General features: G+C 36.6%; 54 protein-coding genes, 1 pseudogene and 1 other annotated feature (2 of these 56 cut by a window edge). Of the genes and pseudogenes, 49 read left to right on the forward strand and 6 right to left on the reverse strand.

Translation table 11 applies throughout. From position 1 onward, the window contains the following. From K7I92_RS02645 to K7I92_RS02810, 34 genes are all read left to right on the forward strand, one after another. Window positions 1–1945, forward strand: the 3' portion of a protein-coding gene (locus K7I92_RS02645; protein WP_220281933.1) for a penicillin-binding protein. The gene continues 230 nt to the left of window position 1, outside the view; 1945 of the gene's 2175 nt are visible here — the last part of the coding sequence; its start codon lies beyond the left edge, outside the window; it ends in the stop codon at window positions 1943–1945. Window positions 1946–1958: 13 nt separating this feature from the next. Further along, window positions 1959–2963: a phospho-N-acetylmuramoyl-pentapeptide-transferase gene (mraY, locus tag K7I92_RS02650; RefSeq protein ID WP_220281935.1), complete on the forward strand. Its 1005-nt coding sequence runs from the start codon at window positions 1959–1961 to the stop codon at window positions 2961–2963. A gap of 55 nt (window positions 2964–3018) precedes the next feature. Further along, window positions 3019–3306: a post-transcriptional regulator gene (locus K7I92_RS02655; protein ID WP_203244470.1), complete on the forward strand. Its 288-nt coding sequence runs from the start codon at window positions 3019–3021 to the stop codon at window positions 3304–3306. Between the two features lies 1 nt (window position 3307). Further along, the gene (gene secD, locus K7I92_RS02660) at window positions 3308–5599 is read left to right on the forward strand and encodes a protein translocase subunit SecD (protein ID WP_220281936.1); all 2292 of its coding nucleotides are present in this window, start codon (window positions 3308–3310) and stop codon (window positions 5597–5599) included. Between the two features lie 56 nt (window positions 5600–5655). Further along, window positions 5656–5949: a hypothetical protein gene (locus tag K7I92_RS02665; protein WP_220281937.1), complete on the forward strand. Its 294-nt coding sequence runs from the start codon at window positions 5656–5658 to the stop codon at window positions 5947–5949. A 22-nt stretch (window positions 5950–5971) separates the two neighbouring features. Beyond that, window positions 5972–6340 carry an HAD family hydrolase gene (locus tag K7I92_RS02670; RefSeq protein ID WP_370627435.1) on the forward strand — a complete coding sequence of 123 codons (369 nt, stop codon included), beginning with the start codon at window positions 5972–5974 and terminating at the stop codon, window positions 6338–6340. Beyond that, window positions 6306–7598 (forward strand): UDP-N-acetylmuramoyl-L-alanine--D-glutamate ligase, encoded by a 1293-nt coding sequence (gene murD, locus K7I92_RS02675; protein ID WP_220281938.1) that lies wholly within the window; start codon window positions 6306–6308, stop codon window positions 7596–7598. Before K7I92_RS02670 ends, murD begins: the two co-directional genes overlap by 35 nt. Beyond that, window positions 7585–9159: a DHH family phosphoesterase gene (locus K7I92_RS02680; protein ID WP_220281939.1), complete on the forward strand. Its 1575-nt coding sequence runs from the start codon at window positions 7585–7587 to the stop codon at window positions 9157–9159. The genes murD and K7I92_RS02680 overlap by 14 nt, the downstream gene beginning before the upstream one ends. 43 nt (window positions 9160–9202) lie before the next feature. Then, complete coding sequence (locus K7I92_RS02685) at window positions 9203–9736, forward strand: adenine phosphoribosyltransferase (RefSeq protein ID WP_203244465.1); 534 nt, start codon at window positions 9203–9205, stop codon at window positions 9734–9736. Between the two features lie 48 nt (window positions 9737–9784). Continuing rightward, window positions 9785–11989 (forward strand): bifunctional (p)ppGpp synthetase/guanosine-3',5'-bis(diphosphate) 3'-pyrophosphohydrolase, encoded by a 2205-nt coding sequence (locus K7I92_RS02690; RefSeq protein WP_203244464.1) that lies wholly within the window; start codon window positions 9785–9787, stop codon window positions 11987–11989. A gap of 53 nt (window positions 11990–12042) precedes the next feature. Continuing rightward, window positions 12043–12244 (forward strand) — a binding site (T-box leader). Between the two features lie 36 nt (window positions 12245–12280). After that, the gene (gene hisS / locus K7I92_RS02695) at window positions 12281–13552 is read left to right on the forward strand and encodes a histidine--tRNA ligase (protein WP_220281940.1); all 1272 of its coding nucleotides are present in this window, start codon (window positions 12281–12283) and stop codon (window positions 13550–13552) included. Then, window positions 13545–15299 (forward strand): aspartate--tRNA ligase, encoded by a 1755-nt coding sequence (aspS, locus tag K7I92_RS02700; protein ID WP_220281941.1) that lies wholly within the window; start codon window positions 13545–13547, stop codon window positions 15297–15299. The genes hisS and aspS overlap by 8 nt, the downstream gene beginning before the upstream one ends. A 98-nt stretch (window positions 15300–15397) precedes the next feature. Continuing rightward, window positions 15398–15757, forward strand: coding sequence for a GntR family transcriptional regulator (locus tag K7I92_RS02705; protein ID WP_203244461.1), 360 nt, complete (start codon window positions 15398–15400; stop codon window positions 15755–15757). Beyond that, window positions 15750–16634, forward strand: a complete 885-nt coding sequence (locus K7I92_RS02710; protein WP_220281942.1) for an ATP-binding cassette domain-containing protein — start codon at window positions 15750–15752, stop codon at window positions 16632–16634. Before K7I92_RS02705 ends, K7I92_RS02710 begins: the two co-directional genes overlap by 8 nt. Further along, complete coding sequence (locus K7I92_RS02715; RefSeq protein ID WP_220281943.1) at window positions 16627–18036, forward strand: hypothetical protein; 1410 nt, start codon at window positions 16627–16629, stop codon at window positions 18034–18036. Before K7I92_RS02710 ends, K7I92_RS02715 begins: the two co-directional genes overlap by 8 nt. 272 nt (window positions 18037–18308) lie before the next feature. After that, complete coding sequence (locus K7I92_RS07635; RefSeq protein WP_220281944.1) at window positions 18309–19658, forward strand: metallophosphoesterase; 1350 nt, start codon at window positions 18309–18311, stop codon at window positions 19656–19658. Window positions 19659–19698: 40 nt separating this feature from the next. Next, entirely contained in the window at window positions 19699–19911 is a 213-nt protein-coding gene (locus K7I92_RS02725) for a YneF family protein (RefSeq protein ID WP_203244457.1), read from the forward strand. 149 nt (window positions 19912–20060) lie between these two features. After that, the gene (locus K7I92_RS02730) at window positions 20061–22631 is read left to right on the forward strand and encodes an FAD-dependent oxidoreductase (protein ID WP_220281945.1); all 2571 of its coding nucleotides are present in this window, start codon (window positions 20061–20063) and stop codon (window positions 22629–22631) included. Window positions 22632–22851: 220 nt separating this feature from the next. Next, on the forward strand, window positions 22852–26412 hold the full coding sequence (gene nifJ, locus K7I92_RS02735) for a pyruvate:ferredoxin (flavodoxin) oxidoreductase (RefSeq protein ID WP_220281946.1): 3561 nt from the start codon (window positions 22852–22854) through the stop codon (window positions 26410–26412). Window positions 26413–26550: 138 nt separating this feature from the next. After that, entirely contained in the window at window positions 26551–26880 is a 330-nt protein-coding gene (locus K7I92_RS02740) for a hypothetical protein (protein ID WP_220281947.1), read from the forward strand. A gap of 16 nt (window positions 26881–26896) precedes the next feature. Beyond that, window positions 26897–27916 (forward strand): V-type ATPase subunit, encoded by a 1020-nt coding sequence (locus K7I92_RS02745; RefSeq protein ID WP_203244453.1) that lies wholly within the window; start codon window positions 26897–26899, stop codon window positions 27914–27916. 11 nt (window positions 27917–27927) lie between these two features. After that, the gene (locus tag K7I92_RS02750; protein ID WP_220281948.1) at window positions 27928–29733 is read left to right on the forward strand and encodes a V-type ATP synthase subunit I; all 1806 of its coding nucleotides are present in this window, start codon (window positions 27928–27930) and stop codon (window positions 29731–29733) included. Window positions 29734–29743: 10 nt separating this feature from the next. After that, window positions 29744–30178 (forward strand): ATP synthase subunit C, encoded by a 435-nt coding sequence (locus tag K7I92_RS02755; RefSeq protein ID WP_220281949.1) that lies wholly within the window; start codon window positions 29744–29746, stop codon window positions 30176–30178. 2 nt (window positions 30179–30180) lie between these two features. Further along, the gene (locus K7I92_RS02760) at window positions 30181–30489 is read left to right on the forward strand and encodes a V-type ATP synthase subunit F (RefSeq protein WP_203244450.1); all 309 of its coding nucleotides are present in this window, start codon (window positions 30181–30183) and stop codon (window positions 30487–30489) included. Window positions 30490–30496: 7 nt separating this feature from the next. After that, window positions 30497–31093 (forward strand): hypothetical protein, encoded by a 597-nt coding sequence (locus K7I92_RS02765; RefSeq protein WP_203244449.1) that lies wholly within the window; start codon window positions 30497–30499, stop codon window positions 31091–31093. 1 nt (window position 31094) lies between these two features. Beyond that, window positions 31095–32843: a V-type ATP synthase subunit A gene (locus K7I92_RS02770; protein WP_220281950.1), complete on the forward strand. Its 1749-nt coding sequence runs from the start codon at window positions 31095–31097 to the stop codon at window positions 32841–32843. Between the two features lie 9 nt (window positions 32844–32852). Next, complete coding sequence (locus tag K7I92_RS02775; RefSeq protein WP_203244447.1) at window positions 32853–34268, forward strand: V-type ATP synthase subunit B; 1416 nt, start codon at window positions 32853–32855, stop codon at window positions 34266–34268. After that, complete coding sequence (locus tag K7I92_RS02780; protein WP_220281951.1) at window positions 34268–34891, forward strand: V-type ATP synthase subunit D; 624 nt, start codon at window positions 34268–34270, stop codon at window positions 34889–34891. The genes K7I92_RS02775 and K7I92_RS02780 overlap by 1 nt, the downstream gene beginning before the upstream one ends. Further along, window positions 34888–35892: a glycosyltransferase gene (locus K7I92_RS02785; protein WP_203244445.1), complete on the forward strand. Its 1005-nt coding sequence runs from the start codon at window positions 34888–34890 to the stop codon at window positions 35890–35892. Before K7I92_RS02780 ends, K7I92_RS02785 begins: the two co-directional genes overlap by 4 nt. A 117-nt stretch (window positions 35893–36009) precedes the next feature. Then, window positions 36010–37041, forward strand: coding sequence for a lysylphosphatidylglycerol synthase transmembrane domain-containing protein (locus tag K7I92_RS02790; RefSeq protein WP_203244444.1), 1032 nt, complete (start codon window positions 36010–36012; stop codon window positions 37039–37041). A gap of 13 nt (window positions 37042–37054) precedes the next feature. Beyond that, on the forward strand, window positions 37055–39043 hold the full coding sequence (locus tag K7I92_RS02795; protein ID WP_220281952.1) for a RecX family transcriptional regulator: 1989 nt from the start codon (window positions 37055–37057) through the stop codon (window positions 39041–39043). Beyond that, window positions 39036–39971 (forward strand): 3'-5' exoribonuclease YhaM family protein, encoded by a 936-nt coding sequence (locus K7I92_RS02800; protein ID WP_220281953.1) that lies wholly within the window; start codon window positions 39036–39038, stop codon window positions 39969–39971. The genes K7I92_RS02795 and K7I92_RS02800 overlap by 8 nt, the downstream gene beginning before the upstream one ends. 1 nt (window position 39972) lies before the next feature. Beyond that, complete coding sequence (locus K7I92_RS02805; RefSeq protein ID WP_220281954.1) at window positions 39973–41283, forward strand: Mur ligase family protein; 1311 nt, start codon at window positions 39973–39975, stop codon at window positions 41281–41283. Continuing rightward, window positions 41280–42014 carry a type 1 glutamine amidotransferase gene (locus K7I92_RS02810; protein WP_220281955.1) on the forward strand — a complete coding sequence of 245 codons (735 nt, stop codon included), beginning with the start codon at window positions 41280–41282 and terminating at the stop codon, window positions 42012–42014. The genes K7I92_RS02805 and K7I92_RS02810 overlap by 4 nt, the downstream gene beginning before the upstream one ends. 63 nt (window positions 42015–42077) lie before the next feature. On the opposite strand, the gene K7I92_RS02815 is transcribed toward K7I92_RS02810, so the two are convergent. From K7I92_RS02815 to K7I92_RS02830, 4 genes are read right to left on the reverse strand one after another with little or no spacing between them, the layout of a single operon-like run. Next, on the reverse strand, window positions 42078–42710 hold the full coding sequence (locus K7I92_RS02815) for an RpiB/LacA/LacB family sugar-phosphate isomerase (RefSeq protein WP_220281956.1): 633 nt from the start codon (window positions 42708–42710) through the stop codon (window positions 42078–42080). Window positions 42711–42723: 13 nt separating this feature from the next. Then, on the reverse strand, window positions 42724–43527 hold the full coding sequence (locus K7I92_RS02820) for a gluconate 5-dehydrogenase (RefSeq protein WP_203244438.1): 804 nt from the start codon (window positions 43525–43527) through the stop codon (window positions 42724–42726). Between the two features lie 14 nt (window positions 43528–43541). Further along, window positions 43542–44561, reverse strand: a complete 1020-nt coding sequence (locus K7I92_RS02825) for a sugar kinase (RefSeq protein WP_220281957.1) — start codon at window positions 44559–44561, stop codon at window positions 43542–43544. A gap of 1 nt (window position 44562) precedes the next feature. Then, complete coding sequence (locus tag K7I92_RS02830) at window positions 44563–45546, reverse strand: bifunctional 4-hydroxy-2-oxoglutarate aldolase/2-dehydro-3-deoxy-phosphogluconate aldolase (protein ID WP_220281958.1); 984 nt, start codon at window positions 45544–45546, stop codon at window positions 44563–44565. Between the two features lie 184 nt (window positions 45547–45730). Here K7I92_RS02830 and K7I92_RS02835 point away from each other — a divergent pair, with 184 nt between their 5' ends. The 13 genes and pseudogenes from K7I92_RS02835 (at window position 45731) to K7I92_RS02895 (ending at window position 56107) form a co-directional block, all read left to right on the forward strand. After that, window positions 45731–46918, forward strand: coding sequence for a glycoside hydrolase family 88 protein (locus tag K7I92_RS02835; RefSeq protein ID WP_203244435.1), 1188 nt, complete (start codon window positions 45731–45733; stop codon window positions 46916–46918). Window positions 46919–46928: 10 nt separating this feature from the next. Then, the gene (locus K7I92_RS02840; RefSeq protein ID WP_203244434.1) at window positions 46929–47420 is read left to right on the forward strand and encodes a PTS system mannose/fructose/N-acetylgalactosamine-transporter subunit IIB; all 492 of its coding nucleotides are present in this window, start codon (window positions 46929–46931) and stop codon (window positions 47418–47420) included. A gap of 20 nt (window positions 47421–47440) precedes the next feature. After that, the gene (locus K7I92_RS02845) at window positions 47441–48229 is read left to right on the forward strand and encodes a PTS mannose/fructose/sorbose/N-acetylgalactosamine transporter subunit IIC (protein ID WP_220281959.1); all 789 of its coding nucleotides are present in this window, start codon (window positions 47441–47443) and stop codon (window positions 48227–48229) included. After that, on the forward strand, window positions 48216–49034 hold the full coding sequence (locus K7I92_RS02850; protein WP_220281960.1) for a PTS system mannose/fructose/sorbose family transporter subunit IID: 819 nt from the start codon (window positions 48216–48218) through the stop codon (window positions 49032–49034). The genes K7I92_RS02845 and K7I92_RS02850 overlap by 14 nt, the downstream gene beginning before the upstream one ends. Window positions 49035–49056: 22 nt before the next feature. Next, a complete protein-coding gene (locus K7I92_RS02855) occupies window positions 49057–50964 on the forward strand; it encodes an alginate lyase family protein (RefSeq protein WP_220281961.1) in 1908 nt (635 codons plus the stop codon). Between the two features lie 34 nt (window positions 50965–50998). Further along, a complete protein-coding gene (locus K7I92_RS02860; RefSeq protein WP_220281962.1) occupies window positions 50999–52000 on the forward strand; it encodes a LacI family DNA-binding transcriptional regulator in 1002 nt (333 codons plus the stop codon). Between the two features lie 320 nt (window positions 52001–52320). Further along, window positions 52321–52542, forward strand: coding sequence for a helix-turn-helix transcriptional regulator (locus tag K7I92_RS02865; protein WP_203244430.1), 222 nt, complete (start codon window positions 52321–52323; stop codon window positions 52540–52542). After that, on the forward strand, window positions 52535–53401 hold the full coding sequence (locus K7I92_RS02870) for a BRO family protein (RefSeq protein ID WP_220281963.1): 867 nt from the start codon (window positions 52535–52537) through the stop codon (window positions 53399–53401). The genes K7I92_RS02865 and K7I92_RS02870 overlap by 8 nt, the downstream gene beginning before the upstream one ends. Beyond that, window positions 53391–53636 carry a hypothetical protein gene (locus K7I92_RS02875; RefSeq protein WP_220281964.1) on the forward strand — a complete coding sequence of 82 codons (246 nt, stop codon included), beginning with the start codon at window positions 53391–53393 and terminating at the stop codon, window positions 53634–53636. The genes K7I92_RS02870 and K7I92_RS02875 overlap by 11 nt, the downstream gene beginning before the upstream one ends. Before the next feature lie 217 nt (window positions 53637–53853). Continuing rightward, window positions 53854–54225, forward strand: a pseudogene (locus tag K7I92_RS02880) (terminase TerL endonuclease subunit); the annotation flags it as partial. Between the two features lie 154 nt (window positions 54226–54379). Further along, entirely contained in the window at window positions 54380–55279 is a 900-nt protein-coding gene (locus K7I92_RS02885) for a DNA-binding protein (protein WP_203244427.1), read from the forward strand. A 183-nt stretch (window positions 55280–55462) separates the two neighbouring features. Then, window positions 55463–55885: a putative immunity protein gene (locus K7I92_RS02890; protein WP_220281966.1), complete on the forward strand. Its 423-nt coding sequence runs from the start codon at window positions 55463–55465 to the stop codon at window positions 55883–55885. A gap of 72 nt (window positions 55886–55957) precedes the next feature. Further along, window positions 55958–56107 (forward strand): hypothetical protein, encoded by a 150-nt coding sequence (locus K7I92_RS02895; RefSeq protein WP_220281967.1) that lies wholly within the window; start codon window positions 55958–55960, stop codon window positions 56105–56107. A gap of 161 nt (window positions 56108–56268) precedes the next feature. On the opposite strand, the gene K7I92_RS02900 is transcribed toward K7I92_RS02895, so the two are convergent. Together K7I92_RS02900 and K7I92_RS02905 are read right to left on the reverse strand one after the other, a co-directional pair. Continuing rightward, complete coding sequence (locus tag K7I92_RS02900) at window positions 56269–56601, reverse strand: type II toxin-antitoxin system RelE/ParE family toxin (protein WP_220281969.1); 333 nt, start codon at window positions 56599–56601, stop codon at window positions 56269–56271. Next, entirely contained in the window at window positions 56598–56903 is a 306-nt protein-coding gene (locus K7I92_RS02905) for a type II toxin-antitoxin system RelB/DinJ family antitoxin (protein ID WP_220281971.1), read from the reverse strand. Before K7I92_RS02905 ends, K7I92_RS02900 begins: the two co-directional genes overlap by 4 nt. Window positions 56904–57170: 267 nt before the next feature. Between K7I92_RS02905 and K7I92_RS02910 the strand changes: the two genes are divergently transcribed. Both K7I92_RS02910 and K7I92_RS02915 read left to right on the forward strand, forming a co-directional pair. After that, complete coding sequence (locus K7I92_RS02910; protein ID WP_203244423.1) at window positions 57171–57476, forward strand: type II toxin-antitoxin system RelB/DinJ family antitoxin; 306 nt, start codon at window positions 57171–57173, stop codon at window positions 57474–57476. Beyond that, window positions 57473–57671 carry the 5' portion of a type II toxin-antitoxin system RelE/ParE family toxin gene (locus K7I92_RS02915; RefSeq protein ID WP_203244422.1) on the forward strand. Its footprint extends 140 nt past the window's final position, so only the first 199 of its 339 coding nucleotides appear in the window; the start codon lies at window positions 57473–57475; its stop codon lies beyond the right edge, outside the window. The genes K7I92_RS02910 and K7I92_RS02915 overlap by 4 nt, the downstream gene beginning before the upstream one ends.

Here is a 57671-nt window from a genome sequence, read left to right on the forward strand (position 1 = left end):
TCGTACCTACGATATTATTTGTGTTTTGAAGGAGCGCTTAACCGGTGATAAAAAGCCGGCATATGTCAAAGATAAAGAACATACGGCTGAGGTTTTAAGCTCTATCTTAGGTATTTCAAAAGAAGAGCTTCGCAAAAAATTCAATCAAAAAATCTACCAAACTGAATTGGGTGTAAAAGGTCGTAATTTAAGCAAGGCAACAAAGGAAAAAATTGATGAAGCCAAGCTTCCCGGTATTGAATTCCGAGATTCTATTAAGCGTGTTTATCCAAATGGACAGTTTGCCACGAATTTGATTGGATATGCGGTTAGTGATACCAAAGGGAATACCGTTGGTAAGATGGGATTAGAAATGTATTTAAATAACTATCTCACAGGGGAAAATGGATCGATTGTTGAACAAAGAGATAAAAATGGCTATGTATTACCAGGTATGAAACAAGAAACCAAAGCGGCAGTGAATGGCAATAACGTGACTTTAACCTTGGATTCCGGTATTCAAAATACCCTCGAGGAGTCTATGAAACAAACCATGAAGAATATGAAAGCGGAAGCAGTTTGGGGCGCGGCGATGGAAATTGATACCGGTCGTGTGGTGGCTTGGGGTCAATCCAATTCTTTTAATCCAAATACACTTGAAAACATCAAGGAATACTCAAACTTCGGTATGCAAATGCCATATGAACCGGGTTCAACAATGAAATCGTTCACCTGGGCGGCGGCTATGAATGAAAGTAAGTATAATGGTGAAAAGAAAGCGGAGGGAAATAAATGGTGTTTTACATCCGATAATAAAAATAACCCTGTTCGTTCAAGTGAAAGCAATAGCTATGGTTGTATCTACAACGCTCGTCGTCGTCAATGGAATAGTCAAAGCTTAGATTCCGGTTTAATTCATTCTTTAAATACGATTGCGGCAACGATTTTAACCGAATACATCAATCCAACCATTTATTTGGAATATTTGAAGAAATTTCATTTCTTTCAAAATGTGGATACCGATGGTATTCCGGAAACCGCCACAAGTCTAAATTATAATTATCCGGGAGATAAGGTTGCTTTATCCTTTGGACAGGGTTCAACGGTAACACTGATTCAATTGTTGCAGGCTTATACGGCTTTAACTGGTAATGGAGAATTGGTAAAACCATATTTTGTGGAATCAATTAAGGATGCTTACGATTCTTCCAAGGTGATTTATCAAGCCAAGAAAACGGTTGTTGGTAAACCTATTAAAGCCGAAACAGCCAAGCAAATTCAAAAAGTAATGACACAGGTTGTTCATAATAAAACCGGTTCAGCGAAGTATTACCAAATTCCAAATGTGAAATTGATGGGTAAGACCGGAACAACCCAAGTAGCGGAAAAGGGTAGTTATGATACAGGAAAGACAATTTCTTCTTTCATGTGTGCGATGCCGGCTGAAAATCCAAAGGTTTTGGTGTATTATGCGTTTAAAGGACCGGATAATCTAAGTGCTCATGTCGATGTTGAGCCACAAAAGGCTTTCTTAAGAAAGGTTGCGATGACCTATGGTTTTAGTGATAAAACGGTAAAATCAAGTGAACAAAAAGATAAAGGAACACAACTGATTCAATCCACGATGCCAAATGTTGTGAATCATAGTTTGCCTTATGCTAAGCAACAATTGAAATCAAGCAAAGTCAATTTATTGGTTCTCGGAGAAGGACAATCGGTTATTAGTCAATATCCACTTGCGACACATCGTGTATTATCAAATGAAAAAGTATTTTTAGTGATGGATAAGAATCAATTTAATCTACCGGATTTGCGTGGTTGGTCGCGTAAAGAAATTGAATCATTACGAGATGTGACGGGATTTAATTTTGTCGTAAAGGGAAATGGTGTTGTCTTGAAACAGTCCGTTCCAGCTAACTCTGTGGTGCATAAAAATGATAAGATAGAAATTCAGCTAGGAACATAAGGGGAAAAAGAGAATGAAGAAAAAATATATAGAAATTGGTATTTATCTCTTAGGATGCATTATTGTTGCGCTTGGAATGCCGACTACATCAGCGATGGCTTTCTATTTAAGTAGTGCTTTAGTGTTGGTGATTATGCCTAAATTTATCCAATATTTAAAGAAAGTATCTATCCAACAAACCGAATCAGAATATGCTTTAGAAAAGAAAAGCGGAACACCTATTATGGCAGGACTATTGTTCTCCCTTGTGACAATGGTAACGACTATTATCTTTGCGCCAAATAAAAGCGATTTAACACTATGGATGTTAGTGCTAGGGCTTGTTGGCTTCGGAATGATTGGATTTGTGGATGATATGACGGTTGTTTTGAAACGAAATAACGCCGGTTTAAAAGCGAGAACTCGTTTATTGATTGAAGCCATTCTAGCTATTGTGATGACATTTCTTCTTTATCAAATGAAAGGCTTGGATTATTTAAAAGGAGCCTCTATTTTCCAATGCCTCGGCTTTCTTATCATTATCCTATTGATGTTTATGGGATCAACTAATGCGGTCAATTTAACCGATGGTATGGATGGTTTAGCCGGTGGGGTGAGTTTGATTGCTTTTATGGCTTATTTTATCTACGCTATTCAGAAACAATTACCAGTCATCGCTATCTTTTGTGCGGCTATGGGAGGTAGTTTATTTGGTTATTTATTCTTTAATCATAAACCGGCGAAGGTTTTTATGGGCGATACAGGCTCTTTAGCTTTGGGTGGTTCTTTAGCAACGATTGCCTTGATTACGCACACTGAATTAGCTTTGATATTAATTGCCGGTATTCCTGTTCTTGAAGCCATGAGTGTTATCATTCAAATTAGTGCAGTAAAATTATTTCATCATCGTGTTTTCCCTTATACACCAATTCATTATAGCTTTAAAATCTGGGGATTGAAGGAAGTTCAAGTTGTTTATTTATTCTGGTTATTGGAATTTTTCTTTGCGATGATTGGCTTATGGCTATTAATTCATTAAAAAGCTCTACAATAGAGCTCTTTTTTTTGTTATAATTGTCGAACTGGGAGGAAGAATGAACAAAGAAGTCTTCGATGTAAATCATCCATCGGTTCAATTAGCGATGGTTTTAAAATTAGAACAGATGAAAAGGACACAAGTTCCGACTCTTAGTTATAGTGACTTAGAAGACTATTTAACTTTGTTTATCTGGAAAAATGGAATAAGCGATAGCTTAACCGAGGCGGTGGATACGATTTGGAAGATTGAAGCGAAAGATATTATTCGTTTTTTATCGGTCCAAGCCATCCGTGAGGGGGCTAAGATGCCAATAACCGATTTTTCAGAAATGATTGGAGGATAAGATGCCAAAAAAGAAAAATAAAAGAGGAAGTCTAGGGGTATTCGGTTTAATCGTTGCTCTTTTGATTGTATTGGCTTCCACAACCTATAAGACCATCACTAGTCATATTAACCTGGGTCTTGATTTGCAAGGGGGATTTGAAATCCTTTACCAGATTGAACCCCTTCAAAAAGGGAAAGCGGTGGACATGCCGTCGGTCATCAATAGTATCAGTAAGCGTGTGAATGTCTTAGGGGTAAACGAACCACAAATTAGTGTGGAAGGGAATAATCGTGTGCGTGTCCAATTGGCTGGTGCCAAGGATTTAGATACGGCTCGTAAGTTAATTGGAACTACCGCTAAGTTAACCTTCCGTGATGTGAATGATAAAGAGTTAGCCGATTCTTCCATCCTGCAAGAAGGTGGTGCTTCTTTAGCTTACCAAAATGGTGAACCGGTAGTTTCTTTTAAGGTAGCTAATAATGCGAAATTCCAAGCCATTACTAGAGAAATCTCCAGGAAAACCAAAGGTGAAAATGTTATGGTTATCTGGTTAGACTATAAGGAAGGCGATTCTTATAAAGCGGAAGCACAAAAACAAGCGCAAGGAAAAGAACCAAAATACGTTTCTGCGGCTTCGGTTAACCAAGCCTTATCGGGTGATTCCATTATTCAAGGTAATTTTACGGAAGAAAGTGCTCGTACCTTAGCGAACTTAATCAATTCCGGTTCTTTACCAGTGAAGTTAAATGAAATTTCTTCCAATGTTGTTTCGGCGGCTTATGGGCAAGACGCTCTTAGTAAGACTGCTTTTGCCGGTATGATTGGCGTTGGTATTGTGATGCTATTTATGATTTTCATGTATCGTTTACCGGGTATCATCGCTTCTATTATGTTGATATCTTATATTTGGGCTGTTTTTGGTATTTATGCCTTAATGGGTGCTACCTTTACTCTATCGGGTATTGGTGCCTTGGTATTGGGAATTGGCATGACAGTTGATGCGAATATTGTCAATTATGAACGTATTCGTCAAGAAATGTATGCTGGTAAATCGATTCGAACTGCTGTTAAAGAAGGGCAAAAGCTATCTTTTGCGGCTGTCTTTGATGCCCAATTCACAACCTTAATTGCGGCTTTAATTATGTATATTTGGGGTTCTGGTACGGTCAAAGGCTTTGCGACAATGTTGATGATTACTGTCTTTATGACATTGGTCTTAAATGTTGGTTTATCTAAGATTTTATTAGATCTTGTTGTGAAGTCTGGTGTTTGTGATAATCATCCAACTTGGTTTGCAGTAAAACCAAACCAAATTCCAGATGTTTCAAATGGTGAAAAACAGTTCTACACAGGAACACATCATGTGGATTATGTTGGTAAAGCGAAATATCTAATTCGTACAGCAATTGTAGTGATAGCACTTTTCTTAGGTCTAGGTATTTTTAATCAAGTCAAAGGCAATGGTTTCTTTAACTTAGGAATTGATTTTAGCTCTGGTACAAAATTAACCGTTGCTTCTAATAAGAACATTACAACAATGGAGGTTCAAAAGGAATTTGAAAAGTTGGGCTTAAAGGGCTATTCTTTCCAAGCGTCTGGAGATAAGACGGTTTATGCGACAACCAAGCAAGCTATCTCAACGGAACAACTAACCCAAGTGAAGAAAGATTTAAAGAAGGTTTATGGACAAGAACCCGGTGATAATATTGTTACACCGGTGGTTGGTCGTGACCTAGTTCATAATGCTTTTATCTTAACGATTGTGGCTTGGATTGCGATGATGTCTTATGTGACCATCCGTTATGAATGGGATTATGCCTTATCCTGTTTGCTGGCTTTGGTGCATGATGTCTTAATTGTGTTAGCCGTCTTTGGCATATTAAGGCTAGAAGTGAATATTGAGTTGATTTCGGTCTTATTGACGATTATTGGTTATTCGATTAATAACTCCATCATTGTCTTCGACCGTATTCGTGAACAAATGAGACTTCGTAAGAATAAGGCAAGTGTTGACTATAAGATGGTTGTCAATGATGCCATTGATGCGACGATTAAAGAAGCTCTTAATTCTTCCTTTACAACGATTGTTCCAGTTATTATTTTATTGACTTTCGGAAGTCAAGCTATCTTCACATTCATCTTTGCGATGCTAGTAGGACTAGTGGCCGGTACTTTCTCATCTATTTTCATCTCACCAATTTTATGGAACTACATTCGTACACACCATAAACCAAAGGGAAAGAATAAGAAAAAGAAAGAAAGTCGAAAAGAACACTTGGATGAATACACTATTCCAGGTATTAATGCTTAAAAATAATTAGAAGCCGTAAGATCATTCGATTTTACGGCTTCTTTGCTGGGGGAGATATGGAAATAAAGGCACTATTGTTCGATTGTGATGGTTTGATGTTTGAAACTGAAAGCATTGCGAATAGGATTTGGCAAGAAGCAACGAGTATTTATCATAAAGAATTACCCAATGATTTTTTTCGACATATCACTGGTTCCGGTGGAAAAGAAATAGCGGATTATCTGCATCAACTTCATTTTGATGATATTGAGATTTTCGTTAAAAAAAGACGTTTTGATTTAGATTTTTGGTCGTATTCAAAAGGACTGTTTAAATCGCAAAGGATTAATTCCTTTATTCCAATACCTTGAAAAAGAAAAGTATAAGCTTGCGATTTGTTCGTCCTCCCATTCGGAGTATGTGCAAACTTTAGTAAATACTGTTTCTTACCTTTTGCAGTTTGAAACAATTATTGGCAGAGATATGGTTAAATATGCTAAACCAAATCCAGATATATTCTTGTTAGGGGCAAAAGTATTAAATGTAAATCCAAAAGAGTGTCTTGTTTCAGAAGATTCAAAAGCGGGTATCTTAGCCGCAAAAAAAGCAGGTATACATTCTATCTTCATAGAGGATACAATAAAAGTGGATAATGACTTCAAGGAAGCGATTGATTTTAAACTTGATAGTTTATTAGATGTAGTGGATTTATTAGGGGAGAATAAGCATGTTGGAACAATGGAAAACTTTATGCAAAGATAAAAAAATAGCGATTTGGGGTTTAGGTCAAGAAGGAGAATCATCGTATTATTTTTTGCACCATTTATTACCGGAAATGGAACTCACTTTAATTGATCAAAAAGGTTCACCGGCTTTTCAAAAGAACTATGAAAAAGCTACTTTAAAGACCATTGAAGAAGTGAACTTACAAGATTTTGATTGCATCTTAAAAGCACCAGGTATCGTTTTAAAACCTGATCAAGAATTAGAAACCATTAGCTCGCAAACGGAATTATTTCTAAGAATGTATCGTGAACAGGTTATTGGTATTACTGGTACTAAGGGTAAAAGTACCACTAGCTCTTTAGTCTATGCACTTTTAAAACAAGAGAAAAAAGTGGTTTTAGTTGGCAATATCGGTAAACCATGTTTCGAGGAAATCGAAGCTATGGAACAAGGTGCCTTGGCGGTTTTTGAATTATCTTGTCATCAAATGGAATATACACGTGTATCTCCTCATATTGCTGTGTTTTTAAATCTTTATGAAGAACATTTGGATCATTATGGTAGCTTTGCAAAATATGGTTTAGCGAAATCCCATATCTATGCTTACCAGCAAGACAATGATTTAGCGATTGTTCATCCTGATTTACCGGATTTTTTACCAAAGCTTCAGAAAGCTTGGTATCTTCAAAAGGATGTTTATGCGAAAGATGGGTATTTCATCAATCCGGTTGCTAAAATGACTATGCCCAAGACAAAATTAATTGGTCATCATAATGAACAAAATATGGCGATAGCAGTGGCGATTGCTATGGAATTAGGGATGCATCGAAAAGCTATTGAACAAGGTCTAAAAGAATTTGAACCTTTGGAACATCGTTTGGAATACATAGGTGAATATAAAGGCATTCATTATGTGAATGATTCTATTTCCACCATTGGTCAATCTTGTATTCAAGCTATTGAAAGCCTTCCCTTGGTACAAACCATTTTAATTGGTGGTATGGATCGTGGCATTGATTATCAGGCATTAGAGAATTACATTCAAACCCATCCAATGTACCACTATATTTTCATGTATGCGACAGGAAAAAGAATTCTTTCGGAATTAGGAAAGAAAGAAAAGAATTTCTATGCAGTAGAAACGTTGAAAGAAGCTGTTTCACTAGCGAAAAAGATTACGAATCAAGGAAGAATGATTTTATTATCGCCAGCCGCTTCTTCTTACGATGCTTTTAAAAACTTTGAAGACCGTGGTCATCAATTTAAGGAAATGGTGAAAAATGATGTGGAATAAACAAAAGATAGAATATAATCCTTATCCCGTAGAAAACTTAGTGGGTAAGCTATTAAGCATGGTGACAGAAGATGAAACCAAAATTCAAGAAGTTTTATCAGCGCCTAGAGAAATTGTATATTCCAAAGCTGATTGTGTTTTAAAGTGTGTTGAGCGTTTAAAAATGGCGAAAGAGAAACAAGAGAAAGTCTTAATTGCCGGCGATTATGATTGTGATGGTGTTTGTTCAACCGGTATCATGAAATATAGCTTGGATCAATATGGGATTAAAAATGGTTATTATATTCCGGACCGCGTCAAAGAGGGCTATGGCTTACAAGTGCATACGGTTGAGCTGGCGAAAGAAAAAGGTTATTCTTTGATTTTGACAGTGGATAATGGTGTAAAAGCCTTTCCCGCTTTGGAAAAAGCGAAAGAGCTGGGTATTGAGGTAATTGTGACCGACCATCACCAAATTGAAGAACCGGTTCCGGTGGATATTCTTGTGCATCCAACTTTTATGGAAAAAGAGTATCGTTATTTTTCAGGAGCAGGAGTGGCTTTAGAAATTTCTTATTATCTAATTGGTGAAGTCAAAGAAATGATTGCCTTAGCCGGGGTTGCTGCCTTGGGGGATGTGATGCCTCCCTTTGCACAAACACGAACTTTAATTCAAAAAGCAGTTCAATATTTGCAAGAAGGTTGTGTTCCCGCTTTGCAAAAATTAGTTTCTAAGGGTAGTCAAATCGATGTTCAAACACTTCAATTTACTATTATTCCTAAGTTAAATAGTTTAGGAAGAATGAGCCATTTAGCGAATGTGAACCAATTAGTCAAGTACTTATTAACCAAGAATGAAGAAGCCCAAAACAAAATGGCTAAGCAGATTGATCAAATCAATCAAGAAAGAAAAAAAGCTTCCCAACTGAAAGCAAAAGAATTGGAAAATAAAGTGCAGGGGAAAGCGATTGAAGTTCTTTATGATCCAGATTTGTTAGAAGGGATTTGTGGGCAAATTGCAGGTCGAATAACAAACCAAATTAAACGTCCTTGTTTGGTGTTAACGAAAACCGATGGTGATATTATCAAGGGAAGTGGTCGTTCTGTTCCGGGTGTGAATTTATTTGAAGCTTTAAAAGACTTTGCGTTTTTTGAAAGCTTTGGTGGTCATGAACAGGCTTGTGGTTTAAGTGTTTCAGAAGAAAATTTTTCAGCTTTTCAAACCTATGTCGCCAATCTTCAGCTTGAAAGTCAAGAAGATAAGGGCAAAGATGTATTGGTCTTGGAACCGGAGGATTTAAGCTTTAAGGCAGTGCAAGCTTTAATGAATTTAGAACCTTATCCAAGTGAATGGAAAGAGCCATTGATTTGTATTGAAAAACCGGATTCTATTGAATTTAAAGCCTATTCTTCTATGCAAAAATACAGTTTTAAAGTAAATGGAGAAAAAGTAGAAGCTATTCTTTATGCTAATAAAGGCATTCAAGCCAATTTACAAGCTTCCCACTTTATTGGCACCCTTTCCATTAATTCTTTTCGGAATCAAGAGAAAATCCAAATGGTTATCGAAGATTTATGGTGACAATGATATAATACAATTGCATTTTAAAAAAAAGGAGATTATTATGGCACTCAATTTAGTAGACTATATCGCCTCTATTCCGGATTTTCCAAGCAAGGGAATCTTGTTTAGAGACGTTACACCATTGATTCAAAATGGAGAAGCATTTCAAGAAGTAACCAATCAATTAGAAAGCTATGCTAGAAAAGTCAAAGCGGATGTCATCGTCGGACCAGAAAGCCGTGGTTTCATTTTTGGTTGTCCTTTAGCTGTACAGATGGGTATTGGTTTTATTCCCGTACGCAAACCGGGAAAATTACCTCGCGAAACTATTTCGAAAGGCTATACTTTGGAATATGGTACTAACGAAGTGTTTATGCATAAAGATGCCATTCAATCTGGACAACGTGTTTTAATCGTGGATGACTTATTGGCAACAGGCGGTACTGCAAAGGCAACTTGTGAAATGGTTGAAGAACTAGGTGGTACGGTTGCTGGTTGTGCTTTTATCATTGAGTTATATGGTAATGGCATGGAAGGAAGAGAAGTGTTAAAAGATTACGATGTCTTTAGTATGGTGGAATTAAGCGATCAATAAAGCAAAGCAGCGAACTATCGCTGCTTTCTTGGAATGAAAGGAGGAGAGATGAAACAATTCATGAATAATCCCGGTGTATCGGATGTTTTAGAAGAAGCTAAATCCTACATTCATCAAGAAGAATCTCTCTCCTTGATTGAAAAGGCGGCTAATTACGCCATTGAAAAACACGCTGGTCAATTTCGTAAAAGTGGGGAACCTTATTTTATTCATTTAGCGAATGTGGCGTATATCTTGGCTACCTTACGAGTGGATCCACAGACGATTAGCGCCGGTTTTTTGCATGATGTCATTGAGGATTGTGGTGTTTCAAAAAGTGTGTTAGCTGAAGATTTTGGTGAAGAAGTCGCTTCCTTGGTGGAATCTGTCACAAAGATTGGCACTTTAGAATACAAGGGGAAAGATGACCCTGAATATCAAGCGGCGAACCATCGTAAAATTTTTATTGCGATGGCCAAAGATATACGTGTCATTTTAATTAAGCTTTGCGATCGTCTGCATAATATGCGCACACTTCAATTTCAAACTGAAGCAAGCCAAAAAAGAATTGCATCAGAGACGTTGGATGTGTACACGCCTATTGCTCATCGCTTGGGTATTTCGACCATTAAGAATGAACTAGAAGATTTAAGCTTTTATTATTTAAACCGTGACGAATATTACCGTATTGCACATTTAGTGGAAGCTAAGAAAACCGAACGTGATCATAATGTGAATGTGATGATTCAAAATATTTCAAAGATTTTAAAAGAAAATCATTTGGAATTCCGTATTTTCGGGCGTTCAAAGCATTTGTATTCCATTTATCGAAAGATGAAAAAAAAGAATAAGCGCTTTGATGAAATCTTAGATTTGCTAGCAATCCGCATTGTAACAAAAACAGAATTGAATTGTTATGAAGTATTAGGTTATATTCATGCAACTTATAAGCCGATTCCCGGTCGTTTAAAGGATTATATTGCGGTTCCGAAACCAAATATGTATCAATCTTTGCATACAACAATAATTGGTGATTCGGGTAAGATTTTTGAGGTGCAAATCCGTACAGAAGAAATGGATGCCATAGCGGAAAAAGGTATTGCGGCTCATTGGCGTTATAAAGAAGGAACGAAATATGACAAACATACCGCCAATAAAGAAATTGAAGCCAAGCTATCATGGTTTAAAGATTTTGCGATTTATTCAGAAGAAAATTCCAGTCCTTCCGAATACATGGAAACTTTACAAAAGGATATATTTGAAGCCAATGTTTATGTGATGACACCAAAAGGAAGAGTCATTGATTTACCAAGTGGGGCAACTCCTTTAGACTTTGCGTATCGGATTCATACCGATGTTGGTCATACAACCGTTGGTGCGATTGTGAATGATGCTATGGTTCCTTTAAACACGACCCTTCATACTGGAGATGTGGTCAATATTCGCACTCAAAAAGGAACAGGACCATCAGAAGACTGGTTAAATGTTGTTAAGACCAATCAAGCTAAGAATAAGATTAAAGCTTATTTCCAAAAGAAAGAATCACAATTAAAAGAAGATCGTGTTCCAGATGGTGAACGTTTATTGAGCGAAGAATTGAGAAAACGTGGTTTTGATGCGAAAGAATACATGGATAAAGCAAAAATCATGGATGTTTGTAACTCAATGCAGGCACAAGCTTCAAATTATACAGAGTTGATGTATGGGATTGCGACCAGAAATATTAGTGTTAGCTCAGTGGCTGAGCGTTTAACAAACCAAAAGTCCAGGGTGGCAGAAGATATGAACTTATCTCGTTCCTTAAATAAAGCGGCGGTTAAGAAAGTATCAAAGTCCGGTTTAGTGGTGCCGGGTATCGATTCGATCAAAATGTCTTTAGCGCATTGTTGTTTACCGGTGTACAATGATGAAATCGTTGGTAATATCACCAAGACGGAAGGGGTGAAGGTGCATCGAACCATTTGTCCAAACGCAAAGCACAAAGGAGCTCATTTAATTGATGTCTATTGGGGGGATAGAGAAGTTGATCAAACTTACCAAACTGATTTGTTGGTCATCGCCAGTGATCGTAACTTTTTACTAACGGATATCGTAACCGTTGTTTCACAATGTCGATTAAATTTAGAAGCTATCAATGCGACGACTAATCATGAAACCTTAACCGCTCGCTTCACGATGTCGGTTCGTGTAAAAAATTTGGAGCAGTTAGAGAATTTAATGGCAAATATTCGTAAAATTGATTCCATTCTATCGGTGGAAAGAGCGATTTATTAAGACCTGTGCTATAAAGCAGGTTTTTCTTTTGAAAAATAGTGTATAATGACGAAGACAATTCAAAGAAAGAGAAAAGAACAAGGAAACCAATTTAGCGACAATGGTTTGGTGTAAGCATTGATGGTTGAATTGTTTGGGACACTCGGGAGAAGATTTTCTGAAAAGAGTAGGAAAGTACGTGATACTGCGTTAAGGTTAGAGAGCATGGACTTAAGTTCATGAATTAAGGTGGTACCGCGCATCAGCGTCCTTTTCTAAGGACGTTTTTATTGATTAAGAAAGGATGAAGTTATGAGTTATCAAACACCAAGAGGAACTTACGATATTTTGCCAAAAGAAATGAAACAGTGGCACTATGTGGAAGAAGTAATCCGCCAAACAACAAAAAAATACCGTTATAAAGAAATTCGTACACCATATTTTGAAGAAACGAGGGTTTTCAAACGAGAAAATGATTCTTCCGATATGGTCAATAAAGAAATGTATACTTTTGCGACGGGAGATGAATCGTATACCCTAAGACCGGAAGGAACAGCAGGGGTGATTCGTGCTTTTGATCAACATAAATTATATGGTTTTATGGAATTACCGGCTCGTTTGTATTATTTAGGAGCGATGTTCCGCCATGAACGCCCACAAAAAGGAAGACAACGTCAATTCACTCAATTTGGGGTTGAAAATATTGGTGCTAAATCTCCTGAATTAGATGCTGAAACAATCGCTTTAGGCTATGACATTGTGAAACAAATGGGTATTTCTTCCATTAAGGTCTTAATTAATACTTTAGGGGATGATGAGTCAAGAGCGAATTATCGTCTAGCTTTAAAGGAACACTTTAAACCACATTTAGAAAATTTATGTACCGATTGTCATCGTCGTTATGAACAAAATCCATTACGTATCTTGGATTGTAAGGTGGATCATAATCAAGAATGTTTGCACAATGCGCCTCGTCTAATGGAGTATTTAAATGAAGAATCAAGGGACTATTTCAATCGTGTTTTAGCCGCCTTGGCTGCTTTGGGTATTCCTTATGAAGTGGATGATCGCTTGGTGCGTGGTTTGGATTATTACACACATACGGTGTTTGAAGTGGTTTCAACCCGTGAAGATAGTGGTGCCCAAGCAACGATTTTTGCGGGTGGTCGTTATGATCACTTTGTGGAATATTATGGTGGACCAGATATGTCGGGTATTGGCTTTGCGATTGGAATGGAAAGATTAATTTCTTTAGCAAGTGATGAAGGTCATGATTTTGGCGAAGATAATACTTGTGATGCTTATGTAATCGGTTTAGGAGATGTTAGTTTAGAAGTCTTAAAGCTGGCGCAGGAGTTAAGGCAGAATGGTTTTCATACAGAAGCGAACTTACTACCAAGATCCTTAAAATCACAATTTAAGTCTGCCGATCGTAATCATGCCAAGTATGTCATTATTCTTGGTGAGGATGAGGTTAAGAATCATAAGGTGAATGTTAAGCGAACAAGCGATAAGACCCAGGTAACGATTGAACGTCAAGAATTAGTTAAAAAATTAGAAAGCTGGGATAAAGAAAATGCTTAGAAATCGGGAAAATGGAAGTTTAAGAAAAGAAGATATTGGAAAAAGTGTTCAATTGGTTGGCTGGGTTCACACAAGAAGAAATTTCGGATCGATGGTGTTTGTGGATTTAAGAGATCGCTCAGGCTTGGTTCAACTGGTCATTCAAGAAGAAGATATTCCGGAAGTAAAGGATATTCGTAGCGAATATGTTTTACAAGTAGAAGGAAAAGTAGCCCTTCGTAAAGATTCGAATCCAAAGCTTGAAACGGGAGATATTGAGGTTCTTGTTTCTAAGATGTGTGTTTTAAATACCGCCAAGACGACACCATTTCCAATTAAAGATGATTGTGATTCTTTAGAAGAAACCCGTCTTCAATATCGCTATTTGGATTTAAAAAGACCAATCTTACAAAAGAATTTAATGTTAAGAGCAAAAGTGAAATCTGTTGCAAGAAGGGTATTGGAAGAAGAGGGATTTTTAGAAGTCGATACACCGACATTAGCTCGTTCAACCCCGGAAGGGGCACGTGACTACCTAGTGCCATCCCGTATTTATCCAGGAAAGTTTTGGGCTTTACCACAATCACCCCAGATTTATAAGCAATTATGTATGATTGCTGGATTGGATAAATACTATCAAATTGCTCGTTGTTACCGAGATGAAGACTTAAGAGCAGACCGGCAACCTGAATTTAACCAAATTGATATTGAAATGAGTTTTGCGGATGAAGAAGACATCTTTGCGGTGGTTGAAAAGTTGATGAAGACCATTTGGCAAGAAACCAAAGGAATCGACCTAAAGACACCATTTAAAAGAATTTCTTATTTTGATAGCTTAAATCGTTTTGGTTGTGATAAACCGGATTTACGTTTTGGAAATGAAATTCAAAATGTAAAAGACATCTTTTCTAAATCGGACTTTGTCGGTTTCCAAGAAGGATTAAGTGTTAAAGGAGTGATTGGGGCCTTATACTTTGAAAACGTAGCCGATAAGTATTCTCGTAAGACACTCGATCAACTTCAAGAATTTGTAAGACATGGCTTTGGAGTTAAAGCTCTAGCTTATTTGAAAAAAGAAAAAAATGCTTATACAGGTTCGATTCGTAAAGTAATTAGCGAGGAAGAATTAAAATCTTTAGATGAAAGGTTTCAAGTTCAAAACAATGGTTTGGTATTCATTATTTCAGGTATAAAAAATCGTAGCTTAAGTGCTTTGGGGGCTTTACGTGTTCGTCTTGGTAAAGAATTGAATTTGGTTCCGGAAGGAGAAAATGACCATTTTGTTTGGATAACCGATTTCCCAATGTTTGAATACTCAGAAGAGGAACAACGTTGGGTAGCGACGCATCATCCTTTCACCGCTATTCGTGAACAAGATATTCCTTATATGACGTCTAATCCAGAGCGTGTATTATCTCGAGCTTATGACTTAGTTCTTAATGGTTATGAATTATTATCAGGCTCAATTCGTATTCATGATCAAGCCTTGCAAGCTAAGGTGTTTGAAGCCATTGGCTTAACTTTAGAACAAGCGAAAGAAAAGTTTGGTTTCTTTTTAGAAGCTTTCCAATATGGTGCCCCACCTCATGGTGGTGTGGGGATTGGCTTAGAGCGTTTGGTCATGTGTTTAGCTGGTACGGATAATATTCGTGATGTGGTGGCTTTTCCAACAACGAATTCTTCTATGGATTTGATGTCACAAAGTCCTAATGTAGTGGATACTAAGCAATTGGATATTCTTGGTATTGCTGTTAAAGAAGAAAAATAAATTTTTTAAGCACTTTCAGGTGCTTTTTTTATTGACAAAGGGAATCACTGTATCATATAGTTAATACAGATAGTACAGTTAATACAGATGGAGGTAACATGTTTCTATTAAATTTACAATCCAAGATACCTCTTCAAGAACAAATTAAGAATCAGATGATCCGTTTCATTGAAGTTGGTATTTTGAAGGAAGAAGATCGTTTGCCATCGGTTCGACAACTAGCTCAAGATAATGGGATTAATCCCAATACAGTGATGAAAGCGTATAGTGAGCTAGAAAAACAGGGTTTTGTGTACAACATTCCTAAAAAAGGTGTTTATGTCGCAAAAATCAATGTTGAACAAAGTGTGGAGGATGAAATTTTAGACTTTCTAAGACCATTCCAAAGAAATGGAATGAGCCAACAGTGTTTAGAAGCAATCATTCAAAAACTATATAGGGAGGAAGGACATGCTTGAAATCAAAAAAGGAACAAAAGCCTTTGGTCCAAACAGTGTTTTGCGTGAATTGGATTTAACCATACCAACCGGTTCTATCTTCGGTTTGGTTGGTATCAATGGAGCAGGAAAATCGACTTTACTTCGTACTATTGCGGGAGTGTATCGATTGAACGATGGCGAAATTTTATTTGAAGGAAAAAATACCTATTTAGATGCGAACATACGTAATGAAATTGCGTTTGTGTCTGATGATTTGTACTTTCCAACCGGTTCTACTATTGCCGGTCAAAGAGTTTTTTACGAGAACTTATATTCCTTTTCTAAAGAAAATTACAATCGTTTTCTAAAGATGTTTGAATTAAAAGAGGAGATGACCATCTCCACTTTATCCAAGGGAAACAAAAGAAGAGTAGCGTTATTGTTTGCTTTATCCATTCAACCAAAGCTATTGCTTCTGGATGAGGCTTACGATGGCTTAGAACCTTTAATTCGTTTGAAATTTAAGAAGGTATTAGCACAACTGGTTGAAAGTGAGCAGTTAACCGTTATTATCTCATCGCATAGCTTGAAAGAATTGGAAGATATTTGTGATTCATTTGGTATCTTAGAGGGCGGAAAGCTTCTTCGTACAGGGGATTTGTTGGATTCTAGGGATGATTTGAATAAATATCAGCTGGTTTTTAAACATGATTTCACAGCCAATGATTTCAAGAATTTCGATGTTCTTCATTTTGAAAAAGAAGGTCATGTTTATCAGTTGGTTATCCGTGGTTCAAAACAAGAGGTTCAAGAAGAACTTAATAACTTAAATCCATTACTGTTGGATGTATTACCGGTGAACTTTGAAGAATTATTTATTTATGAATTAGAAAGTAGAGGAAGCTTAGATGAGTAAGGCCTATTTTAAGTATCTTTATCAATCAAAGAGAATACTATGGAACTTTTTAACGCTTATCTTCTTTGCGATTTGTTTTACCCCGTTATTATCAAGCTGGGAATCGAATTACGATCGCTTAATTAAGGTCGCTTCCATTGCCTTTATTTTAGCGCTTATTTTGAGTTTTGTTTTGCCGGGTATCTTTTTCTCAGTTTACCAAAGACGAAAAAGTGCAGATCAGTATTTTTCACTTCCCCTTAGTCGTAAGACTTTATTAGTAACAACAATTGGTTTTGCGTGGGTGTTTGTATTCATGAACTGGTTATTGGTCACTTTATTAGCCCAGTCAATTTTAAGGACTACGATTCAACCTTTTCAATATTTCATTATTTATATTATTTATATGGCAGTTATTATCCTAGTGTTACTTTTGATACATAGTGTGTTGTTTTTAGTCGCAAATAATATATTTGATGGGGTGGTGATGACGTTTGCGTATTCGTTTGTCTTCATGATTGTTTTCTACTTACAAGAATCTTTCTCCTATTCTTTGGTGGCGGGTAAAAATGGTTGGAGTGTTGCTTGGTTTAGTCAATTATTTAAGTTATTTTCACCGGAAATCATGGTTACGGAGGATGTCCAAAGAATTTTCTTAAGAATTTTCTTAGGGAAAACAAATATGTATACTTTTAATAGTGCGTTTTATCCGCCTTGGTTTACGATTACTTTATTGCTTATTTACGGAATAATTGCGACGGTTGGCTTGACTCGTTACTTCATTCGTCGTTCTAGTGAAAATGCGGAATTGGTTTCTAACGATGTTATGGCCTACCCATTTATCGTTCATGTCTACTTGTTTGGTTTGATGATGGCAATCGCTTTCCAGTATTGGAATATACCGTTTGTTGCAGTGAGTGTTCAGATATTGGTATTACTAGCGGCGTATGTGGTGGCGATGTTCGTATATCGTCGGAAGATTACCTTATCAAAAAATAATGTTATTAGCTTTATTTTAGCCATTATACTTAGTTTTGGCATTGCTTTTGCGGGTAGAATAACCAAAGGTTTTGGTTTGGCTAATCAGTATAAATTAAAAGTCGGTGAAGAACTGGTTTATAGCGTTGAGGAATATGAAGGCTATAAGTTGCAAGTTCGTATTCCGGTCAATAAAATGGATCAGTATAAAGAAGTTGTGGATATTATGGAAAGGTATCGTAAAAGTGTTATTGATAAGTACTATAAAATAGGCGCAAATTCAAAAGAAAGATGGATTGGTTATTTTGATGTTCATAATGAAACCAAAACAAATAAATCTTTAAATCGATATTCTTATAATATTTATCGTCCATTAAATGATCGAGATATTGATACATTAAAGAAATATCCGGAAATTGTTGAATTTAAGAAAGCAGAAGAATAAGCTTGTATTTTATCATAATTAAAAAGAAATAAAAGACTGGTAAAACAGAAATCTAATTCTTATAATAAACTTGTCAGAGGATTTGTATTTTTCTAACATTTCGATATAAGGGAATTCTGACTAGGACCTCGGTGTTGAATGCTTGATTGAATCAAGAATCCTAAAGAGGAAATAAGAATACCCACCTCTACATAAGAGGGAACATATCAACCTCTGACTTTTTCTATGCTTTTGCGACTTTTCATTTCATGGAAATTTGATAGAATAAAGCCGTGCAAATAAAGATATTTCATACAAATGATATTCATAGCCAATTTTCTTTTTTAGAGAATGTATTTGTGTATTTACAAAAACATAGAACAAAGAATGATTTCTACTTAGATGCTGGTGATTATACGGATATTAGTCATAAAATCGTAAGTGCTGATCATGGTCAAATGGCTTTGGAGTTATTATCCCTTTGTCAACCGGATGTATTAACAGTTGGAAATAATGAAGCGGATTTAGGTGTTCATCTGAAAGATTTATTCAAAAAATTCCCTTATATTTCTGCTAATTTAAGTGATGAATTGAATCAACCATTACCACATCTTCCGTCTAGTAAGCTCTTAAAAGTCTTGGATAAGACCATCTTAGTGATAGGGATAACGCCTTATTACAACGAACATTTAAAAGAAAATGGTTATAACAATTTTATGGTGATGGCTCATCTGAAAATACAAGAACCTTTTGCGTGTTTAAGAAGAGTTTTGGATGAAAGAAAAGGGCAGTATGATTATTGTCTTTTACTTTCCCATAGTGGTTATTTTGTGGATGAAAAGATTTTAGATAATTTTAAAGAGATTGATTTTATCTTAGGTGGTCATTCCCATCAAAAGATTTGTTCTAATCGTTATTTGCAAGGTGGTAAAGGTGAATTTTTAGATGTTTTGACACTAGATGTTTTGGAAGATGGTATTCATTTTTTGAAAAGTGAACAGCTTGTTTTAGCCGATGAAAGAAGTTCTAGCTTTGATAAACAAATGAATATCTATTTAAATAAAGCAGACGCCATTTTAGAAAAGGAAATGGAAGTTTATGATGAGTTAATTTTTGATGCTTTTCATTCTTGTGAGCTGATGCGTTTTCTTTGTGATGCTTTATGGAAGGATTATGGACAAGATTTGGCTGTAATGCACCATGGTATTGCGAACCATTCTCTCCTTCGTCCGGTTAGTCAAAAATCATTGTTAGAAACTTTCCCATCGAAACTTAATCCAACCATGTATGAAATAAAGGGAAAAGAAATCTTAGAAGCCTATTATTTATCAAAGGTAGAAGATCATATTCGTCAATCGGGAAAGGGACCTGGTTTTCGAGGAAATGTTTTAGGTACATTGAGTTTTAGTACCAATGTGGAAGAAAAAGAAAATTGTCTTTTCGTAAATGGTGAAAAGATACTAGAAGAGAGAGTCTATTCGATTGTAACGGATGATTATTTACAAAGAGGAACAGGTTATCCGAGTTTAAAAGTGGCGGATGAGATTTGTCATTATGATAATCGTTTTATTCGTGATGTAATGGAACATCATTTAATGGACAAAGATTTATTTTGCCATATTAAGAACTTGAAAGTCCGTTAAAAAATAGATAGAATAAGCAGGTAAAAGCGAGGTAAATTAGATGCCAGAATTTTTTAGTTCATTAGGGATGTTTTTAGCAGGGGCGGTCGTATCGGCTATCGTTACTTTTTTCTTAACAAGACGTGCATTTGAAAAGCAATTGAAAGAAAATCCACCTGTAAACGAAAAGATGATTCGTGCGATGTTTATGCAGATGGGTCGTAAACCAAGTGAGGCTCAAATCAAAGCGGTCATGAAAACTATGAAGCAATAAAGGACAATAAAAGAATTGTTCTTTTTTATGCACAATTCATCCTTTACTTATTCCTTATCGAAAAATGGAAAGCCATACATATTATAGTTGTAACAATGTGAAGGCTTTGCTAAGATGAATGTGCATATAGCTATATGCAGGGAGGAAAAATGAAGAAAAAAATCAATTTGTTTTTGAGCTTAGTTATGGCTTTAACACTTGTTGGTTGTTCAAATCAAGGTAGGTATAAAGCCGGTACCTATGAAGGTATAGGTAAAGGACGAAATGGAGATATCAAGGTTTCTGTAAAGGTTTCAAAAGATAAGATTGAAACCGTCAAGGTTACAGAACAAAAAGAAACAGAAAGCATCGCAAAACCTGCTTTAGAACAAATTCCAAAGGCAATTGAAAAAGCCAACCGTGCAAATGTAGACACTGTATCTGGTGCTACTATTACTTCTAAGGGGATTGTGGAAGCGGTTGTTGATGCTTTAAAGAAGGCCGGTGCTAAAGAAGATGGCGGTAAGGCTGAACATAAGAATGTTCCAATTACTTACAAAGAGGGTACTTACGCAGGTAAAGGAAATGGTTATAATGGATTAATTTCTCTGAGAGTTACTTTCTCAAAGGATGGCATCGAAGATATTAAATATAGCAGTAAAGAAACAGCCCACATCGGTAAACCTGCTTTTAATCATTTGGTAAATGATGCCAAGAAAGCGAATGGGGCCGGTATTGATGTTGTCTCCGGTGCAACATTTACTTCCGTTGGCTTTAAGAATGCCTTAGTGGATGCGGCTTCACAGGCAAAGGCTAGTGATTTAGAGGGCTTTAAGAAAAATAAAGTGGTTCGTAAAGCTGGTCAAAAGATAGAAGAAACTTATGATGTGGTTGTTGTTGGAGCAGGTGGAGCAGGTATGGCTACGGCGGTTCAATCGGCACAATCCGGTAATAGTGTTGTTGTGGTTGAAGAAAATGTTGAAATTGGTGGTAATACAGTCGCTTCCGGTGGTCAATTTCAATCGGTTCAAAAGTATTTAGTTTGGGATGCAACGAATCCAAATGCGACAACAGGTACTTACAAAGGCAAGAGCTATAAGAAGGTAAAACAAGCTGCTGGTAATATCACCATTCTTAAGACCATCTTAAATTGGAATGAAAAAGAGTTTGATGGTAATTACTTCAAAAATCATGCGTTTGTGGCCGGGGATATCAATGAATTATCGAAAGCTGGTGTGCATAAGGAGTATCTGGGTACATTACAAGCCTTAAAGAAAGAAATTAAGGCTTACATCAATTGGGCACAACCTAAGTTAGTCGCTGGTACAGCTGAAACAGAATTACCATTGTTCTCAACGGTTAATTTGCACATCTTCCAAACATATTATGGTGGTTTAAGACCAAATGCGAAGAAGACTGAATGGATTTATGGTAACTATGAATTAGTATCGCAATTCGTTAATGGCGGTCAAGATCTTAAGGGCTGGTTAGAATCACAAGGAGCTATGTTTGATAACTCCATTCAACCGACAATCGTGGGTGCTTTATGGAATCGTGAAAATGACTTCTTAGGCTCGGACTTAAATAAGGATGGTGTTCCTGATCGGGATGGTGCCAATAAGAAGGGTAAATCGGTATGGAATACATACTTTGTTCCGACAAAGAATACATTATTAAAGACCGTTGAAAACCATGATAAGAATAAGATTTTATTACGCACAAAAGCGATGGAATTGATTGTTGAAAATGGTAAAGTAACGGGTGTAAAGGCACAGAAATACGATGGTACAGAAGTTGTCTTACACGCTAAGAAGGGTGTTGTTTTAACGACTGGTGGTTACGCCGCTAATATCAAGCGTGTTAAAGAAACAAATAAATACTGGAAAGATGGTGCCATTACGGATTCCACTAAGACCACCAATCGTTCTAGCTTAGTCGGTGCCGGCTTGGATATGGCACAAAAGGTCGGAGCGCAATTAACCGGTATGGGTTATACACAATTAATGCCTATTTCTTGGGTCGATAATGGTAACCTTGCTTTCGGTGGTGGCGACTATGCGATTCATGTGAATCCTAAGACAGGAAAGCGTTATGTTAATGAAGCAGGGGAGCGCGACGTTCTATCTTTAGGTGAATTTGATAATGGTGTTAGCTTTGAAGGTTCTAATGGTACAGTTATTGAAATTGCTAATAACGATCACAATATTCCTGGTCCATACCCATACGGTACACCAAAGGATGAAGATCTTACTTTGTGGAATAGTGATGTAAAGAATCGTCAATACACTCGTACAGTGGATCAATTAGGTGACTTATTCAAGAAGCTTGGCTTAGAAACTAATGCTGAAGAAGTGAAGAAGACAATCATGGAATATGATAAGGCTTTAATGACTGGTCAAGATAAGAACTTAAACCCAACCAAAACAGGTTGGACAAGTTTGATTGGCAAGGCTGAAAAGGACGCTAATGGTAAGTACAAGCCGGAAACATACACATTAGATGGTGTTAAGTTAAAGATTCGTCTAATAGCCCCTTCAACGCACCATACAATGGGTGGTTTATTGGTTGACAGCAAGCGCCATGTCCTTGATAAAGATGGTAAAGCTATCAAGGGCTTATATGCGGCCGGTGAAGTAACCGGCGGTATCCATGGTGGTAACCGTTTAGGTGGTAATGCGATTGTTGAAATCTTTGTTTCAGGTCGTATTGCCGCGAAGACGATTGTTGAAGACAATAAATAGAAGTTTCCGGATTAAAAGGGCAGTATTTCATAGGAAATGCTGTCTTTTTCTGCTTAAGAAAAGAGGGATATTCTATTCTTTTGACCTATTTTCTGCCGTGAAATAGTTATCATATAGATATTACATGTCTATTTTTAACTAATGAGTGTACCATCTAAAGCAAAAATCCTTTATTTTCAATGCGAAAGGACTATAATTAATTTATATCAAGGAGGACAAAATGAGTACAGAACATAAGAAAGTATTCGAAGCGATGGATGGTAATACAGCCACAGCGCATGCTGCCTATGCGTTTACAGAAGTAGCCGGAATTTACCCAATTACGCCATCGTCACCAATGGCGGAAAATGTTGATGCTTGGTCAACGGCAGGTCGTAAAAATATCTTTAATGATCGTGTTAAGGTTGTTGAAATGCAATCAGAAGGTGGTGCGGCCGGTGCCATCCATGGTGCTTTACAAGCCGGTTCTTTAGCCACTACATTTACTGCTTCACAGGGATTATTATTGATGATTCCAAATATTTATAAATTAAAAGGAGAAATGTTACCGGGGGTTATACATGTGGCTGCTCGTACTTTAGCTACCCATACCCTGAGTATCTTTGGTGACCATTCTGATATTTATGCGGCTCGTCAAACGGGAATTGTTCAAATGTGTTCCCACTCTGTTCAAGATTGTATGGATTTAGCTGGTGTAGCGCATGCTGTTGCCATCGAAGCAAGTGCACCGGTTATGCATTTCTTTGATGGTTTCCGTACATCACATGAAATCGACAAGATTGAAGTGATGGATTATGATTTTTTAAAGTCATTAATTAATCAAGAAAAATTAGTTGCTTTTCGTAAGCATGCCTTAAATCCACATGGCAATTCTGTTGTCCGTGGTGGTACGCAAAATGATGATATTTTCTTCCAAGCCGCTGAAGCCCAAAATAGTCATTTTGAACAAATTCCAGAAATTGTAGCTTCTTACATGAAGAAGGTATCGGATTATACGGGTCGTACTTATGCACCATTTGTTTATACAGGCGCACCTGATGCACAACGTGTTATCGTTGCAATGGGTTCTGTAACCGATACAATCACAGAAACGATTAATACGTTGGTCAAGCGTGGTGAAAAAGTTGGTTTGGTTAAGGTTTACTTATACCGTCCATTCTCAGCAAAGATGTTAGAGGATGTTTTACCGGCTAGTGTTAAGAGCATTGCGGTACTAGATCGTACCAAGGAACAAGGCTCTCGTGAACCATTGTTCTTAGATGTTGTTTCAGCATTACGTAAACACAAAGACCTAACTATTATTGGTGGTCGCTACGGTTTATCTTCTAAAGACACAAACCCATCAGACATTAATGCCGTTTATGAAGAATTAAAGAAGAGTAATCCAAAGGAAGAATTCACAATCGGTATTGATGATGATGTCACGAATTTATCCTTGGCGAAAGCACCAATTTCAGTGGATAGTGATTATACTTCTTGTCTATTCTATGGTTTAGGATCAGATGGTACGGTGGGTGCCAATAAATCGACAGTTAAGATTATCGGTAATAATACAGATCTTTACTCCCAAGCTTATTTTGCATATGACTCCAAGAAGTCAGGTGGGGTAACTCGTTCTCATCTACGTTTTGGTAAGTCACCCATTCATTCTCCTTATTACATTGATAAAGCTGAATTTATTTCTTGTTCACAAGAATCCTATTGTTTCCAATTTGATATGGTTCGTGATTTAAAAGAAGGTGGCACTTTCTTATTGAATACCATGATTCCTGCTGATGAAATTGTTAGTCGTATGCCCAATCGTTTATTAGCCACTTTGGCAAAGAAGAAAGCAAAGTGGTATATCATCAATGCGACAAAGCTGGCGCAAGAAACAGGCATGGGTCGTCATACAAATACCATCTTACAATCGGCTTTCTTCAAGCTTAATGAACGAATCATGCCTTATGATAAGTCGCTTGACTTGATGAAACATTCAGCTGAAAAAACGTATGCTCGTAAGGGGCAAGAGGTTGTGGATGCGAATATTCGTGCAATTGAAGCTGGGGCTGATGGTTTAGTTGAAGTTCCGGTTGATAAAGCTTGGGCTGATTTAACTTACTCAAAGGCTTTATACAATGAAACAGGTGATCGTTATTACGATGAATTTGCACAACGTATCAATGCCTTAGACGGTAATAATATGCCGGTATCAACCTTTGTTGAACAAGGTATATTAGATGGCTCTGTTCGTAGCAATGAAGCTTTCTTAGAAAAAAGAAGCGTGGGTGCTTTCGTTCCGGAATGGGATGTGAATAAATGTATTGAATGTGGTAAGTGTGGATTTGCTTGTCCTCATGCCACAATTCGTTCCGTTTTAATGGATGAAAAGGAATTAGCGAAGGCGGATGAAATCGCTAAAGCTAATAAGCTTGAGCTAACTTACAAAGATCCAACTCCTGCTTATAAGGGTGCTAAAGAAGCTGGTTTGAAGTTCCGTATTCAAGTATCAACGGAAAACTGTGTGGGTTGTGGTGTATGTATCACGGTATGTCCGGTGGACGCATTAAGTGCTAAGGATATTAATACCCAACGTGAACAACAAGCCTTGGCGGATTACTTATATAAAGAAGTTACTTATAAGCCGGAATTTGGTAATAACAATACGGAAGCGGGTGTTTCCTTAATGATGCCTTATTTTGAAGTATCCGGTGCCTGTCCGGGTTGTGGTGAAGCCGGTTATTACCGTTTAGCAACGCAATTATTTGGTAAGGATATGATTATTGCGAATGCGACAGGCTGTTCGATGATTTACTGCTCCGCAACGCCGGTTTCTCCATTTGTGACTGACGTAAATAATGATGGTCCGGCTTGGGCTAACTCCTTATTTGAAGACAATGCAGAATATGGCTTTGGTATGGCTATTGCTAATGCCTATAAGTCAGCGCATATCTTAAAAATTATGGAAGATAACTTAGATACAGTTGAACCGGAATTGAAGGCTGATTTTGAAGTTTACTTAGCAGCGAATGATAAGCGTGAAGAACAACGTAAGATTAAGGCAAGCTTAGTAGAACACGTTAAGGCATCGAAAGTTGAAGCTGTTAAAGAACTATTGGCTTGTGAAGATGATTTAGTATCGAAGTCGGTTTGGATTGTCGGTGGTGATGGTTGGGCTTATGATATTGGTTATGGTGGATTAGACCATGTCATGGCCAATAACTTAGACGTAAACGTGCTTGTCTTAGATACCGAAGTTTATTCCAATACAGGTGGACAATCTTCGAAGTCCTCACAAGCCGCATCCATTGCGAAGTTCGCCGCCGGTGGTAAAGCATTAGCGAAGAAAGACTTAGGTCAAATCTTTATGGAATATGGTACGGCTTATGTAGCATCTGTTTCGATGGGAGCTAACCAAGCACAAACCATCAAGGCTTTCAAGGAAGCCGAATCGTATAAGGGACCTTCCATCGTGATTGCTTATGCGCCATGTATTGAACAAGGTATTAAAGGTGGCTTGATTAACATGCCGGTTACTCAAAAGAACGCTGTTGAATGTGGTTATACAGTTCTTTACCGCTATGATCCACGTAATCAAAAACCGTTAACGCTTGATTCTCGCACACCTAAGTGGGATAAGTTCAAAGACTTCTTAATGAATGAAGGACGTTACTTCAACTTAGTGAAGATTAAGGGTGAAGAAGAAGCGAATAAGCTATTCGATAAGGCTTTACAAGATGCTCAAACACGTTATGCCAAGCTTCAAATGAAGAAGCGCATACAAGACGAGCAAGAAGCTTAAGAATACAAGAAAGAGTGTAATCACTACACTCTTTTTATTGGACTTGCTTATTTAGACTAGAAAATTGTGTAAAATACATGAAAAAAAGTGCGATGTTCAAAATGAGAGTTATAATAATTTGTTGTATGGAGGACAAATATGGAGCTCGAACAAATTAAAAAACTCCTTGATTTAGATGAAAAAACAAGGAAGGAAGTGGCGGCCGCTCATGAAGAAAAAAACCAACTTCTAGCTAAAATTGCAGTTGAAGAACAACGACTTTCTAAAGAAGCTTGGGATAAAGTGAATGAAACCCTTGAACAAAAGGAAAAAGATATGGTACAAGAAGCAGCGGATGAAAAAAAACGTTTGGAACTTAATTTCACTGCCAACAAAAAGAAGCTTGAAAAACAATTTCTTGAACATCGCGAAGAGTGGATCACAATGCTTATCAAGCGTGTTACTTCTTTGGAAGAGGACCATGAGTAGTTCTCATAATGCCATCATGGCAAAAGTTCGTTCCATGTATGGTCATCGCTTGCAAGAAAGTGATTATTTGAGTTTACTCAATAAAAAAAGTGAAGCGGAAGTCGCTACTTTTTTACAAAACAGCGAACTCTTTCATGATTGCTTAACAGGAATTAATGTGAAGGCCATTCATCGTGGTCAATTGGAGGTTCTAATTCGAACGGAAATTTTTCATCGCATCAATAAACTTATTCGTTATATGGAAGCAGACGGGAAGCATCTCGTTCATAATTTAATGGCGAATACAGAAATAGAATTGATTATGATGAAGATTCGTGCTTTATCCTCCAATAACTCGGTTTCAAAGGAAGATTTAATCACCCATATGCCCTTGTATGTTTCGCAATACAGTAGTTTTGATTTTATGGGTTTAAGTGAAGTATCTGATTTTGAAGAACTCTTGCATTTATTAAAGGGAACAGCGTATGCGACGGTGTTAAAACTTTATCGTTCAAAGCCAATTGAGGAATTAGACTTTGTGACCTTAGAACATCGGCTTCATGAAAGAATGGATGAAGAAATGATGATGTACATTCGCCAATTTGGTCATGAAGATACGCAAAAGAAGATGAATGAGATAGTAAAGATTGTCATCGAATTAGAGAACATTCAGATTATTTATCGATTGAAAAAATACTTTCAATCAAAACCCGAACAAATCCGTCCTTTATTGATGAAACAATCCGTCTTTATTCCTTGGAAGACTTTAATGGAATGGTTGGATACTTTGAATGCCGATCAAATTTTAGAAAAACTGCAACAAACAAGGTATAAAAAATACATTGGATTCAATCATTTTCAATACATTGAACATTTCACAAAACGGATTCAGTATGAACTAAATCGTCACTTGATTTACCAAGAATTAAATCCAAACATTTTAATGTTTGCTTACATTCATTTAAGTGAAATTGAAATTCAAAATTTGATTGATATCATAGAGGCTGTTCATTATGGCATTAGTCAAGATCGAACGAGAGCGCTATTGATTTATTAGAAGAAGGTATTATGGCAATTGAAAAAATGAAATATGTATCTCTTTCTTGTTCAAAATCGCACTTGAATGAGATGTTAGAGATGATTGGGAAAAGTCAACCGATTCATCCCATCTTGGCTAGTCAATTAGTAGAAGATAAAGAGGGTGTTTTGTTGAATGAAGAGAATCCTTATGATTCTTACGCACAAAGTTTTCAAAATATTGGTCACATGGTTGGTTGTGTTTTGAAAGAAAAAGAACCAACGGGGACTTATTCTGAAGCCGAAATTCAGAATTATATCGCCGAATTAAATCATGAGTTTGGTTTAGATACCAATGGGGAAGTGGAAATATTATCGGAGGATGATGAGAAAGCCTTGCATGAATTAGCACCTTTAGGTTTTGAAAGGATGAAAGAAGCACAATATTTAAACTTTGGTCTAGGACGTTTGCCTTTGGATTCCTATAAAAAGATTTCTCTTTATGCCGGTGAAAATTTCTCCATTCATAAATTACATAGTAATAATCAATACGTTTGGTTAGTCTATGTGACCAGTGATGCATATTTGAAACGAACACAGAAAATTTTTCATTCTTTATTCTTTGAACCAATTCAAATTCCAGCTTTTGACCGTGAAAAGAGGGTTCAAGAATGTCGATGGAAGATGATGGATGTGTATTCGTATTGTTTGAAGCAATCGTCTATTTTAAAGCTATATCCTTATGTCTTAAAGAAGGATGAAAGATATGAATTCGATGGTTTTGTACCAGCCAGAAAGATACAGAGCTTTAAAGCTTTATTTAAGGATGTAAGCATTCAAGAAAAAGAACCATCAGAAGTTTCCATTCCTTGTCCAACTATTCTTAGAAATAATTGGTTCACAAGACCATTTGAACTTTTTGTGGAAATGTATGGATTACCTAAATACGATGACTTTGATCCAACAAGCTTTGTGGCAGTTACCTACTCCTTAATTTTTGGCATTATGTTTGGGGATTTGGGACAAGGCTTGGTATTGGCTATTCTTGGTTTCTTACTAGAAAAGAAAGCTAAGTTATTTGGTATTATTGCCCGTGTGGGTGTTACTTCTTCTATTTTTGGTTTCTTATATGGATCTGTATTTGGCTTAGAAGAGGTATTAAATCCAATTCACCAACAAATTTTCAATGTTCGTGAAAAGTTATTGGATGTGATGGATGGCTCTAATACGATGGGTTTATTAATTAGCGCGGTTTTACTTGGTGCTAGTTTAATTCTAATCACAATGTTGATGAATATTTGGAATAATGCCCGTCATAAACGCTGGATAGAAGTTTTTCTCTCGCAAAACGGAATGGTTGGCTTTGGTTTCTATGGCTTTATTTTAGTGGCTATTGGAGCCCGGACTTTATATGGAATAAGTCTAACATCGTTACCATTTATGATTGTGTTTGTGTATCTACCATTACTATGTTTCTTATTGAAAGAGCGCTTTGAAGCGGTAGTGGAAGGGCATTCTTTTAAACCGAGTGAAGGTTGGCTTGGCTATGTTGTCCAAAATTTCTTTGAAGTTTTTGAAATATTATTGAGCTTTGTAACGAATAGTTTATCGTATTTGCGTGTAGGTGGTTTCATTTTATCGCATGCCGGTATGATGCTGGTGGTGATGACTTTAATGAAGATGACCGGTACAGCCGGGATTGTTGTTTTTATTATAGGAAATATCTTCGTTATGGGCTTAGAGGGTTTAATTGTTGGTATTCAAACCTTGCGTTTGGAATATTATGAAATGTTTTCACGCTACTACACAGGTGGTGGCACAAAATTTGTAGCATATAGCACAAAGAGTGCTGACTAAGGAGAAAAGTATGTTATTATCGTTTAATCAAATTGTTTTACCATTTATGGCTGTTATTTTAATTGTTGGTCCTTTATGGCTGATTGTTCGTCATGGTGTTAATCAAAAGAATGTGAAGTCAAGGCTTTTAACGCAAGTGGTTCTATTCGTTGCCGCTTTCTTAACGACGATTGTTTTACAAGCTGATCAATTCGCTTCATTTGCTGAAGAAGCAACACAATCCAGTAATAGTAACACTGGTTTAGGCTTCCTTGCGGCAGCTATTGCGGTAGCCGGTTCTTCTTTAGGTGCCGGTTGGGCTGTTGCGAGTGCAGCTCCGGCAGCGATTGGTGCCGTTAGTGAAGATGGAAATAACTTTGGTCGTGCCATTATCTTCGTTGCTCTTGGTGAAGGAGTTGCGATTTATGGTCTATTGATTTCCATCTTAATCATCAACAAGCTTTAATTATGAAAGCCTATTGTATATCGGATAATGTGGACACCCAAACCGGCTTACGTTTAGTTGGTATTGATGGTGTGGTATTGCATGAAAAAGAAGAAATTTTAAAAGCATTACAAGAGAAAATCAAGGATCCATCCATGGCGATTATTTTTATGACCACGAAAGCGATGAATGAAGTGGCGGATGTGGTCGCAAAATGGAAGATGAATTTAAAACAACCTTTGATTGTAGAGATTTCTGACCGCCATGGATTAGCGAAGATTAGTGAAAGAATTGATGGTTATATTAGTTCTGCCATCGGTTTGAAATTGTAGGAGGGATATGGAAGATTACGAAAAGAAAATCCTGGATGCGATTGAACAGGGTGTAAAATCAGAATCCCAAATGGTTTTAGATACGTTAAAAAATGAAATTAATCAAATACACGATGAAACGTTGACCCTTTATAAGAAAGGTCTACAGCAAGAAACAAAGCATTATTTAGAAAAAGAATTTAATGATTTAAGAGCGGCCGTTGCTAATCAAAAATCCCAAGTCAAGTTTGAATATATGCAAAGTTTATTGAATATGCGCTTGGAGTATATTTCTGAAATGGTGAGCGAGGTTGAACAAAGGATACATGCTTTTGTAAAAAGTGATCAGTATCGTACTTACTTAGTCAAAAATTTAGAAAAGGCACCCGTTTTAGAGAGTGGCTATTTCTATGTTCGAGAAGAAGACAAAGACTTATTTCAATCTATTTTGGATGAAAAAAGTATGAAAAATGAAATAAAAATACGTTACTTTCAATTTGGTGGATTTAGCTACATTGATTTTTATCAAGGCTTGGAGTTTTCTTGTGCTTTGAAAGAACGTTTGGACGAAAGTTTAGATTGGTTTAGAAGCCACTCAGGCTTTATCTTAGAAGGAGGCAACTAACATGGCAAAAATCTATTCCGTCAATGGCTCGGTTATTTCTGTGCTAGAAACACAGGATTTTGCTATGAAAGAAATGGTTCATGTTGGTAAGCAGGGTTTATTAGGTGAAGTCATTCGCATTGATGAAAATAAAACTATGATTCAAGTTTATGAAAGTACAGTTGGCTTAAAACAAGGGGATGAAGTTATCGGTACAGGTAGTTTGTTAAGTGCGACTTTAGGTCCTGGTATTTTAGGCAATATCTTTGATGGTATTGAACGACCCTTAATGGCTATGCAAGACCGACAAGGTCCTTTTATTGCGGCGGCTACTCCTATTCCTTCTTTGGATGAAAATAAGAAATGGAATGTTCATGTGGATGTAAAGGTAGGAGACCATGTTCAAGAAGGGGATATATTCGCCGGATGTCCTGAAACTTCTTTGATTGAACATCGCTCTTTAGTTCCTATTGGTTTGAGTGGAACGGTTGTTCGGATTAGTGAAAATGGTTTGTATAGTGTTAAAGACTCAATCATCGATGTTCAGTTGGATAAAAATAAAGAAGTGGTTTCCTTAACTTTAGCGCAAAAGTGGCCAATTCGTAATCCTCGTCCTATTCAAAAAAGAGAAAGAATTCAAATTCCTTTGATTACAGGTCAACGGGTCATTGACACTTTATTTCCTTTGGCTAAGGGTGGAGCCGCGGCTATTCCTGGCGGCTTTGGAGCTGGTAAGACCATGTTACAACATCAAATTGCTAAGTGGTGTGATGCTGATATTATTATTTACGTTGGTTGTGGTGAACGTGGTAATGAGATGACACAAGTTTTAGAAGAGTTTGCTCAATTGGTGGATCCTAAGAGCAATCGTCCTTTATTGGATCGTACTTGCTTGATTGCAAATACTTCCAATATGCCGGTGGCAGCCCGTGAAGCTTCAATTTATACAGGCGTAACGATAGCAGAATACTATCGTGATATGGGTTACCATGTGGCTCTAATGGCGGATAGTACTTCGCGTTGGGCAGAAGCTTTACGTGAAATTTCCGGTCGTTTGGAAGAAATGCCGGCTGAAGAAGGCTTTCCATCGTATCTACCAAGTCGCATTGCTCAATTCTATGAAAGAGCAGGGATGGTTAAAACTTTAAATGGATGTAAAGCTTCGCTTTCTTTGATTGGGGCAGTTTCCCCACAAGGAGCTGATTTCTCAGAACCAGTTACTCAAAATACCCGTCGCTTTGTGCGTTGTTTCTGGGCTTTGGATAAGAACTTGGCTTATGCCCGTCATTATCCGGCTGTGAATTGGAATGATTCTTACTCGGAATATTTAAATGAATTGACAGCTTATTATGACCATCAAGTATCTCGCAATTTTGGGGATTTAAGATCTGAAGTTCAAGAAATCCTTCATGAAGAAGGACGCTTAATGGAAATTGTGCGTTTGATTGGATCGGATGTTTTACCGGATGATCAAAAACTAAACTTGGAAATAGCACGAGTGATTCGGGTTGGTTATTTACAACAAAACTCTTTCCATAAGGAAGATACGTATGTTCCAATGTCGAAGCAGGTCAAAATGTTAGAAGTCATTCACCATTTGAAACAAGCTTGTTTACCATTGATTCAGAAACATATTCCGGTATCTTTAATTTTAAAAACCGGCATTTTTGAAGAAGTGATTAAAATGAAATATTCGGTACCTAATAATCGATTAGAATTATTGGATGAATTAAAAACAAAAATTGATGCTGAATTAGCGACGATACGATAGGAGGGTATCATGAGTATTCAAAAATTAGGTTTATCACAAATTCAAACTTCCTTAGTCGCCTTAGACCATTGCGAAAATATAGGAAATGAAGAAATGGTTCAAATCCAACTTAAGGATGGTCGTTGTCGTTCGGGTCGGGTGGTTCAAATTCAAGGGGATAAAGCAATTGTTCAAGTCTTTGAAGGAACGGATGAATTAGCTAAAAACAATACGAAAACGAAGTTCTTAGGGCATCCAATGGAGTTAGGTGTTTCCAATGAAATTTTAGGTCGTGTTTTTAATGGATTAGGCGAACCAATAGATAACTTAGGTCCTGTTTTTGTGAAAAAATATGCGGATGTGAATGGCAAACCTTTAAACCCTGTTTCCCGTCAATACCCTCGTAATTACATTAATACAGGTATTTCCGCCATTGATGGTTTGAATACTTTAATTCGTGGGCAAAAGTTACCGATTTTTTCCGGCTCCGGCTTACCACATGATCAATTGGCTATTCAAATTGTTCGTCAAGCACACTTAACCGGTGATGATGCGGAGAACTTCTGCATTGTTTTTGGTGCTATGGGGGTTAAGAAAGACGTTGCTGATATTTTCCAAAAATCCTTTAAAGAAACAGGGGTTATGGAAAAGGTTTGTATGTATTTAAACTTAGCGGATGATCCAATTTTGGAAAGAATTATGACCCCTCGTCTTGCTTTAACGGCTGCGGAATATTTAGCTTTTGAACAACAGCGCAATGTATTGGTTATTTTAACGGATATGACAGCTTATTGCGAAGCCATTCGTGAATTTTCGAGTACTTCCGGAGAAATTCCTTCACGCAAAGGATATCCGGGTTATTTATATTCAGATTTAGCTTCCCTTTATGAAAGAGCGGGCATTATTCAAGGCGGTAAGGGTTCAGTTACTCAAATTCCCATTTTAACGATGCCAAATGATGATATTACTCATCCAGTACCAGATTTAACCGGTTATATCACCGAAGGACAGATTGTCCTAGATCGTGATTTATTTATGAATGGAATTCAACCGCCAATCGCCATTCTTTCCTCTTTATCCCGCTTGATGAAGGATGGTATTGGTGAGGGTTTAACGCGTAAAGATCATCAGGCAGTGGCCAACCAATTATTTGCCTCCTATTCCCGAGTGCAAGAAGTACGTTCGCTAGCTTCCGTTATTGGTGAAGATGAATTGTCAGTAAAAGACCGACAATACATGAAGTTTGCTCGTCAAGTGGAAGCGGTCTTTATTGGTCAAAAGGATGACAATCGTTCCATCATTGAAACACTAGATTTAGCTTGGGCTTTATTATCTACGCTACCAAAGGAAGAATTAGATCGTTTAGACGATGCCTTCATTCAAGAATATTACAATACTCAAAGAGCGCAAAATGTGATTGATTTAGCGAAAAAAGGAGCGATATAATGCCTGTGCAAATGCCCACAACAAAGGGAAACTTACTTCGTTTAAAACGCAGGTATGATTTAGCGAAAAATGGTTATGATTTAATGGATCGTAAACGTCATATTTTGATTAAAGAAATGATGGCTTTGGTTGAGAAAGTGAAAGTCTTGCGTGAGGAAATTAGTGATGCTTATAAGCTAGGTTATTATCTTTTACAACAAGCCAATATGTCTTCGGGAATCATCAGTTCGATTGCAGAACAGGTAGCGATTGCGGATGAGGTAGAATTGACCTATCGTTCCGTGATGGGGGTGGAAATTCCCAATGTGCTATATATACCAAAGAAAAATTTAGAAATTCCCTATGGTCTTTTAAATACTTCTTCCCGTATTGATGAAGTTTATTTACAATTTCAAAAGATTAAGGAATTGAGTTATACTTTGGCTGAAGTGGATAATGCGGTATATCATTTAGCTGCGGCGATTGCTCAAACGCAAAAAAGAGCGAACGCTTTAAAAAATGTGGTATTACCTCGTTTATCTTCACAAATTCAACACATTTCTTCGGCTTTAGAAGAAAAAGAAAGAGAGGAATTCTCACGTTTAAAAGTCATTAAAGCACAAAAGGAAAACCATCGTTCATGAAAGTCTTACTATATTTTGAAGGTCAAGATGCCTTAGCAAAATCAGGAATAGGACGTGCACTTCAGCACCAAATGAAAGCCTTAAGTTCTCAAGGAGTGGAGTATACCACGAATCCTTGGGCAGAAGACTATGATATTTTGCATATCAACACATGGGGAATGAATTCCGATGCCATTATTCATCATGCTAAAAAAATGGGTAAGAAAGTGATTTATCATGCTCATAGTACAATGGAAGATTTCCGTAATTCTTTCACTTTTTCCAATGTGATTGCTCCCTTTGTGAAAATTCGTTTGGTGGATTTGTATAAACAAGCCGATGCGATTATTACGCCAACACCATATTCAAAATCACTATTAGAGGGATATGGCTTAAGGCAAAAGATTTATGTGATTTCAAATGGGATTGATTTAAATCGTTACGCTTATGATGAGCAAAAAATTCAATTGTACCGTGATTATTTCCATTTACAAGCCAATCAAAAGGTTGTTATGGGGGTGGGTTTATTATTCAAACGAAAAGGTATTTTGGATTTTATTGCAGTTGCGAGACAATTACCGCAATACACATTCATTTGGTTTGGTGATATTTCAAAGTTAATCATTCCACCTGAAATTACCTTAGCTATTCAAGAGGCACCTAGCAATTGTATTTTTCCCGGTTATGTGAAAGGCTCCTTGATTGAAGGCGCTTATCATGATGCCGATTGTTTCTTCTTTCCAAGCTATGAAGAGACCGAAGGGATTGTGGTATTAGAGGCACTTGCTTCAAAACAATCGCTTCTTTTAAGAGATATTGCTTGTTATAATCCATGGTTAAAGAATGGTGAAAATGCGTATTTAGCAAATAATAATGATGAATTCATTGAAAAGTTACAAGGGATTATTGAAAAGAAATTACCTAATCTTTCTAAACAAGGTTATTTAGTAGCTAAGGAAAGACGCATTGAAGAGGTTGGTAAACAATTAAAAGCTGTGTATGAAGAGGTGTTGAACCAGTAAAAAGCCTACAAAAGTAGGCTTTTTACATATTTTCAAATAGAGAGTTATTTCAGAAGAGGATAAGCTTGAAGTATTACTGAAATGTTCAAAAGAAGGAAAGAATAGTATAATAATTGCATGCTGAAATTTCTTAAAAGACTACTTAAAAATACGGCATTCAACATCTTTCTTGTCTTTGCGCTGACAGGCTTTGTATTTTTTATGACAATGAAAGATCATTATCAAGACGTCATTAATCATTTAAAAGCGGCGAACCCTTGGATTTTGATTTTATTGGTTGCCTTACTTGTTTTAGAAAAAGCATTATTGGCTAAAGGCTTAGCTTTAGAAGTGCAAGTTAGTCATAAAAACTACCGTTTTAAAGAAGGACTTATGAATGCCTATGTTGCCGGTCTTTTCAACAACATCACACCAGGTGCCTCAGGTGGTCAAGTGGCTCAGCTTTATATTTTTCGTAAACAAGGTGTCTCAGTTTCAAGTGCCGTCGGTGTTTTATGGCTTGATTTTATTGCCTATCAAGCCACGATGATTGCGGTGGTGTTAGTCTTATTATTGTTACGTTTCGGTTATTTTTATCGTACCTATTCCTCATTCTTTGCGATTGTTTTAGGCGGTTTTTTAGTTGCGACAGGGGTAATTGTTTTCTTGATTTTATTAGCTAAATCAAAGCGTTTTTATACTTGGATTACAACTAAAGGTATTTATATTGGGGCTAAATTACACATGGTAAAAGATGTGGATGCCTCATTAAGTCGCTTGGATAAAACATTAGAGAACCTAGCTCATGAAATTACTATTCTTCATCAAAATCATCGATTGGTATACCAATTAGTAAGCATTAATGTTTTGCGTTTCTTAATTATTTATTCTGTACCGGTACTTTGTGCTTGGGCTTTGCATATTCCTTTTACACTATCGAATGTATTGGATATGATGGCGCTAAGTTCTTTTGTGGCGATGGTGAATGCGTTTCTACCAATGCCGGGCAGTAGTGGGGGAACGGAAGCGACTTTTGTCTTGATGTTTTCGACGATTTTTACATCTGCACAAGCTACATCAATTATGATTTTGTGGCGTTTATCGACTTTTTATCTAACCCTAATCATCGGGGCAATTGTATTTCTTATTGTCAAGATGAAAAACGAATAGAAGGGAGCCTTTTATGCGAATTGGTCTATTTTCCGATACCTTTGTGCCAGAAATCAATGGTGTAGCGAATTCCACCTATATCCTTTTTCAAGAACTAAAAAGACATGGACATGAGGTTTATGTCATCACCACCTATACAGGAAAAGAAGATATGGAATGGAATGAAGATCAGGATGTTTTACGTCTTAGTGGTATTCAATTGAAATTTCTATATGGTTATGTGATGGCTTCGCCTTTTCATTCGGAGGCTTTGGAAGTCATTCGTTCGTTAAACTTACAAATCATTCATGCCCAAACTGAATTTGGGGTGGGAATTTTTGCTCGTATTTGTGCTAAGCATCTAGGTGTTCCATTGGTATCGACCTATCATACAACCTATGAAGATTACACACACTATGTGAATTTATTGAATTCAAAAACAGTTGATGAAGTTGGTAAGATGGCGGTAGCTAAACTATCAAAGCTATATGGTGAAAGCTCGCAAGAAGTCATTACACCTTCTTTAAAAACCAAGGAAATGCTAGAAAACTATGGTATTCAAAGAAGACTGACGGTTATTCCCACCGGTCTTTCTTTAGAGCGTTTTAATCCCAAAGAGTTTAGTGAAGAAAGAAGATTAGAAACCAGAAAGAAATATGGTCTAGCGGAAAATCGTTCCATTATTATTTATGTTGGTCGTTTGGCCAAGGAAAAGGCTTTGGACTTGGTCATAAGTGGCTATGAAGTTGCCCTTAAAAAGGGAGCGAAGAGTCAACTGGTGATTGTTGGTGGAGGACCTGATTTCGATAGTCTTAAAAAGCTAGTTTCTAAACAAGGCTTAGAAAAGGATGTCATTTTAACAGGACCAATTCCTCGTGAGACTGTACCGGATTTATATCGTAGTAGTAACGCCTTTGTGTCCGCTTCTTTAAGTGAAACGCAAGGGATGACTTTTATTGAAGCCTTGGCTTCCGGTTTGCCATTGTTTGCTAGAAAAGATGAGGTCTTAGATGGTTTGTTAATGCCAAATGAAACAGGCTGGTTTTTTGTAGATGAAGAAAGTCTGGCTAATGCGATTTTAGAATTTGAAAAAATGGATGGTCATGAATATGGAAGATATTGTCAACGCTGTGTTTCGGTCACAAAATCATTTAGTGCGGAAACTTTCTACACAAAGATTTTAGAAGTGTATAGTCGAGTGATTGATTTCAATCGCATTCAATATGAAATCTTACGAATGCGAACCAAGGATACGATTGTTGAGTTGTACTTAAGATCTAGTGAGCAGGAAGAATTGCGCTTGAAAGTATCGGTGGATGATTATTATGAATATGGTTTAAGAGCGCATGGTTTCTTTAATCACCATATTTATAAAGTTCTTAAAGAAAAAGAAGTGCAAACAGCGGCTTATCAAGCTTGTTTAAAAAAAATAGCTATTAAAGATCGAAGCCAAAAAGAAATTGTGGATTGGTTAACTCAAAATACCCAATGTTCTTTAGATAGTGTGCAAGCGATTATTCGTAGTTTAAAAGAAAAGGGCTATTTAAATGATGAACGTTATGCCCGAGAGCATATACATTCTTTATTTTCATCATTATTTGGTGAAAATGAGGTTCGCCGTCGTTTAGCGAGAAAAGGAATTTCTGAACATCTTATTCAAAAGGCTTTACAAGAAGAACCAGTTCAAGAAGAAGATTTTGCGTTGGAATACGCCCGGAAAATCCTTCGTTCTTCCTCTTATTCTTTAAAGAAAACGAAAGAAACCATTCGTATAAAGCTTCGTCAAAGAGGTTATAATGACGATTTAATTGATCGAGTGATGGTTCAACTAGATTTTAGTAAAGTGGACGCAAAGGAGTTGGATTATTTACGCAAATGTGCTAATCAAGCTAAAAAACGCTATGCACGGAAATATTCAGGAACGGATTTACGCAATCGAATTTATCGTTATTGCTTAAATCAGGGTTATAGTTATGAGGATGTTTATACAGTAATCAATGATATGGAGGATGATGATGCCTAAGATTAGTGAATATGTGGTTGGCGAAAGATACCAATTACCACTTTTGGTCAAAGATGTTAAAAATGGAATGACAAATAAAGGAGCGCCTTATTTGTCGATGATACTTGCGGATAGTTCCGGTAGTTTAGAAGGTAAAATGTGGGATGTTCGTCAAGAAGATATTAAGTTGATTCAAAATGGTCGATTGATTCAATTTACATTTGATGTTTTGGACTATAAAGGACAAATGCAAGGTCGTATTTTAAGTGCTGGCAAAGCCGGTGAAAACGTGGTTGTAGAAGACTTTGTGTTATCTTCTCTTATTCCCGAAGAAAAACGGAAAGAAGAGGTAAGGTCTTACATTGATCAGATTTCTTCACCAGTTTTAAAGAAGCTAGTGATTGCGATGTTTCAAAAGGTGGGACAGAAGTATTTTGATTATCCGGCCGCCTCTAAAATTCATCATGCGTTTTTGGGTGGTTTATCAGAACATAGTTTAAGTATGGTCAAGACTTGTTTGGCTCTATGTGATCTTTATCCTCAACTCAATAAAGATTTATTGATTAGCGGGGCTTTAGTTCATGATATGGGAAAGACAGAAGAAATGTCCGGTCCAATCACAACGGAATATACTTTACAAGGTCGCTTAGAAGGTCATATTTCTTTAGCGAATGGTTGGTTAAGCGAAGTCGCAAAGGAATTATCCTTAGAAGAAGAGGAAGAAACGATTTTATTGCACCACATGATTTTAAGCCATCATGGTCATTTAGAATATGGTTCACCAGTATTACCTTGTCTTCAAGAAGCGGAAATTCTTTCTCTTGTGGATAATATTGATGCTCATTTGAATACATTGAAGCTTGCTTTAAAGGAAGTTGAGCCAGGCTCTTGGACAAGTCGTTTATTCTCAATGGAAAATCGCCAGTTCTATAAACCAAAGGAGAAATAGGATGTCGGTATCATTACGTTTAACACAATTGGTTGCTAGGGTTTTAAAGAAGATGGGAAGAGGTGGTTCTTTTCCCGGAACTTTGGGTTTGAAGTTCGATAAAAAAATGATTTCAAAATTTCAAATGCCGGAAATTGTGATTTTAGTGACTGGTACGAATGGAAAAACCACTACTTCTAATTTAATAGCTGAAAGCTTACGGCAAGCCGGCTTAAAAGTTGTTCATAATCGCAAAGGGGATAATTTGAATGTTGGTATTGCGTCTTTATTAGCGGTCAATAGTGATGGTCATTATCATATTCAAGCCGATGCTTGTGTGATTGAAGTGGATGAATTAACGCTTTATCGTCAATTTAAGGATCTTCGTCCAACGCATTTGGTGGTGAATAATTTCTTCCGTGATCAATTGGATCGAGCCGGCGAAATGGAAACAATCATTCGTCGTATTGAAGAAGTCACAAAGGATTTTAGAGGGACTTTGATTTTAAATGGAGATGATCCGAATGTGGTTCGTTTGGCGGATAATGCTAAACAAGCAAAGATTCAATTTTTTTCAGTTGGTGAAAATGCCATATCCCAAAAGACAAGTGATGAAGCCAGTGAGGGTAAGTTTTGCCCGCGTTGTTCCAATCGTTTGGTGTATGAGTATTATCAGTATTCCCATATTGGTCGTTTCCATTGTGAAAAGGACGACTTTGGACAGATTGAACCAGCTTTCTATGTGAGTGCAATCGACTATGAGAATCATCGTTTTCAAGCTTTAGGAAGAAGCTTTTATTCCTTTATGAATACAATCTATGCCATTTATAACTGTGCGGCGGTTTTAACAGTTATACAGGATTTAAAGTTAGATGTTGAATGTGCCAATAAGGTTTTTCAAAGCTTTGAAATGAAGGAAGGTAGGAATGAAGTTTTTGCGTTATCCAAGCCTTGTGTGATCAATTTGATTAAAAATCCGACTGGTACGAATGAGGTTTTGAAGTATATTCTAAGTGATGAGAAGGAGAAGAATATTTTGATTATTTTAAACGATAATGATCAAGATGGCTGTGATGTTTCTTGGATTTGGGATGCTCACTTTGAACGCTTATTAAAAGGCAATGTACGTCATGTTGTAACTTCGGGGCTAAGGGCTTATGATATGGCTTTGCGTTTGAAATACGAAGGCTTGGAAGATAAAGTGATGGTTAAAGAGAAGGTAGAGGAAGCAGTAAATTTCTTGGATGAAGATCATTGTCCTTCTTATGTGCTTTCAACGTACACCGCATTACATGCGACACGCCATATTCTTGGAAAGAAGGCAAGTCAATGAAATTAGTTCTTTTGTGGATGTACCATGATTTGATGGATTTGTATGGTGATAAGGGAAATATTGAAACTCTAAAGTATCGTTGTGCCAAACGTAATATTGATTTGGAAGTTAGGACTTGTTCTTTAAATCAAAAAGTGGAAATGGAGGATGTGGATATTTTCTTTATGGGTGGTGGTGCCGATAAGGAACAAAATCTCATTTATCAAGATTTATTAAGTCGTAAAAAAGTGATTCAACATTTATTGGATAAGGGTTGTCAATTTTTATTGATTTGTGGTGGATACCAACTATTTGGTCAATATTATAAGGATCAAGATGGAAAGGTTGTGAATGGTTTGTCCTTCTTTCCGTATTATACAGTCGCTAGTGATCGTGGGCATCGTTGTATTGGTGATGTTGCGATTGAAGTTAATTTGGGGAAAGAAGTGGTTCAAGTGCTTGGTTTTGAAAATCATGGTGGTCAAACGAAACAGGTGGAAACACCTTTTGGTCGTGTATTAAGTGGTCACGGCAATGAATATAAAGGTTCTTCGGAAGGTTTTATGAATGAACAAGTGATTGCGACCTATATACATGGTCCTTTATTACCGAAAAATCCAGAAGTAGCAGACTTTGTATTACAAAGAGCTTTGGCAAGAAAAGGAATGACACCGGCTTTAAAATCCCTTGATGATGAATGGGAAAATAAAGCGAAAGAAGTGATGTTAAAGAGAATGGGATTAGCTAGATAGAACGAAAGAAAATAGTAAAGATAAGAAAAAACACCCATCAGTTATTAAGCTGATGGATGTTTTTTATAAGGATTTTAGGAAGTTAGCAATTTCTTCATCTTGGCAATTTGGGTAGAAGTATTCTTCAAAGTGTTTGCCGGAGATTGTTTCTTTTAAGAAATCATGGTCGATTTCTTTCAAGATATCCATTAGAGGACGATATGTGATTTCTTTAATACCATCTAAAATCTTTTTATTACGTTGTTCGGGCTCTCTTCTTTCTTTTGGAAAACCGCCACCAAATTCTTCGGCAAATAGTTTTTCAAAGGTATAACGAAGATTAACTTCACCACCCCAACCAAAGTTTTGGGCAAAAGGCATAGCGATACAGTTACCATCATTCACTTGTCCAAATAAGAAAGCATCTAATGGATTCGTGATATGACCGCAAAGTACATTTGGAAAAGAGTTGCAGGCTAACATAGCTCCTTGTCCGGTGCCACAACCTGTGACTACAAAGTCAACAGCTTTTGTTGTTAATAGGATAGAAGCTAATAAACCATTTTTAACATAGGTTAATTGAACATCATCTTCCGCTGAATACATACCATAGTTATAAACAGTATGACCTTTCTTATCCGCTTCTTCCTTCAAAGCGGTGTAGATAATTGAATTTTTAGCGGCTTGTGAATTTTCATTAATTAGTGCAATTTTCATTTTTTCCTCCTTATTATTCCGGTTGACGACCGATATAGGCTAAGATACCACCATCTACATAAAGAATGTGTCCATTCACAAAGTTACTTGCCTCGGATGCTAAGAAGACAGCCGGTCCCATTAAATCTTCTGTTTCTCCCCATCTTTCTGCAGGAGTTTTCGCTACAATGAAGCTATCAAATGGATGACGACTACCATCCGCTTGTCTTTCACGAAGGACAGCTGTTTGTGGAGTAGCGATATAACCAGGTCCAATACCATTACATTGAATGTTATATTTACCATATTCTGAACAAATATTTCGTGTCAACATCTTTAAACCACCCTTAGCCGCCGCATAAGCACTAACGGTTTCACGACCTAATTCAGACATCATGGAACAAATGTTAATGATTTTGCCATGACCTTTTTTAATCATGGAAGGGATAAGTGCTTTAGAAACAATGAAAGGGGCGTTTAAATCCACATCAATGACTTGACGGAAATCCTTCGCCGACATTTCAATCATTGGAATACGCTTGATAATACCGGCATTGTTAACAAGAATATCAATAATACCAACTTCTTTTTCAATTTTTTTAACTAAGGCTAAGACAGCTACCTCATCGGTCACATCGCATACATAACCATGAGCTTCAATACCTAGTTCTTTATAAGCAACTAAACCTTTATCCACTAATTCCTGCTTAATATCATTAAAAACAATAGTGGCACCAGCTTTTGCGTAAGCAGTCGCAATCGCAAAACCAATTCCATAACTAGCCCCTGTAATAAAGGCAATCTTTCCTTTTAAAGAAAAGGAATTCATTTCAAACATACTTTTTCCTCCTGTTATCTTTGCACACGTCCTGAACCATCCCCCTGTGCAAGGGTTAGAACTTCATTCACTTTCACACGGTTGAAGTCACCTTCAATACTATGTTTTAAACAACTAGCCGCTACTGCGAACTCAATTCTTTCGCTTGGATCACTTAGGTGACGACAAGCATAAATTAAACCGGCCCCAAAGGAATCTCCGCCACCAACACGGTCGACAATGTGCATGTGGTATTCCTTTGAAAAATAGGTCTTTCCATTTTCATAAAGCATAGCTGACCAAAGATTTTCACTAGCGGACAAGCTCTTTCTTAGAGTAATAGCGATGGTTTGGCAACCAAAAGTATCTTGAAGTTTCTTGGCAACTTCTTCATAGCCTTCTTTGGATAATTCTCCTGTTAAGACATTGGTTGAGCTAGCCTTGATACCAAATACTTTATCGGCATCTTCTTCATTAGCGATACAAACATCCACATAAGGAACAAGCTTAGACATCGTTTCTTTGGCTTGTTCACTAGTCCATAATTTCTTACGGAAGTTTAAATCACAAGAAATCGTTAAGCCAAGCTTTTTCGCTTTTTGACATGCTTCTAAAGTAATATTGGCAATACTAGGATTTAAAGCAGGGGTGATACCCGTAAAATGGAACCAATCAGCCCCTTGAAATATCTTTGACCAATCAAAATCCTCCGGTCTTGCTTCTGAGAAAGAAGAGTGCGCACGGTCATAAATGACTTGACTAGCTCTTTGACTAGCTCCTTTTTCTAAGTAATAAATACCAAGCCGATTACCACCACGACAAATCAAAGAAGTATCGACACCAAAGCGTTTTAATTCATCCACTGCCCATTGACCAATAGCATGCTTTGGTAATTTAGTGATGTAAGATACTTCTTCTTGAAAGTTAGCTAAACTAACGGCCACATTGGCAGCACAACCACCAAAGCTGGCTTCAAAATCATTACTTTGACCAAAACGATAATAGCCATGAGGGGCTAACCGTAACATAATTTCACCAAATGTGATAACTTTCATTCTATACCTCCATCTTTACATCAGGATTGATGATATGAACACCAAATCCGCCAATTTCCAAATCCAAGTATGCAAAATTGATGCGATGACTCTTTTTATTACGAGTAATCGTTTCTTCTATGGCATGAACACCCATTTTCTTTAACTGATACAAAGCTTTTTCGGGATAAGGGGTATAAATGCCAATATGACCATTTTTACCATGACCTTGCCCATGTAAGACTTCAAATCCAACACCAGCAAAGTTTGACTTCGGTTTCTTATAGTAAGTGAAATGAAATAGCTGGCAAAGAAGCTTGCATACTTTTTCTGAATCTTCAGGACTATTGGAATTAATGCCAATGTGGATGAGTTGATAATCTAATAGAGATTTAATGGCTTTGGCAGCTAAGTTTTGGATGGTTTCCCAGTCCTTTGCTTGTACACTATCCTTTTCTAACATAAAGCTACCACCAATCGCTATTACATTAGATAACTGTAAGTAGTCATGCATATTCGTTGCATTGATACCACCGGTTGGTAAGAATTGAACATTTTGATAAGGACCGCTAAAGTCTTTTAGCTTTTTCGCACCACCACTACTTTCAGCCGGGAAGAACTTTAAGGTTTTAAGACCTAAAGATAAGGCTTGTTCGATTTCACTTGCGGTAGAAACTCCAGGTAAAATAGGTATTTCTTGTTCCAAACACCACTTAACAATCGCCGGATTTAAACCTGGTGTCACAATAAAGGAAGCACCAGCTTCTTTGGCTTGTTTAGCTTGTTCAATCGTTAAAACCGTGCCTGCTCCCAACAACATATTTGGTAATTCAGAATGAATTTGTTGAATAGCACTTACTGCATGTTCGCTACGGAAAGTGATTTCCGCTACATCAATGCCACCATTGCACAAAGCTTTCGCTAAGGGTAGGGCATCTTCGGCTTCAAATATCTTTACCACAGGAACAATGCCGATTTGCGAGATTCTTTCGTATAAATCGTTCATTGTCGTCCTCCTTTTCATGCAATGTTATTTTAGTTTAGTAAACCGGTTTTGTCAATAAAATGAACTAAACCGGTTTATTTTTTTAAAATATGGGAAATTTATGGTAAAAACGCTTGACATAATTCATAAAAAGCCTATAAAATAGGACTTGCTAGTAAACCGGTTTTATTTGGAGGTGAGAAGGATGGCTAAATCGATCCATATTGAAACGATTGCCCAAAGAGATAGATACTTACATTCTGAATTACTTAGCAAAAAGGAATTAGAAGAAGCGATGAACTTGTGTGTGAAACAAGTGGAAGCGAATTTAGATTATTTCAAAGATAAGTTTCCTTACTCTTGTACGAAACAAGGTCAATATCCAATCATTGAAAACATTGAATGGACAGATGGCTTTTGGACGGGAATGTTATGGCTATGTTATGAATACACAAAAGAAGAGAAGTATCGTGATTTAGCTATGAAGAATGTCGCAAGTTTTTCCAATCGGGTGAAAAAACGGATTGCGTTAGATCATCATGATTTAGGTTTCCTATATTCTTTATCTTGCGTTAGTGCTTACAAAATCACGGGTAGTGATTTAGCGAAAGAAGCCGCTTTATTGGCGGCGGATAAATTGATGGAACGTTGGCAAGAAAAGGGTCAATTCCTGCAAGCTTGGGGACCTAAGGATAGTCCGGAACATTATCGTTTTATCATCGATTGTATGATGAATATTCCATTATTGTATTGGGCTAGTGAGGTGACAGGAAATCTTCGTTATGCTGAAGTCGCAAGTTTGCATTTTAAGACAAGCTTGCAATATGTCATTCGTGAAGATGCGTCTGCTTTCCATACCTTCTATATGGATTATGAAACAGGAGGACCATCTCATGGAGCTACTCGACAAGGTTACTCCGATAGCTCATCTTGGGCTAGAGGGCAAGCTTGGGGTATTTATGGTATTCCATTGAACACTCGTTACACTAAGAATATGGATAACATTCCTTATTTTAAGGGTATGTTACATTATTTCTTAAATCGTTTACCAAAAGATGATGTGTGCTATTGGGACTTAATCTTTAACGATGGTTCTAATCAATCCAAAGATTCTTCAGCAGCGGCGATTGCGGTGTGTGGGATTTTGGAGATGTTGCCGTATTTGAAGAATGATGAGGATGCGAAAGTCTATGAACACGCCGCTGCGCTTATCCTTAGATCTTTGATGCAAAATTACGCAAATAAGGAAATCAAAGCTGGACAAGCCATTCTTGAACATGGCGTCTATTCTTGGCACTCTGGCAAAGGTGTTGACGAAGGAAACATCTGGGGTGACTACTATTACATGGAAGCCATTTATCGGCAGTTGAAACAATGGAATTCCTATTGGTGAGGAGGAAAATATGAATACACCAAACATCGTTATGACCAGAATTGATGAAAGACTGGTTCATGGACAAGGTGCCCTATGGGCAAAAACATTAGGTGTGAACACAGTGATTGTTGCTAATGATGCGGTTAGTGAAGATCATATGTCACAAACTCTAATGAAGACAGCTTTACCAAAGAGCTTAGCTGTTCGCTTCTTTAGCATTCAAAAAGTGATTGATATTATTCACAAAGCCAGTCCTCAGCAAACCATCTTCTTAGTGGTTAAGGATTGTGCCGATGCTTTAAAGCTTGTGGAGGGTGGTGTACCGGTGAAGGAAATCAACATTGGTAACATTCATAATGCTGAAGGTAAAGAAAAAGTTACTCGTTCTATCTTCTTAGGAGCAGAAGATAAAAAAGCTCTTAAGACAATGGTCGAACAATACAATATTCAATTTAATACGGTCACAACACCGGGCGGAACCGATGGGGCTGCTCAGGTGGACATAAAAGATTACCTATGATTTAGAGAAAGGGGAAAGATATGGTAACTATTAGTTTGATCCAAGCCATCTTAATTGGTTTATGGACTGCATTCTGTTATTCGGGTATGTTATTTGGTATTTTTACCAACCGCGCTATTGTTTTAAGCTTTGGCGTTGGTTTAGTCTTAAATGATATACCAACAGCTTTAAAGTGTGGAGCAATTGCTGAATTAGCTTTCATGGGATTTGGTGTTGGTGCTGGTGGAACAGTTCCTCCAAACCCAATTGGTCCTGGTATTATCGGTACTTTGATGGCAATCACCGTGCCTGGTGTTACACCGGAATCGGCATTATCTCTATCACTTCCATTTGCGGTAGCGATTCAATTTTTACAAACAGCAATTTACACTGTTCGAGCTGGTGGGCCGGAATCGGCTGCGAATGCACTTAAGAAACAAAACTTCGGTGCTTTCCGTTGGCACGCTAACGCAACGATTGTCTTATTTGCGGTTGTTGGTTTCGCATTAGGCTTCTCAGGCGCTTATGCAATGGAATGGTTAAGCAGTGTTGTTAAATTAATTCCTGCTCAATTGTTGAAGGGCTTATCGGTAGCTGGTGGTATGTTACCGGCAATTGGTTTTGCTATGATTATGACAGTTATGTTAAAGAAAGAATTAATTCCTTTCGCCATCCTTGGTTATATCTTAGCCGCTTACCTAAAGATGCCGGTTATGGGAATTGCTTTAGTTGGCGCTTGCTTCGCTATTAAGTATTACAACGATTCCAATAAGAAGACTGTTGTCCAAACAGAAAACGGAAATGGAGAAGAACACAATGACTGGATTTAATAAATTAACGAAGGCCGATTACACAAAGACCACTTTACGTGCTTACTTTTTACAAAACGGCTTTAATTATACCAACTATCAAGGATTAGGTTATGCTTTAGTTATGTATCCTGCATTCAAAAAGATGTATGGAGATGACAAAGCTAAGTTAGCGAAAGAATTAGAAAGTAATTCAGAATTCTATAACACAAACCCAAACTTCTTACCATTTGTGACATCCATTCATTTAGCCATGGCTGATAATGGTTATGATTACGAAGAGATTCGTGGTATTAAGATGGCTTTAATGGGACCTTTGGCTGGCATTGGTGACTCTTTATCACAATTCTGTATTGCCCCATTGTTCTCAACGATCTTTGCATCAATGGCTATGCAAGGCTTTAGCTTGGCACCATTGTTATTCTTATTAGCTGAAAACGTTACTTTATTAGCGATTAAGTTAATTGTGGGTGGCTATGGACGTAAGCTTGGTACTGACATGATTGATAAGTTATCTAGTCAAATGGGTACCATTTCCGAAGCCGCTAGCATGATTGGTGTTACCGTTATTGCCGGTTTGGCTGCAACATTTGTGAAGATGAATGTGAAAGTTTCCTTAGCGGCCGGTCAAATTCAACAAGGTGTAAAACAATCTACAGTGAATATCCAAGCTATGTTGGATAAAGTAGCACCTGCCTTACTTCCAGTGCTTTATACATTATTGATGTATTATCTCATTAAGAAGAAAGGCATGACAACTTATACTTTGGTTTTGATTACGGTTGTACTCGGTATTGCCTTAAGTTTCTTAGGTATTTTAGGATAAACAATCAAAAGGAAGCGACGAAATGCCGGCTTCCTTTTTCTTATTTATGAAAACGTATGAACAAATTATGGATGAAATCATCCTCCAAAAGAAAATAAATCAATCCCATTTTAACGATACAGAAGCTTTAAAGAATGCTGAGAGAATTTTAAAGAATACTTTCTTATTTAATCGTCGTTGGGATATGGAACGCTGTTTAAAAGCTTATACGCTTCAACCAATGGATTGGTTGGCTCATCCAAACGAAGATGAAGAATGGTGTTTTATGCTTAATCGAATGGACTATCTCAAAGATTTAGCGTTAGCTAGTCAAATGACAGGGGATAAAAAGTATCTTATTAAGGCAAAGGAATTGATTTTTCTTTGGCTTAAAGATCATTCAGAAATAAAAGATAATCCATCTACTAGAACATTAGATACCGGTATTCGTTTATTGAATTTTTATGAATTATTACCGTATCTAAAAGCCTTTCAGCTTCTAACAAAAGAAGAAACAGTTACCATTCTTTCCAGTATGAAAGCCCAGATTCTTTATTTAAAAAAATCTTATAAAACTAAATATACCTTAAGCAATTGGGGTAGTATTCAAATGGCTTCTTTGGTGATTGTATTGGCTTTGTTTCAAGAATTAAATGAAGAATATAAATGGGCTAAAGAAGAATTAAAAACCCAGCTAGAAATTCAAATCTATCCGGATGGCATGCACTGGGAACAGTCAACGATGTATCATGTGGAAGTGCTGAATAGTCTTCAGAAGGTTTATTATTACGTAGACTTAGAGGCAGAATTGAAAGTTTTATTAGCGAAGGTAATGGCTAATATGACCAATGCTTTAAAACACTTAATCACACCAAAAATGAAGATAGAGGCTTATGGTGATAGTGATGAAGTTGGGGTAGAAGATGTTTTATTGCGTTCTTCTTTTCTCTTGAAACAAAAGGATTATCTTTCTCTGGTGAAAGAAGTGGATGGTGAATCTTTCTGTGCTTTTGGACAAGATATTGTAGACTTTTATCAAAAACAAAATAAATCAGAACCTAAGGAAAGGTATTATGATGGTATCTATTCTGGTATCTACACAATACGTAGCTCTTGGGATAATAAAGCCAATTATTTGATGTTTCTAAATAGTTCTTTAGGTAGTGGACATGGACATAGTGATAATCTGCATTTCAGTTTATTTATAGAAGGCAAGCCAATTCTAATTGATTCAGGTCGTTATAGTTACCGAGAAGATTGTGCTTTAAGACCATTTTTGAAATCCCAAAGAAGTCATAATTCTTTATTGGTGGATGATAAAGAAATCTGTGTACCAAAGGGTAGTTGGTCATATAATACTTTTGCGAAAGTCTTGCCTAGCTATGTTCACCATGAGGATGGTGTTCATTATTTAGAAGGAACAATCCTATCTGAAAATCCTTTGGAAGTTTGGACGAGAAAGCTTGTCTTTATTGAGGAGGGTATTTGCTTGCTGGTGGATCAAGTGCATTGTCAAGGTGAGCATAAAGTAAGCCAATTCTTTCATTTTGATTCAAGTATTACTTCAATGGAAGAGCTTAATTGGTATCATAGTGGTTCTTTAAGTGTCAAGAAAGACGTTTGTTCAAAGCAATACAATCAATTGGAGGATCATTTTGTCGCAAAAGTTGACCATTGCCTTGTTGACGAAGGAAATTTTGTGACATGCTTCTATCCTCAAGAAACAAAGCTGACACAAGTACCTATTCAACAAGGGAATCAAGCTGTTCTATCAGACAAACAAGGCTTAGCTTATGAAATTAAATTAAAAAATGGTAATTGTTATACGATTGTTTTTTTGCAAGAAGAAATATACAAAGGAACGAAGATTTTATTTTGCCGGAATGTGCCATTCCATGCAAAAGCGGTTGTCATTCATAAAAAACAGCTATATCGTTTAAGAACTTCGTAAAGGATATGGTAATATAGTAGGAAGAAAGGTTTCTATGAGCGAAAAAATAACGATTACAGAGATTGCTGAAAGAGCAAATACTTCCAAAACAACTGTTTCTTTTTACCTAAATGGGAAAATGGATAAGATGTCGGAAGATACAAAAAAAAGAATTGAAAGGGTCATTGCTGAAACAAACTATCATCCCAGCATGGCGGCCCGTTCTTTAAATGCGAAACACACACGCTTGATTGGGGTGATTATTGGGAATATCACCAATACATTTGCAAATCAGATTGTTAAAGGAATTGATGATTTTGCTCGTGGAGACCATTATCAATTGATTGTCGGTAATAGTAATTACGATTTCGAAATTGAAGAAAATTATGTCAATCGTATGTTATCCATGGGCGTGGATGGCTTTATTATTCAGCCATCTCGGCGTTTTTCTTCTTTGACAAAACTCATCAAAGAAAAGGGTAAAGAAGTGGTATTCATTGATTCGCAAGTATCCATGGATGATGAAAAATGGGTAAAAACGAATAACTATGAAGCTGTATTAACTTTGATTTCCGAGTATGGAGACAAGCAATATGATGAATTTATGATGATTACCGCTGATCCTAGTGTGCTAAGTACTCGTATGGAAAGGGTGAAGGGTTTTGAGGATGCATTAACTCTAAAAGGTTTAACTTGGAAAACAAAGATTGTGGATGGGGATATTCAGGTTGAAGAGTTACAAAAGCTCATTGAAAGTGAATTGAGGTTTGGTACAAAGACTTTAATCTTTGTTGCCAATTGTTTCTTATTACCAAGAGTTTTCTTAGCCATGCGTAATTATCGAAATTTAATGCCAGAAACGATAGGCTTAATTGGTTTTGATAACACGGAATGGACGAATTTATCTGCTCCTTCCGTCACAACGATTGTTCAACCAGCCTATGAAGAGGGTTATCAATCGGCAAAGATTCTGATTGATGCTATCGAAAAGAAGTGGAAGGAATGTCCAAACCAAATCTTATCTTGCGAAATTCATTGGCATGAATCCACCTTATAAAAGGAAATGGCAACCATTAGGGGCTTTCACTTAGAGATTCAATTTCTTAAAAAATTAATCGGCGCAATTAGTAGAAATACTAGTTATGCCGATTTTTCTTTGTTTTGTGGGATATCTACTACACCGATATATAATATCCATATGGTTTGTTTCTTTATTCTAGTTCGGTAATTTTAATAGTTAATTCTTATATTAGCTAGCCTTGAGAGATAGTAAAATCTGGCGGTTAAAAATTTTTAGGGGATTAAATATAAAATGTTAGCATGGAGATAATCACAGAAATGTGATATAATAATTAAAAATATCAATGGAGGAAAATTATGTCTGTAAGTTACAAAAGACTATTACATATGATGATTGAAAAAGATATTTCCAATCAGGATTTAATGCGTGATGCCAAAATTTCGGCAAATATAATTACCAAAATACGAAACGGACAATATATGGCTTTAGATAAAGTGGAAAGTATCTGTATGGCTTTAAATTGTACACCTAATGATATATTGGAATTTATACCGAAGGAAAAGATAAAACATGAGTAATGAAATAAAGTTATTTGAAGGAAACAAAATACGCTCTTCTTGGGACAGCGAAAAAGAAGAATGGTATTTTAGTATTGTTGACATTATAGGAGTTTTGACGCATAGCAAAGATTTCGGAGCATATTGGCGAAAATTAAAACAGAGATTAAAAGAAGAAGGTAGTGAGGTCGTGACGTTTTGTCACGCACTGAAATTAAAATCTCCTAAAGACGGTAAGATGTATAAAACAGACGTTGCTGATATGCAAGGAATCTTTCGTATTATTCAGTCTGTCCCATCTCCTAAAGCAGAGCCTTTTAAGATGTGGTTTGCAGAAGTTGGAAAAGAAAGAATTGACGAAACAATTGACCCTGAACTAACAATAGATAGAGCTTTGGAAACCTATCTAAAAAAAGGCTACACAAGAGAATGGATTAATCAAAGATTACAAGCTATTCAGGTAAGAAAAGAACTTACAGACTCTTGGCAAGACAACGGAGTAACAGAAGGAAGAGAATACGCAATTCTTACTAATGAAATTTCAAAGGCTTGGTCTGGAATGACAATCAAGCAGTATAAAGATTTAAAAGGTCTAAAAAAGGAAAACCTAAAGGATAATATGTCCACTACTGAACTTATATTAAATATGCTGGCTGAAACTGCCACAAAAGATATTGCAGAATCTACTAATCCGCAAGGTTTGGAAGAAAATAAAAAAGTAGCTAAGCGTGGTGGAAATATTGCCGGAAATGCAAGAAAAGAAATAGAAGCGGAAACAGGAAAACCTGTAATCACATCAAAAAATGCAATTGACTTTGGGAAACTAATTGATGATGTTACAAAAACAATAGATAAAGGAGATAAAAACAATGACAAGTAACCAGAAACTTGAGCTTACTTGGCTTGGTAAAGATAAAGAAATAAAATTAGAACCTAGAATTTTGATTGAAAACAAGGAGTTATCCAATACAGAAAATGACCCCAAAACTGAAAATATGCTTATTCACGGGGATAATCTGCTTGCACTGAAAGCGTTGGAAAGTAAGTATTCAGGAAAAGTTAAATGTATCTATATCGAGAAGAAGTATATCAAAAGGATACAATTAAACTTCTAGGTGAATTTTTTATCTTCAAGGTAGGATGTATAATTTAATAAGCAGAAAATAATGAATTTGACCATGCCGGGTCAAAATTTTTTATTTAAGATGGGGTGTCAAAAATAAAGGGTGTCTAGCAAAAATCAAAAAGTTAGTGATTATAATGTTTTGAAGTGTGTCAAAAAAATAGGAAAAGTTTCATTGTGCTAAATACGGTAAATAGGCAATAAAGAGAAGATTTAATATCAAAGAGATTGCTTTTGATAGATGGGGAGCCGTTCAAATGGTACAGAATTTAGATAGTATGGGCTTTACTGTAGTTCCTTTCGGACAGGGCTTTAAGGATATGTCTCCACCGACAAAGGAGTTAATGAAACTAACGCTGGAGAAAAAACTTGCTCATGGTGGGCATCCTGTCCTTAGATGGAATATGGATAATATTTTTATTAGGACAGACCCTGCCGGAAATATCAAAGCAGATAAGGAAAAATCCACGGAGAAAATTGACGGAGCCATTGCGACTATTATGGCATTAGATCGAGCCATTCGTTGTGGGAATACCAATGCAGAGAGTGTGTACGACAGTAGGGGTATTTTATTTGTGTAAAAATTATCGTTTCGTTACGAATACAAATATTATTCCGTATACAAGGCATTATTCCATAGAGTTGTATTGTTCCACTAAATGATATATGTTATTCCTTATTCGTTTCTATTGTTCCGATAAAATGGTATAATAGGAAATACTGGAGGGATAATTGATGTATATTACAGTGAAACAAGCATCTGAAAAATGGGGGATATCTGATAGAAGAGTAAGGATTTTATGCTCGGAAGGGAAGATTCCCGGTGCATATCAAGAAGGACGGGTTTGGAAAATACCCTATGATGCAACAAAACCGACTGATGGAAGATATAAAATTAAGGAATCACTCATTCCAATCATAGAAGATAAATTAGAAATGCTTCGAAAAAGAAGACCTTTAACAGAAGGAGAGCTGGAGAGGTTAAATGAAGAATTTCTAACAGAATATACTTATAACTCAAATGCAATCGAAGGCAACACGTTAACTCTTCGAGAGACAGACATGGTTTTGAGAGGACTTACTATTGAACAGAAATCATTAAAGGAACATTTGGAGGTAATTGGACATAAAGAGGCCTTTGATTATATAAGACAGCTTGTTAGTGAAAATGCTCAAATATCTGAAAAAGTAATAAAGGATATTCACTATTTAGTCTTGGTTGATAAAAAAGAGGATAGAGGAATATACAGAAGAGTGCCTGTTCGGATTATGGGTGCTGCACATGAACCTGTACAGCCCTATTTGATTATACCTAAGATGGAAGAACTACTGGAACAATATAAAAACAGCAAGGAAGATATTGTGACTAAGCTTGCTCGTTTTCATATCGAATTTGAAGGTATACATCCTTTTATTGATGGAAATGGAAGAACCGGAAGATTACTGGTTAACTTGGAACTAATGAAAGTGGGCTATCCGCCGATAGATATAAAGTTTACTGATCGCTTAAAATATTATGAAGCCTTTGATGAATATCATGTAAAACATAATCTATCGGCAATGGCAGACATGTTTGCAAGATATTTAAATCAGAGACTTGATCTATATCTGTCTATGTTGGATGAGCAAAAATAGATAAGTCGTTAGATAATTTAGAATTTATGGAGGTGATATATTATAGAACCAACAGATTTTTCATGGAATAAATTTGAACAATATATATTTAAAGAAGGTAAGTGGGAAATACCCTCAAAGCACAAAATTAAAATAAATGATTTATCAGAGAAAAGGAATACACTAGAATTAATTTTATATAAAATGCCTAAAAAATACCTAGCAATGTGGGCAATAAAAAATGCTCAGCCATTTTTATCGTTTATAGAAATTGGTGATAATGAATTAAAAGAATCAATTATACGTGAAACGACAAATAAGATAAATATGCGTATTGACGGAAAAATAAATGCCTATGAACTAAGAAATGCTGGTTTTTTAGCAAATAAATTAGGGCAACAGTCTATCAATGAGTTAAGTAAATTCTCGGCAAGAGTATTTGCTCAATCCATAGCAACAGGTCATATGAGAGCACATGCTATTGTATCATCTGATTATGCTATTAAAGTTATTAATATTCTATTCCCTAAAAATATGATAAAGGTTGAAGAAGAAAGAAATCGTCAAATTGAACTTGCAAATCAAATTTTAGAGAAATATGATATTGAAACAAGGTCCAGTTTATAAAACAAAATAGACATTTAAAGCATCTACAAATAAAAAAGTAGGTGCTTTTTCTATGGAAATCAGGAGGTAACGATGGGACTATTTAGTGGACTTTTTAAATCAAGAGATAAACCAGAAAACAAACTCAGCAATAATAGTTATTCTTTTTTCGTTGGGCAATCATCCAGTGGGAAACGAGTCAATGAACGAACAGCGATGACCATGAGTGATGCGTGGAAATAGGGATAAGCATTTCAGAACTTGATTTACTTACAATAGGAATGGTACTAGATATTTGGACCGAGAAATCAAATGATGGAGTAAAATACAGCAAGGTGGCAGGGTAGGCTGAGTTTGATAAATTTTAACATATAAAAAGGGCAGAAATTTGCCCTAATATAAAACTAATCATTTGTATGTTTGATGATATCCTCAATGTTTCTGCCTGAATAAAAAATACGAACGATGGAAACAGTCGTTAACTCATCATCAACACGATAAAAAATCATATAATTATCAACCGGAACCTTATATATTTTCATGGAAGCCCAAGGTTCCCATTCAACAAGAGAGTGTCTTGCCGGCAATGTATCAAGAGAGCGAATCATCTTTCTGATACGGGATGATTGGTTATCAGCTGCAATACGTGCCTGTAAAGTGAACCGAATATATTCATATATTTCTGTTAAATCTTGTAAAGCCTGCGGCGAGTAAATTACTTTGTAGGTTTTGCTCATATGCCATATTCCTTTGAAAAGTAGTCATCGACTTCATCTACACTATAGGATTTTCCGGCATTTAAAGAGTCAATTCCTTTTTGAAGTTCTAAATTCAGATCTTCTTTGGAGAGACTTCCTAGAGCTAAAGGTTTTTTAGGCGGAAGGCGAAGTTCAAAAGGCATACCTTTTTGAAGAACAATTTGACTGTAAAGCATTTGTATTGCACTGGATGGAGAAATTCCAAGCTGACTTAAGATGCTTTCAGCATTTTCTTTTAAGTTTGTATCGATTCTTGCATAAACAGCATTTGTATTTGCCATGAGTGTCACGCTCCTTTCTTGTTTATATTATACAGGAAAATAAATGCAAATGCAAGCATACGCAAGCAAATAAGAAACATAGATTTAATAAAAATGCGTATTTACGAGATATTTTTAAGTAAATTAACAGATTATCACTTGCTTAGTTTAAAACACATCTAGTATTTTTTATTTGATTGAAGAGGATTAAAATTAGAGGATAGATAATGCACACTTGCAAATGCCAATGCAATGTTGTATAATTATCTCAAAGAAAGAGGTGATTTTATGGCTAAGACAGCGAATTTATATGCACGTATTGAACCGGGATTAAAGGAACAAGCAGAGCAAATATTAAATGCTTTAGGACTACCACCATCAAGTGCTATTACTATGTTTTATAAGCAGGTGGTTATGCAACAGGGACTTCCTTTCGATGCAAGATTAAATTACAGAAAACCACTTGATATATCTTCTATGACAAAGGATGAATTTAATATGGAATTAGAAAAAGGATACCAAGACGTCCTTGAAGGAAGGACTAAACCGATAAATGAGGTGTTTGAATCTTTGAATAAGGAATTCGGTATATGAGTTATTTAGTTACTCTTACCCGGGAAGCAGAGGAGGACTTAAGAGGAATTTATGCCTATATTACTTTTAGCCTATTGTCTCCTCAAAATGCAAAAGGTCAGATAGACAGGATTCAAAAGGTTATACAAAGTCTTGATGAGTTCCCTATGAGACACCGTTTGGTGGATAGTGAACCATGGAAAAGCAGGGGAGTAC

Source organism: Bulleidia sp. zg-1013 (assembly GCF_019798045.1).
Classification (GTDB): Bacteria; Bacillota_I; Bacilli_A; order Erysipelotrichales; family Erysipelotrichaceae; genus Bulleidia.

Coding starts and splice junctions, on each gene's coding strand:
- mraY (WP_220281935.1), top strand. CDS start 1,959: ATGAAGAAAAAATATATAGAAATTGGTATTTATCTCTTAGGATGCATT.
- K7I92_RS02655 (WP_203244470.1), top strand. CDS start 3,019: ATGAACAAAGAAGTCTTCGATGTAAATCATCCATCGGTTCAATTAGCG.
- secD (WP_220281936.1), top strand. CDS start 3,308: ATGCCAAAAAAGAAAAATAAAAGAGGAAGTCTAGGGGTATTCGGTTTA.
- K7I92_RS02665 (WP_220281937.1), top strand. CDS start 5,656: ATGGAAATAAAGGCACTATTGTTCGATTGTGATGGTTTGATGTTTGAA.
- murD (WP_220281938.1), top strand. CDS start 6,306: ATGTTGGAACAATGGAAAACTTTATGCAAAGATAAAAAAATAGCGATT.
- K7I92_RS02680 (WP_220281939.1), top strand. CDS start 7,585: ATGATGTGGAATAAACAAAAGATAGAATATAATCCTTATCCCGTAGAA.
- K7I92_RS02685 (WP_203244465.1), top strand. CDS start 9,203: ATGGCACTCAATTTAGTAGACTATATCGCCTCTATTCCGGATTTTCCA.
- K7I92_RS02690 (WP_203244464.1), top strand. CDS start 9,785: ATGAAACAATTCATGAATAATCCCGGTGTATCGGATGTTTTAGAAGAA.
- hisS (WP_220281940.1), top strand. CDS start 12,281: ATGAGTTATCAAACACCAAGAGGAACTTACGATATTTTGCCAAAAGAA.
- aspS (WP_220281941.1), top strand. CDS start 13,545: ATGCTTAGAAATCGGGAAAATGGAAGTTTAAGAAAAGAAGATATTGGA.
- K7I92_RS02705 (WP_203244461.1), top strand. CDS start 15,398: ATGTTTCTATTAAATTTACAATCCAAGATACCTCTTCAAGAACAAATT.
- K7I92_RS02710 (WP_220281942.1), top strand. CDS start 15,750: ATGCTTGAAATCAAAAAAGGAACAAAAGCCTTTGGTCCAAACAGTGTT.
- K7I92_RS02715 (WP_220281943.1), top strand. CDS start 16,627: ATGAGTAAGGCCTATTTTAAGTATCTTTATCAATCAAAGAGAATACTA.
- K7I92_RS02725 (WP_203244457.1), top strand. CDS start 19,699: ATGCCAGAATTTTTTAGTTCATTAGGGATGTTTTTAGCAGGGGCGGTC.
- K7I92_RS02730 (WP_220281945.1), top strand. CDS start 20,061: ATGAAGAAAAAAATCAATTTGTTTTTGAGCTTAGTTATGGCTTTAACA.
- nifJ (WP_220281946.1), top strand. CDS start 22,852: ATGAGTACAGAACATAAGAAAGTATTCGAAGCGATGGATGGTAATACA.
- K7I92_RS02740 (WP_220281947.1), top strand. CDS start 26,551: ATGGAGCTCGAACAAATTAAAAAACTCCTTGATTTAGATGAAAAAACA.
- K7I92_RS02745 (WP_203244453.1), top strand. CDS start 26,897: ATGGCAAAAGTTCGTTCCATGTATGGTCATCGCTTGCAAGAAAGTGAT.
- K7I92_RS02750 (WP_220281948.1), top strand. CDS start 27,928: ATGGCAATTGAAAAAATGAAATATGTATCTCTTTCTTGTTCAAAATCG.
- K7I92_RS02755 (WP_220281949.1), top strand. CDS start 29,744: ATGTTATTATCGTTTAATCAAATTGTTTTACCATTTATGGCTGTTATT.
- K7I92_RS02760 (WP_203244450.1), top strand. CDS start 30,181: ATGAAAGCCTATTGTATATCGGATAATGTGGACACCCAAACCGGCTTA.
- K7I92_RS02765 (WP_203244449.1), top strand. CDS start 30,497: ATGGAAGATTACGAAAAGAAAATCCTGGATGCGATTGAACAGGGTGTA.
- K7I92_RS02770 (WP_220281950.1), top strand. CDS start 31,095: ATGGCAAAAATCTATTCCGTCAATGGCTCGGTTATTTCTGTGCTAGAA.
- K7I92_RS02775 (WP_203244447.1), top strand. CDS start 32,853: ATGAGTATTCAAAAATTAGGTTTATCACAAATTCAAACTTCCTTAGTC.
- K7I92_RS02780 (WP_220281951.1), top strand. CDS start 34,268: ATGCCTGTGCAAATGCCCACAACAAAGGGAAACTTACTTCGTTTAAAA.
- K7I92_RS02785 (WP_203244445.1), top strand. CDS start 34,888: ATGAAAGTCTTACTATATTTTGAAGGTCAAGATGCCTTAGCAAAATCA.
- K7I92_RS02790 (WP_203244444.1), top strand. CDS start 36,010: ATGCTGAAATTTCTTAAAAGACTACTTAAAAATACGGCATTCAACATC.
- K7I92_RS02795 (WP_220281952.1), top strand. CDS start 37,055: ATGCGAATTGGTCTATTTTCCGATACCTTTGTGCCAGAAATCAATGGT.
- K7I92_RS02800 (WP_220281953.1), top strand. CDS start 39,036: ATGCCTAAGATTAGTGAATATGTGGTTGGCGAAAGATACCAATTACCA.
- K7I92_RS02805 (WP_220281954.1), top strand. CDS start 39,973: ATGTCGGTATCATTACGTTTAACACAATTGGTTGCTAGGGTTTTAAAG.
- K7I92_RS02810 (WP_220281955.1), top strand. CDS start 41,280: ATGAAATTAGTTCTTTTGTGGATGTACCATGATTTGATGGATTTGTAT.
- K7I92_RS02815 (WP_220281956.1), bottom strand. CDS start 42,710: ATGAAAATTGCACTAATTAATGAAAATTCACAAGCCGCTAAAAATTCA.
- K7I92_RS02820 (WP_203244438.1), bottom strand. CDS start 43,527: ATGTTTGAAATGAATTCCTTTTCTTTAAAAGGAAAGATTGCCTTTATT.
- K7I92_RS02825 (WP_220281957.1), bottom strand. CDS start 44,561: ATGAAAGTTATCACATTTGGTGAAATTATGTTACGGTTAGCCCCTCAT.
- K7I92_RS02830 (WP_220281958.1), bottom strand. CDS start 45,546: ATGAACGATTTATACGAAAGAATCTCGCAAATCGGCATTGTTCCTGTG.
- K7I92_RS02835 (WP_203244435.1), top strand. CDS start 45,731: ATGGCTAAATCGATCCATATTGAAACGATTGCCCAAAGAGATAGATAC.
- K7I92_RS02840 (WP_203244434.1), top strand. CDS start 46,929: ATGAATACACCAAACATCGTTATGACCAGAATTGATGAAAGACTGGTT.
- K7I92_RS02845 (WP_220281959.1), top strand. CDS start 47,441: ATGGTAACTATTAGTTTGATCCAAGCCATCTTAATTGGTTTATGGACT.
- K7I92_RS02850 (WP_220281960.1), top strand. CDS start 48,216: ATGACTGGATTTAATAAATTAACGAAGGCCGATTACACAAAGACCACT.
- K7I92_RS02855 (WP_220281961.1), top strand. CDS start 49,057: ATGCCGGCTTCCTTTTTCTTATTTATGAAAACGTATGAACAAATTATG.
- K7I92_RS02860 (WP_220281962.1), top strand. CDS start 50,999: ATGAGCGAAAAAATAACGATTACAGAGATTGCTGAAAGAGCAAATACT.
- K7I92_RS02865 (WP_203244430.1), top strand. CDS start 52,321: ATGTCTGTAAGTTACAAAAGACTATTACATATGATGATTGAAAAAGAT.
- K7I92_RS02870 (WP_220281963.1), top strand. CDS start 52,535: ATGAGTAATGAAATAAAGTTATTTGAAGGAAACAAAATACGCTCTTCT.
- K7I92_RS02875 (WP_220281964.1), top strand. CDS start 53,391: ATGACAAGTAACCAGAAACTTGAGCTTACTTGGCTTGGTAAAGATAAA.
- K7I92_RS02885 (WP_203244427.1), top strand. CDS start 54,380: ATGTATATTACAGTGAAACAAGCATCTGAAAAATGGGGGATATCTGAT.
- K7I92_RS02890 (WP_220281966.1), top strand. CDS start 55,463: ATGCCTAAAAAATACCTAGCAATGTGGGCAATAAAAAATGCTCAGCCA.
- K7I92_RS02895 (WP_220281967.1), top strand. CDS start 55,958: ATGGGACTATTTAGTGGACTTTTTAAATCAAGAGATAAACCAGAAAAC.
- K7I92_RS02900 (WP_220281969.1), bottom strand. CDS start 56,601: ATGAGCAAAACCTACAAAGTAATTTACTCGCCGCAGGCTTTACAAGAT.
- K7I92_RS02905 (WP_220281971.1), bottom strand. CDS start 56,903: ATGGCAAATACAAATGCTGTTTATGCAAGAATCGATACAAACTTAAAA.
- K7I92_RS02910 (WP_203244423.1), top strand. CDS start 57,171: ATGGCTAAGACAGCGAATTTATATGCACGTATTGAACCGGGATTAAAG.